Source organism: Candidatus Magasanikbacteria bacterium (assembly GCA_021648085.1).
GTDB lineage: Bacteria > Patescibacteriota > Patescibacteriia > Magasanikbacterales > UBA922 > JAKITS01.
In genome coordinates this window covers 288,357-345,853 of the sequence record JAKITS010000001.1, presented here as the reverse complement: position 1 = coordinate 345,853, position 57,497 = coordinate 288,357, and the positions used below count along the sequence as shown (strand labels likewise).

Annotated in this window: 64 protein-coding genes (2 of these 64 cut by a window edge); 43 read left to right on the top strand and 21 right to left on the bottom strand. The window is 31.7% G+C overall.

Translation table 11 applies throughout. The features are described from left to right. The 6 genes from atpB to atpG form a co-directional block, all read left to right on the top strand. A protein-coding gene (gene atpB, locus L3J07_01730; GenBank protein ID MCF6276550.1) for a F0F1 ATP synthase subunit A crosses the window boundary here: on the top strand, positions 1–351 show its final stretch. Its footprint begins 438 nt before the window's first position; 351 of the gene's 789 nt are visible here — the last part of the coding sequence; the start codon falls outside the window, past its left edge; it ends in the stop codon at positions 349–351. Between the two features lie 132 nt (positions 352–483). Continuing rightward, a complete protein-coding gene (locus tag L3J07_01725) occupies positions 484–705 on the top strand; it encodes an ATP synthase F0 subunit C (protein ID MCF6276549.1) in 222 nt (73 codons plus the stop codon). An 89-nt stretch (positions 706–794) separates the two neighbouring features. After that, on the top strand, positions 795–1,376 hold the full coding sequence (gene atpF / locus L3J07_01720; protein ID MCF6276548.1) for a F0F1 ATP synthase subunit B: 582 nt from the start codon (positions 795–797) through the stop codon (positions 1,374–1,376). A 1-nt stretch (position 1,377) separates the two neighbouring features. Then, the gene (gene atpH, locus L3J07_01715; GenBank protein MCF6276547.1) at positions 1,378–1,764 is read left to right on the top strand and encodes an ATP synthase F1 subunit delta; all 387 of its coding nucleotides are present in this window, start codon (positions 1,378–1,380) and stop codon (positions 1,762–1,764) included. 5 nt (positions 1,765–1,769) lie between these two features. Next, the gene (gene atpA, locus L3J07_01710; GenBank protein MCF6276546.1) at positions 1,770–3,257 is read left to right on the top strand and encodes a F0F1 ATP synthase subunit alpha; all 1,488 of its coding nucleotides are present in this window, start codon (positions 1,770–1,772) and stop codon (positions 3,255–3,257) included. Positions 3,258–3,266: 9 nt separating this feature from the next. Beyond that, positions 3,267–4,193: an ATP synthase F1 subunit gamma gene (gene atpG / locus L3J07_01705; protein MCF6276545.1), complete on the top strand. Its 927-nt coding sequence runs from the start codon at positions 3,267–3,269 to the stop codon at positions 4,191–4,193. 26 nt (positions 4,194–4,219) lie between these two features. Here atpG and L3J07_01700 read toward each other — a convergent pair whose 3' ends face one another. Next, positions 4,220–4,366, bottom strand: coding sequence for a hypothetical protein (locus L3J07_01700; protein MCF6276544.1), 147 nt, complete (start codon positions 4,364–4,366; stop codon positions 4,220–4,222). Positions 4,367–4,368: 2 nt separating this feature from the next. Here L3J07_01700 and atpD point away from each other — a divergent pair, with 2 nt between their 5' ends. Genes atpD through L3J07_01685 form a run of 3 tightly spaced genes read left to right on the top strand, consistent with a single transcriptional unit; the run spans position 4,369 to position 7,077 of the window. Next, a complete protein-coding gene (gene atpD / locus L3J07_01695; protein ID MCF6276543.1) occupies positions 4,369–5,742 on the top strand; it encodes a F0F1 ATP synthase subunit beta in 1,374 nt (457 codons plus the stop codon). Positions 5,743–5,744: 2 nt separating this feature from the next. After that, entirely contained in the window at positions 5,745–6,155 is a 411-nt protein-coding gene (gene atpC, locus L3J07_01690) for an ATP synthase F1 subunit epsilon (protein MCF6276542.1), read from the top strand. Between the two features lie 19 nt (positions 6,156–6,174). After that, positions 6,175–7,077: a hypothetical protein gene (locus tag L3J07_01685; GenBank protein ID MCF6276541.1), complete on the top strand. Its 903-nt coding sequence runs from the start codon at positions 6,175–6,177 to the stop codon at positions 7,075–7,077. A gap of 223 nt (positions 7,078–7,300) precedes the next feature. Here the strand turns inward: L3J07_01685 and L3J07_01680 are convergent, their stop codons facing one another. Next, positions 7,301–7,729, bottom strand: a complete 429-nt coding sequence (locus L3J07_01680; GenBank protein ID MCF6276540.1) for a hypothetical protein — start codon at positions 7,727–7,729, stop codon at positions 7,301–7,303. A gap of 441 nt (positions 7,730–8,170) precedes the next feature. Here L3J07_01680 and L3J07_01675 point away from each other — a divergent pair, with 441 nt between their 5' ends. The 17 genes from L3J07_01675 (at position 8,171) to L3J07_01595 (ending at position 26,111) form a co-directional block, all read left to right on the top strand. Continuing rightward, positions 8,171–9,007 (top strand): hypothetical protein, encoded by an 837-nt coding sequence (locus L3J07_01675; protein ID MCF6276539.1) that lies wholly within the window; start codon positions 8,171–8,173, stop codon positions 9,005–9,007. Positions 9,008–9,018: 11 nt separating this feature from the next. After that, positions 9,019–12,342, top strand: a complete 3,324-nt coding sequence (locus L3J07_01670) for an ATP-dependent helicase (protein MCF6276538.1) — start codon at positions 9,019–9,021, stop codon at positions 12,340–12,342. A gap of 18 nt (positions 12,343–12,360) precedes the next feature. Continuing rightward, positions 12,361–12,660, top strand: coding sequence for a DUF721 domain-containing protein (locus tag L3J07_01665; GenBank protein ID MCF6276537.1), 300 nt, complete (start codon positions 12,361–12,363; stop codon positions 12,658–12,660). A gap of 13 nt (positions 12,661–12,673) precedes the next feature. Further along, positions 12,674–13,075 (top strand): hypothetical protein, encoded by a 402-nt coding sequence (locus L3J07_01660; protein MCF6276536.1) that lies wholly within the window; start codon positions 12,674–12,676, stop codon positions 13,073–13,075. Next, positions 13,072–14,325 carry a His/Gly/Thr/Pro-type tRNA ligase C-terminal domain-containing protein gene (locus L3J07_01655; protein MCF6276535.1) on the top strand — a complete coding sequence of 418 codons (1,254 nt, stop codon included), beginning with the start codon at positions 13,072–13,074 and terminating at the stop codon, positions 14,323–14,325. The genes L3J07_01660 and L3J07_01655 overlap by 4 nt, the downstream gene beginning before the upstream one ends. A 9-nt stretch (positions 14,326–14,334) precedes the next feature. Further along, entirely contained in the window at positions 14,335–15,402 is a 1,068-nt protein-coding gene (locus tag L3J07_01650; GenBank protein MCF6276534.1) for a rod shape-determining protein, read from the top strand. 52 nt (positions 15,403–15,454) lie between these two features. After that, positions 15,455–16,243 (top strand): rod shape-determining protein MreC, encoded by a 789-nt coding sequence (gene mreC / locus L3J07_01645; GenBank protein MCF6276533.1) that lies wholly within the window; start codon positions 15,455–15,457, stop codon positions 16,241–16,243. 2 nt (positions 16,244–16,245) lie between these two features. Continuing rightward, complete coding sequence (locus L3J07_01640; protein ID MCF6276532.1) at positions 16,246–16,776, top strand: hypothetical protein; 531 nt, start codon at positions 16,246–16,248, stop codon at positions 16,774–16,776. Next, positions 16,773–18,752 (top strand): penicillin-binding protein 2, encoded by a 1,980-nt coding sequence (gene mrdA, locus L3J07_01635; GenBank protein ID MCF6276531.1) that lies wholly within the window; start codon positions 16,773–16,775, stop codon positions 18,750–18,752. The genes L3J07_01640 and mrdA overlap by 4 nt, the downstream gene beginning before the upstream one ends. A gap of 198 nt (positions 18,753–18,950) precedes the next feature. Next, a complete protein-coding gene (locus L3J07_01630) occupies positions 18,951–19,172 on the top strand; it encodes a hypothetical protein (protein MCF6276530.1) in 222 nt (73 codons plus the stop codon). Between the two features lie 141 nt (positions 19,173–19,313). Beyond that, positions 19,314–19,775 carry a transcription elongation factor GreA gene (greA, locus tag L3J07_01625; GenBank protein ID MCF6276529.1) on the top strand — a complete coding sequence of 154 codons (462 nt, stop codon included), beginning with the start codon at positions 19,314–19,316 and terminating at the stop codon, positions 19,773–19,775. Positions 19,776–19,779: 4 nt separating this feature from the next. Then, positions 19,780–21,243 carry a lysine--tRNA ligase gene (gene lysS / locus L3J07_01620; protein MCF6276528.1) on the top strand — a complete coding sequence of 488 codons (1,464 nt, stop codon included), beginning with the start codon at positions 19,780–19,782 and terminating at the stop codon, positions 21,241–21,243. A gap of 2 nt (positions 21,244–21,245) precedes the next feature. Continuing rightward, positions 21,246–21,680, top strand: a complete 435-nt coding sequence (locus L3J07_01615; GenBank protein MCF6276527.1) for an FAD synthase — start codon at positions 21,246–21,248, stop codon at positions 21,678–21,680. Next, a complete protein-coding gene (gene rdgB, locus L3J07_01610) occupies positions 21,646–22,251 on the top strand; it encodes an RdgB/HAM1 family non-canonical purine NTP pyrophosphatase (protein MCF6276526.1) in 606 nt (201 codons plus the stop codon). Before L3J07_01615 ends, rdgB begins: the two co-directional genes overlap by 35 nt. Then, positions 22,245–23,498, top strand: coding sequence for a serine--tRNA ligase (gene serS / locus L3J07_01605; GenBank protein MCF6276525.1), 1,254 nt, complete (start codon positions 22,245–22,247; stop codon positions 23,496–23,498). Before rdgB ends, serS begins: the two co-directional genes overlap by 7 nt. 47 nt (positions 23,499–23,545) lie before the next feature. Then, positions 23,546–25,126 carry a UDP-N-acetylmuramoyl-tripeptide--D-alanyl-D-alanine ligase gene (locus tag L3J07_01600; protein ID MCF6276524.1) on the top strand — a complete coding sequence of 527 codons (1,581 nt, stop codon included), beginning with the start codon at positions 23,546–23,548 and terminating at the stop codon, positions 25,124–25,126. Positions 25,127–25,160: 34 nt separating this feature from the next. Continuing rightward, positions 25,161–26,111 carry an FtsQ-type POTRA domain-containing protein gene (locus L3J07_01595; protein ID MCF6276523.1) on the top strand — a complete coding sequence of 317 codons (951 nt, stop codon included), beginning with the start codon at positions 25,161–25,163 and terminating at the stop codon, positions 26,109–26,111. 426 nt (positions 26,112–26,537) lie between these two features. Here the strand turns inward: L3J07_01595 and L3J07_01590 are convergent, their stop codons facing one another. Further along, positions 26,538–26,915, bottom strand: coding sequence for a hypothetical protein (locus tag L3J07_01590; protein ID MCF6276522.1), 378 nt, complete (start codon positions 26,913–26,915; stop codon positions 26,538–26,540). Positions 26,916–26,933: 18 nt separating this feature from the next. Continuing rightward, the gene (locus L3J07_01585; protein ID MCF6276521.1) at positions 26,934–28,187 is read right to left on the bottom strand and encodes a peptidoglycan DD-metalloendopeptidase family protein; all 1,254 of its coding nucleotides are present in this window, start codon (positions 28,185–28,187) and stop codon (positions 26,934–26,936) included. A gap of 88 nt (positions 28,188–28,275) precedes the next feature. Between L3J07_01585 and L3J07_01580 the strand changes: the two genes are divergently transcribed. The 8 genes from L3J07_01580 to L3J07_01545 are packed head-to-tail and all read left to right on the top strand — an operon-like array spanning position 28,276 to position 35,561. Next, entirely contained in the window at positions 28,276–28,647 is a 372-nt protein-coding gene (locus tag L3J07_01580; GenBank protein MCF6276520.1) for a response regulator, read from the top strand. A gap of 26 nt (positions 28,648–28,673) precedes the next feature. Then, positions 28,674–30,392 carry a type II/IV secretion system protein gene (locus L3J07_01575; GenBank protein MCF6276519.1) on the top strand — a complete coding sequence of 573 codons (1,719 nt, stop codon included), beginning with the start codon at positions 28,674–28,676 and terminating at the stop codon, positions 30,390–30,392. Next, a complete protein-coding gene (locus L3J07_01570) occupies positions 30,364–31,815 on the top strand; it encodes a type II secretion system F family protein (protein MCF6276518.1) in 1,452 nt (483 codons plus the stop codon). Before L3J07_01575 ends, L3J07_01570 begins: the two co-directional genes overlap by 29 nt. Positions 31,816–31,819: 4 nt before the next feature. Beyond that, positions 31,820–32,266 carry a type II secretion system GspH family protein gene (locus L3J07_01565; protein ID MCF6276517.1) on the top strand — a complete coding sequence of 149 codons (447 nt, stop codon included), beginning with the start codon at positions 31,820–31,822 and terminating at the stop codon, positions 32,264–32,266. After that, positions 32,217–33,812, top strand: coding sequence for a hypothetical protein (locus tag L3J07_01560; GenBank protein MCF6276516.1), 1,596 nt, complete (start codon positions 32,217–32,219; stop codon positions 33,810–33,812). The genes L3J07_01565 and L3J07_01560 overlap by 50 nt, the downstream gene beginning before the upstream one ends. A 3-nt stretch (positions 33,813–33,815) precedes the next feature. Further along, the gene (locus tag L3J07_01555) at positions 33,816–34,331 is read left to right on the top strand and encodes a prepilin-type N-terminal cleavage/methylation domain-containing protein (protein ID MCF6276515.1); all 516 of its coding nucleotides are present in this window, start codon (positions 33,816–33,818) and stop codon (positions 34,329–34,331) included. Beyond that, entirely contained in the window at positions 34,306–35,106 is an 801-nt protein-coding gene (locus L3J07_01550) for a hypothetical protein (protein ID MCF6276514.1), read from the top strand. Before L3J07_01555 ends, L3J07_01550 begins: the two co-directional genes overlap by 26 nt. 11 nt (positions 35,107–35,117) lie before the next feature. Next, positions 35,118–35,561 (top strand): type II secretion system GspH family protein, encoded by a 444-nt coding sequence (locus L3J07_01545; protein MCF6276513.1) that lies wholly within the window; start codon positions 35,118–35,120, stop codon positions 35,559–35,561. A gap of 102 nt (positions 35,562–35,663) precedes the next feature. Here the strand turns inward: L3J07_01545 and L3J07_01540 are convergent, their stop codons facing one another. From L3J07_01540 to L3J07_01525, 4 genes are all read right to left on the bottom strand, one after another. Beyond that, the gene (locus L3J07_01540) at positions 35,664–35,906 is read right to left on the bottom strand and encodes a ferredoxin (protein MCF6276512.1); all 243 of its coding nucleotides are present in this window, start codon (positions 35,904–35,906) and stop codon (positions 35,664–35,666) included. Further along, entirely contained in the window at positions 35,884–37,149 is a 1,266-nt protein-coding gene (locus tag L3J07_01535) for a U32 family peptidase (GenBank protein MCF6276511.1), read from the bottom strand. The genes L3J07_01540 and L3J07_01535 overlap by 23 nt, the downstream gene beginning before the upstream one ends. Positions 37,150–37,238: 89 nt before the next feature. Further along, positions 37,239–37,631: a hypothetical protein gene (locus L3J07_01530; protein MCF6276510.1), complete on the bottom strand. Its 393-nt coding sequence runs from the start codon at positions 37,629–37,631 to the stop codon at positions 37,239–37,241. Positions 37,632–37,725: 94 nt separating this feature from the next. After that, a complete protein-coding gene (locus L3J07_01525; GenBank protein ID MCF6276509.1) occupies positions 37,726–38,064 on the bottom strand; it encodes a hypothetical protein in 339 nt (112 codons plus the stop codon). A 111-nt stretch (positions 38,065–38,175) separates the two neighbouring features. On the opposite strand from L3J07_01525, the gene L3J07_01520 reads away from it, so the two are divergent. Next, positions 38,176–38,754: an exonuclease domain-containing protein gene (locus L3J07_01520; GenBank protein ID MCF6276508.1), complete on the top strand. Its 579-nt coding sequence runs from the start codon at positions 38,176–38,178 to the stop codon at positions 38,752–38,754. Here L3J07_01520 and L3J07_01515 read toward each other — a convergent pair. The 4 genes from L3J07_01515 to L3J07_01500 all read right to left on the bottom strand — a co-directional run bounded on the left by L3J07_01515 (position 38,729) and on the right by L3J07_01500 (position 41,183). Further along, entirely contained in the window at positions 38,729–40,006 is a 1,278-nt protein-coding gene (locus L3J07_01515) for a hypothetical protein (GenBank protein ID MCF6276507.1), read from the bottom strand. The two genes, L3J07_01520 and L3J07_01515, sit on opposite strands and share 26 nt — an antisense overlap. Positions 40,007–40,112: 106 nt before the next feature. Beyond that, on the bottom strand, positions 40,113–40,256 hold the full coding sequence (locus L3J07_01510; protein ID MCF6276506.1) for a hypothetical protein: 144 nt from the start codon (positions 40,254–40,256) through the stop codon (positions 40,113–40,115). A gap of 103 nt (positions 40,257–40,359) precedes the next feature. Continuing rightward, positions 40,360–40,914: an HD domain-containing protein gene (locus L3J07_01505; GenBank protein ID MCF6276505.1), complete on the bottom strand. Its 555-nt coding sequence runs from the start codon at positions 40,912–40,914 to the stop codon at positions 40,360–40,362. Positions 40,915–40,928: 14 nt separating this feature from the next. Next, the gene (locus L3J07_01500) at positions 40,929–41,183 is read right to left on the bottom strand and encodes a hypothetical protein (GenBank protein ID MCF6276504.1); all 255 of its coding nucleotides are present in this window, start codon (positions 41,181–41,183) and stop codon (positions 40,929–40,931) included. Positions 41,184–41,298: 115 nt separating this feature from the next. On the opposite strand from L3J07_01500, the gene L3J07_01495 reads away from it, so the two are divergent. Both L3J07_01495 and recQ read left to right on the top strand, forming a co-directional pair. Further along, entirely contained in the window at positions 41,299–41,649 is a 351-nt protein-coding gene (locus tag L3J07_01495; GenBank protein MCF6276503.1) for a hypothetical protein, read from the top strand. Between the two features lie 85 nt (positions 41,650–41,734). After that, positions 41,735–43,882 carry a DNA helicase RecQ gene (gene recQ / locus L3J07_01490; GenBank protein MCF6276502.1) on the top strand — a complete coding sequence of 716 codons (2,148 nt, stop codon included), beginning with the start codon at positions 41,735–41,737 and terminating at the stop codon, positions 43,880–43,882. Between the two features lie 49 nt (positions 43,883–43,931). Here recQ and L3J07_01485 read toward each other — a convergent pair whose 3' ends face one another. Genes L3J07_01485 through L3J07_01475 form a run of 3 tightly spaced genes read right to left on the bottom strand, consistent with a single transcriptional unit; the run spans position 43,932 to position 46,471 of the window. After that, positions 43,932–44,669 (bottom strand): YceI family protein, encoded by a 738-nt coding sequence (locus L3J07_01485; protein ID MCF6276501.1) that lies wholly within the window; start codon positions 44,667–44,669, stop codon positions 43,932–43,934. A 9-nt stretch (positions 44,670–44,678) separates the two neighbouring features. Then, positions 44,679–45,524, bottom strand: coding sequence for a TatD family hydrolase (locus L3J07_01480; protein MCF6276500.1), 846 nt, complete (start codon positions 45,522–45,524; stop codon positions 44,679–44,681). 5 nt (positions 45,525–45,529) lie between these two features. Further along, a complete protein-coding gene (locus L3J07_01475; protein MCF6276499.1) occupies positions 45,530–46,471 on the bottom strand; it encodes a hypothetical protein in 942 nt (313 codons plus the stop codon). Positions 46,472–46,591: 120 nt separating this feature from the next. Here L3J07_01475 and L3J07_01470 point away from each other — a divergent pair, with 120 nt between their 5' ends. Further along, positions 46,592–46,981 (top strand): hypothetical protein, encoded by a 390-nt coding sequence (locus L3J07_01470; GenBank protein ID MCF6276498.1) that lies wholly within the window; start codon positions 46,592–46,594, stop codon positions 46,979–46,981. A gap of 43 nt (positions 46,982–47,024) precedes the next feature. Here the strand turns inward: L3J07_01470 and L3J07_01465 are convergent, their stop codons facing one another. The 4 genes from L3J07_01465 to L3J07_01450 all read right to left on the bottom strand — a co-directional run bounded on the left by L3J07_01465 (position 47,025) and on the right by L3J07_01450 (position 50,286). Continuing rightward, entirely contained in the window at positions 47,025–47,570 is a 546-nt protein-coding gene (locus L3J07_01465; GenBank protein ID MCF6276497.1) for a CvpA family protein, read from the bottom strand. A gap of 270 nt (positions 47,571–47,840) precedes the next feature. After that, entirely contained in the window at positions 47,841–49,367 is a 1,527-nt protein-coding gene (metG, locus tag L3J07_01460) for a methionine--tRNA ligase (GenBank protein MCF6276496.1), read from the bottom strand. Between the two features lie 5 nt (positions 49,368–49,372). Next, the gene (rsmI, locus tag L3J07_01455) at positions 49,373–50,038 is read right to left on the bottom strand and encodes a 16S rRNA (cytidine(1402)-2'-O)-methyltransferase (GenBank protein ID MCF6276495.1); all 666 of its coding nucleotides are present in this window, start codon (positions 50,036–50,038) and stop codon (positions 49,373–49,375) included. 95 nt (positions 50,039–50,133) lie between these two features. Further along, positions 50,134–50,286, bottom strand: coding sequence for a hypothetical protein (locus L3J07_01450; GenBank protein MCF6276494.1), 153 nt, complete (start codon positions 50,284–50,286; stop codon positions 50,134–50,136). A 117-nt stretch (positions 50,287–50,403) separates the two neighbouring features. Between L3J07_01450 and L3J07_01445 the strand changes: the two genes are divergently transcribed. Beyond that, positions 50,404–50,883, top strand: a complete 480-nt coding sequence (locus L3J07_01445) for a hypothetical protein (GenBank protein ID MCF6276493.1) — start codon at positions 50,404–50,406, stop codon at positions 50,881–50,883. A 31-nt stretch (positions 50,884–50,914) separates the two neighbouring features. Here the strand turns inward: L3J07_01445 and L3J07_01440 are convergent, their stop codons facing one another. Then, complete coding sequence (locus tag L3J07_01440; protein MCF6276492.1) at positions 50,915–51,367, bottom strand: hypothetical protein; 453 nt, start codon at positions 51,365–51,367, stop codon at positions 50,915–50,917. Between the two features lie 97 nt (positions 51,368–51,464). Between L3J07_01440 and L3J07_01435 the strand changes: the two genes are divergently transcribed. Next, the gene (locus L3J07_01435) at positions 51,465–52,001 is read left to right on the top strand and encodes an ATP-binding protein (GenBank protein ID MCF6276491.1); all 537 of its coding nucleotides are present in this window, start codon (positions 51,465–51,467) and stop codon (positions 51,999–52,001) included. Between the two features lie 45 nt (positions 52,002–52,046). Here the strand turns inward: L3J07_01435 and L3J07_01430 are convergent, their stop codons facing one another. Then, positions 52,047–53,177: a 5'-nucleotidase gene (locus L3J07_01430; GenBank protein MCF6276490.1), complete on the bottom strand. Its 1,131-nt coding sequence runs from the start codon at positions 53,175–53,177 to the stop codon at positions 52,047–52,049. Between the two features lie 130 nt (positions 53,178–53,307). Here L3J07_01430 and L3J07_01425 point away from each other — a divergent pair, with 130 nt between their 5' ends. The 3 genes in view from L3J07_01425 to priA are tightly spaced (at most 2 nt apart) and all read left to right on the top strand, a layout consistent with a single transcriptional unit that may run on beyond the window. Further along, on the top strand, positions 53,308–55,566 hold the full coding sequence (locus L3J07_01425; protein MCF6276489.1) for a serine hydrolase: 2,259 nt from the start codon (positions 53,308–53,310) through the stop codon (positions 55,564–55,566). A 1-nt stretch (position 55,567) separates the two neighbouring features. Beyond that, on the top strand, positions 55,568–56,359 hold the full coding sequence (gene amrB / locus L3J07_01420; GenBank protein ID MCF6276488.1) for an AmmeMemoRadiSam system protein B: 792 nt from the start codon (positions 55,568–55,570) through the stop codon (positions 56,357–56,359). A gap of 2 nt (positions 56,360–56,361) precedes the next feature. Further along, positions 56,362–57,497, top strand: the 5' portion of a protein-coding gene (priA, locus tag L3J07_01415; protein MCF6276487.1) for a primosomal protein N'. It continues 721 nt past the right edge of the window; only the first 1,136 of its 1,857 coding nucleotides appear in the window; the start codon lies at positions 56,362–56,364; its stop codon lies off the right edge, out of view.

Here is a 57,497-nt window from a genome sequence, read left to right as displayed (position 1 = left end):
GGAGTTTTTACACATATTGGAAAGTTTATCCAAATCAAAAATGTTTTAAAAAGTTTTACAAAAGGCCCTATAGCAATTTTCCAAGCATTTATAGAGTTTGGTGTTGGGGTTTTGGAGCTTGTTAGCGAGGTTGCAAAAATTCTATCCTTATCATTGCGTTTGTTTGGAAATGTATTTGCTGGAGAAGTTCTAATTTCAGTCATTAGCGCACTTGCCGCAGCTTTTATCCCAACTCCATTTATGTTATTGGAAGTTTTGGTTGGGTTAATTCAAGCTTCAGTATTCGCAATGTTAACTTTGGTTTATCTTACACTTGCGTCAGAGATGCCACACGGTAGCGAGGAGCATTAAATAAATAGAAGCTCCACACTAAAATAATTTGATAATTATCTTAGTGTGGCGTTTTTACGCTTTTTATTCAGCATTAGCCGCGAGGTTAAAAACCAATTTCCCCTCGAACGGCTCTAATGTAAATCTATGTATATGGATCATCAATCAATAGTGGTAATTGCAAAAGCACTTACAATTGCTATCGGTGGTATAGCTCCAGCACTAGCAATCGGTCGTTTGGTTGCAAAAGCTATGGAAGCTATTGGACGCAATCCAGAAGCGGCAGGAAAGGTATTTGTACCAATGCTTTTGGGCGCAGCTTTCGCAGAGGCGATTGCTATTTATGCACTTGTAGTTGTTTTTACTTTAGTGTAAATCAATTCATGGAGGATCTTTTTATAAAAAGGTCCTTCTTAGTTGGTTTATCTAACGATAATTTATTTAATCTTTAATTTCGTTTTATTATGTCTACAAATTTAGTAGAAAATACTGCCGAAGCATATTCAGCTACAGAACAAACTTCTCAAACAGTAGAAAATACAGCAGATCAAAGCGTCGCAGCCTCATTGGGTTTAAATACTCAATTATTTGCTTTTCAATTTTTAAACTTTGCAATTGTTTCAGTTATTTTGTGGTTTTTAATTCTAAAGCCTCTTATAAAAAAGATGGAAGAGCGAAAAAATATAATAGATGATAGTTTGGATAAGGCAAAAGAAATTGAAACTAAGCTTCAAATGAGCGAACAAGTTTACCAAGAAAAAATAGACGAAGCAAAAGTAAGTGCAAATAAAGTATTGGAAGATACATACAAAAAATCAGAAGAGATGGCTATAGAAATGAAAGATAATGCTAAAATGGAGATTGAACAATTAGTAAAACAGGCAAAAAGTAAAATAGAAGCAGAAAAGAATGCAATGATAGAGGGTGTAAAGAATAATTCTGTAGAACTTGTAATGCTAGCAGTAGAGAAAATTATAAGAGAGAAGATGGACAGTAGTAAAGACAAAGAAATAATTGAAGAAGCTTTGAAAAATTTGAAAAAGTAATATGAAAAAAGCTTTAATTAAAGATTACGCCAGAGCTTTGTATGAGGTGACACGCGGTGTAAATGAAAAAGAACTTGAGGATGTTTTGAAAAGTTTTATAGAACTTCTAGCACGAGACGGTAAAATATCAAAAATAGACAAAATAATAGAAATATACATAAAATACGAAAAAAGACAAAAAGGAATAAAAGAAATTGAAATCACTTCTGCATTCGATGTTTCAGAAAGTGTGGTAAAAGAAATAAAGGAGCATTTTGGTGGAGAGGTGGAAATAATAAAAAAACAAGACAAAGAAATTTTGGGAGGATTGAGAATAAAATTGGGAGACACAATATTTGATACAAGTATAAAAACACAATTAGCTAAAATGAAAGAAAGTTTAATCTAAGTATTATGAGCAATATAGTAGTGGAAAAATTAAAAAAACAAATCGCTTCTTTTGAACAAACTGTACAAGTTGAAGAGGTTGGGAATGTATTGACAGCAGGAGACGGAATTGCAAAGTTGAGTGGTCTTACAAATTGTCAGGCACAGGAAATGTTAGAATTTCCAGGTGGAGTGATTGGTTTGGCATTTAACTTGGAAGAAGAAACTGTTGGTGCGATTATTTTGGGAGATTATAAAGACATCAAAGAAGGTGATGTTGTAAAAAGAACAGGAAAAATTCTTTCTCTGCCTGTTTCAGACGAAATAGTAGGTCGCGTGGTAAATGCTTTGGGACAGCCAATAGATGGAAAAGGGGATATGAAGGTGGGCAAATTTATGCCTTTGGAAAGAGTTGCTCCTGGAGTAATGACCAGAACTCCTGTAAACAAACCACTTCAAACAGGTATTAAGGCAGTTGATGCACTTATTCCAATTGGAAGAGGTCAGCGTGAACTTATTATTGGCGATAGGCAGGTTGGAAAGACTGCCATTGCAATCGATACAATCATTAACCAAAAAGGTCAAAATGTAAAATGTATTTATGTCGCTGTCGGTCAAAAAGAATCAAAAATTGCTCGCATTGTGGCACAATTAGAAGAGGCTGGGGCAATGGAATATACAACAATTGTGTTGGCTGGAGCGTCAGAACCAGCACCAATGTCTTATCTTGCTCCATATTCTGGAGTTTCAATTGCAGAATATTTTTCTGAAAAAGGTGAAGATGTTTTAGTTGTATTTGACGACTTAACAAAACAAGCTTGGGCTTATCGCGAACTTTCTCTTTTGATGCGTCGTCCACCGGGTCGTGAGGCTTATCCTGGAGATGTGTTTTATCTCCATTCCCGTCTTTTGGAGCGTGCTTGCAATTTGAATGAAGAAAATGGAGGTGGTTCTATTACAGCACTTCCTATTATTGAGACTCAAGCAGGGGATGTGAGTGCATATATTCCAACAAATGTAATTTCTATCACAGATGGACAGATTTTCTTGGAGGCAGACTTGTTTTACAAAGGTGTTCGTCCAGCTTTAAATGTTGGTTTATCAGTTTCTCGTGTTGGTGGCTCAGCTCAAATAAAGCCAATGAAAAAAGTTGCTGGTAAGTTGAAGTTAGACTTGGCACAATTTCGTGAACTAGAAGCTTTCTCACAATTTGCAAGTGATTTGGATCCTGAAACAAAAAAGCAAATTGAAAGAGGAAGGAGAGTTACAGAAATGTTGAAACAATTGCAATATTCACCTTTGTCTGTGGAGCTTCAAGTCGTATCTATTTATGCTGTAAATAATGGTTATTTTGACGATGTTGAGATAGGTGAAGTTGGAGTTTTGGAAGTAAAACTTCATGAATTTATGAAAAAAATAAAATCAGATTTGTTATCTAGAATTGCAAAAGGTGAATGGAGCGAAGATGTTGAGAATGGTCTAAAAGAATCTCTTGAAGAAAGTAAAAAACAATAGTACTTAAATATGGCTGTTAATACTAAAATAATTAAAAGAAGGCTTCGTTCTATTGGAAATATTGGTAAAATTACCAAAGCAATGGAATTGGTTTCTGCAGCAAAAATGCGTAAAGCTATTGAAGCTACTTTGAATACAAGAGTTTATGCAACGCTTGCGTGGGAATTATTGGTAAATTTGTCTAAAAGTGTAAAAGGTAGTATCCCACTTTTACAAGAGCGTCCAGTAAAAAAAGTTTTAGTAGTTTTAATTACCTCAAACAGAGGACTTTGTGGAAGTTTCAATTCGAATATTATTAAAAAAACAACTAAACTTTTATCTGATGATAAAATGTTGGGAAATGGAACAGTAGAAGTAATTGGAATTGGAAAAAAAGGAGCTGATTTTGCAAAGAAAAATAACTATAATTTAATAGCTAGTTTTAGTGAATTATCAAATGTTCCAAAACTTTCAGACATTTCTCCAATTAGTAAGATGATTATAGAAAGTTTTATAGCAGAAAAATATGATAAAGTTATTTTAGCTTATACAGACTTCAAATCTAGTCTATCGCAAGTTGCTGTTTTGAGACAGCTTTTGCCAATTTCACAAAAAGATTTAGAAGAGACTATAAACGCACTTGGAGCTGATGACGGTGCGGATAAAACAGAAGCTTTTGGTAAAAATAAAAATGATTTAACCGATTATATTTTTGAACCAAACAGAGAAGAGGTTTTAAAAATTTTATTACCAAGACTTGTTGATGTTCAGATTTATCAGGCAGTGTTAGAATCATCTGCAAGTGAGCACAGCTCTAGAATGATGGCAATGAAAAGTGCAAATGAAGCAGCAGATGATATGATTAAAGAATTAAATTTAAGTTTTAACAAAGCTCGTCAGGCAAGTATTACGCAAGAAATTGCGGAAATTGCAGGTGGTGCAGTAGTATTAGAGTAAAGAACCTTTAACAAATATAACGCCTACTAAAATCCCCAAATTTTAGCTATGACTTCAAGAAAAAATATTTCCGCAGCTAATGTGCTGGGCAAAGATTTTTTCTTTTCGTCTCGCTCAAAATTTAAAGATTTCGTAACGGCGCTATATTTGCCAAAGGTCTCAATAATAAACATATATGGAAAATAATAAAGGAAAAATAGTTCAGATTATTGGTGTGGTTATAGACGTGGCATTTTCAGAAAATATGCCCGCTATTTATAATGCCCTAGAGGTAAAAATGCCAAATGGCGATATTTTAGTTTTAGAAACTCAACAGCATTTGGGAGAAGGTGTTGTGCGTACAATTTCAATGGGTAGTACAGACGGATTAAAGCGTGGAGTTGAGGTTTTAGACACTGGAGCTGCTATTTCTGTGCCAGTTGGTCCAGAAACTTTGGGAAGAATGTTTGATGTGGTTGGAAATGAAATTGATGGAAAAAAACCAGTTAAAACAAAAAAGAAATATCCAATTCACAGAAAAGCTCCTAAATTTACGGAGCAATCTACAAAATCAGAAGTTTTGGAGACAGGAATAAAAGTTATCGACTTATTTTGTCCATTCTTGAAAGGTGGAAAGGTCGGTTTGTTTGGTGGAGCTGGTGTAGGAAAAACAGTTATTATCCAAGAATTGATTCGTAATATTGCCCAAGAACATGGAGGATTTTCTATGTTTGCTGGAGTAGGCGAGCGTACTCGTGAAGGAAATGACCTTTATCGTGAAATGGAAGAGTCTGGAGTTTTGGACAAAACAGCTTTAGTTTTTGGGCAGATGAATGAACCACCAGGAGCTCGTGCTCGTGTGGCTTTGACAGCTCTTGCAATGGCAGAATATTTTCGTGATGAAGAGGGGAAAGACTTGTTGTTGTTTGTAGACAATATATTTCGTTTTACACAGGCTGGTTCAGAGGTTTCAGCACTTTTAGGAAGAATGCCTTCAGCTGTTGGATATCAACCAACTTTGGCTACAGAAATGGGAGCCCTGCAAGAAAGAATTACTTCTACTGATAAAGGCTCCATTACTTCTGTGCAAGCTGTGTACGTGCCAGCAGATGACCTTACAGACCCAGCTCCTGCTACAACATTTGCTCATTTAGATTCAACTGTTGTTTTGAACAGATCTTTGGCAGCTTTGGGGATTTATCCTGCTGTTGACCCACTTGATTCATCTTCTACAATTTTGGATCCAAATGTTGTTGGAGAGGAGCATTATAGAACAGCTCGTGAAGTACAGCAAGTGTTGCAGAGGTATAAAGATTTGCAAGATATTATCGCAATTCTAGGAATGGAAGAGCTTTCAGATGAAGACAAAATGGCAGTTTCCAGAGCTCGTAAAATTCAAAAATTTCTTTCACAGCCTTTCTTCGTTGCAGAACAGTTTACAGGAACAGAAGGTAAATATGTAAAATTGGAAGATACAATTCGCGGGTTTAGAGAAATTCTAGATGGAAAACATGATGACAAATCAGAGCAGTCATTTTATATGAAAGGGAGTATTGACGAAGTAAAATAATTATGTTAAAATTTAAAATCGCTACACCAGAAAAAGTAGTTTACGAAGACGAAATTTTTCAGGTGACAATCCCAACAATTGCCGGAGAGATAACAGTTTTACCAAACCATATACCGCTTGTAGGTGTTTTGAAAGCTGGGGAACTTCGTATAAAAGACAAAGAAGGTGAACATCCTTTTGCGGTTTTTGGCGGATTTTTGGAAATTAGAGGCGACAACGAATTGATCATTTTAGCAGACAACATAGAAAGAGTTGCAGAAATTGATTTAGAAAGAGCTGAGGAAGCAAGAAGAAGAGCAGAAGAGCAAATGGCTCAAATTGAAAATAGAGGTGACGTTGATTATGCGAGACTACAGGCTATTATTGAACGGGAGACAAACCGTTTGAGAATATCTAAAAAATATCGTAAATAAATATAAAACCTTTCAACATATGTCAAATAGTCAACAACAGGAGAAGCAAGTGCTAACAGCAAAGCAAATCGAAAAACATATTGTAGAAAATTTTCAGTTTGTGAAAATGAACAGTCTTTTGACAGATCAATTTGAATCTTGTGTAGATGGTCGTGGAGAAATTGGAATTGTTGGAACTCCTGGTGGAAATGCCGGTGAGTTTGTACTAGCTTTGACTACTGCAGAAAAAGTTTCTGGAAACACAATTGATATTGTTCAAATGAGAGAAATCATGGAAAAGTATTGTCAGATTTTTGGAAAATTTTATATGCATACAGATACTCATGCGATAGAGAATTTAATGAAAAGTATGAGTTTGGATATGAGTTTATCAGATATAATTTCAATGATACAAAACCCAGTGTCCAATTTGCGTGAGAATCTTTTGAATGCACTTATGCAGGCAGACAATGTTGGTTGTGGACATATAAAATTGATGATGAAAAATCCAGAAGAATATGGAGTTCGTAAAGAGCTTGTTCAGGCTGTTGTAAGATCTTTTTATGAATTGCTTTGGTCTGGAAACGACTATTTGGAGTTTGTTGTTTTGGAAGGTGAGCACCAGGAAGGTGCTGTTGTAAATATTTTAACAGTAGACACTGAAATAAATTCAGAGAGCATGATTCCAGTAGTTGTGCCAGAAGTAGATGGTGAACAAATGTTTGTAAATCATCCACAAGCTGCAAATTTTATGAGGACTTACGAGGCTCAGAATATTTCTGAACTTGTGGGTTTTGAAGTTAGTGTAGATGATTATAAAGTTGAAGTTGAGAAACTTGGAACTCGGCAATTACTTACAACTGTTGGACATCTTGCAAAAGGTTTGCCAATTTTCAATGTAGTTTTTACAGATGAAACGAATTTCACAGTGAAAAAAGTTTAAAAAATAGTTAAAAATAAAACTACCTTTTAAAAAGGGTGGTTTTTTATTTTCAAAAAATAGGTTATAATAAAAAAGATAATTATTAATACAAAGCTATGAAAGAATGCAAGAGCTGTAAAGCAGAGATTACAACTGATAAAAGTTGTAAAGAGTGTGAGAATGAATGCAAGAGTTGTTGCAAATGTAAATAAAAAAGAGTCCCGTGTAAAGCGGGACTTTTTATTTAGAAAAAGGATGGATTGTAAAAAACAGGATGGAGAATCATTGTAGTTTTTTTCGATTTTCTAGATCTGTAAGGAAGTGAAGAAATTTTACCACTTGCATCTTCTGGACGCAAATATGTTTGTGCGACTAAAATCTCACCTTTGTATATCAAACCTTGGTTGGTTTGCAAAGGAATTCCAATAACAAATCTTGCAGTTCGAATTAGTCTCAATAAGCTGTGATGCCAAATTTTTTCTATATCTTTAAAGTCTGTAAAAAATAAACACTCTACTTCATTTCCATCTATTTTGTATGGAGCTTTAAAAGAATATTTAAGTTTTTCAGCATAATATAAAAATTTTTTAGGAACCCTGCACCCAAAAAATGGAGATAGATCTATTTCGTAATAATAAAAATCTTTGAAAACATTGTCTATTAGTCTAGTCATTTTCTCCTCCTATTTAATTTTGTAATGAGCTATTATTTTTAATGTATCATTTTAGTAAAATTAAATCAATGTTTACAATCTTTTTGCTAGATCAATAAAATAAAAAAACCGCACGAGCTGTGTGTGAGGTTTTTTGGCTGGTTGTTGGGCGGGAGCGAAAATACGCAGACCTGTGGTGTGAAAACCTTGGTGAGAGCTCGTGCGGCTGCAGAGGAAAAGAACTAGAACCAGTCAGCAGTGTGTGGGGAAAACTTTGTCATATTTCGAATCCTACCCCGAGGACCTACTCGACGCGGTTCACACTACTGACCGGATAATTTTATTATATCAATAAAAAAAGAAAGAAGTCAAATATGCATTTGTAGAAAGAGCTTTTTTAGTTTAGAATATAAAGTAATTAGATTAAAATATATCAAATAGTTTGGTAAATCTTATAAAAATATGTTTGGAGCTTTATTAGTAATGATTGCAGAATTTTTTCATGAAATTTCTGTATCAATTGGAAAACACGAGATTGAACAAAAAAAAGAAAGTCCTTATACTTTTGCATCGCTTAGTTTGTTGGCAAGTTTCGTATTCTTTTTAATTTTGGTAATTTTTGTTAGACAGGAATTATTATTTGATCCAGCTTCTATTCCTACTTTTGGTTTGCGTCTAATTTTGGAGATTTTCCTAATTCATTTTGGATTAAAAGGTGTTGTGCTAGCATCTCGTAGCACTTTTGGATTTTTGAGTAGTCTTACTATTCCCTTATTATTAATTGTAGATTATTTTGTTGGTTATGCACTTAGTTTTCAAAATATTATAGGTATTGTTGTAATTTTATTTGCCTTGGCTTTTCTAACATTAAATCATGGGATAGGAAAGAGAGGTGTGAAGTATGTTTTACTAACTTCTGTTTTAGCAGTTGGAACTATAAGTTTATTCAAATATAATATTACAAATTTCAATAGTGTGGAAGCCGAACAAATGATTTTTACTGGTATTTTGGCAATATATTTTATGGTGACTGCCAAATTTATAGCAGGAGAAAATCCTATCAAATTTTTAAAGAAAAAAATAATTCTTTCGCAATCAGTTTCTAGTGGGGTTGGTACGGTTTTGGAAAGTTTTGCTTACCTTTATGCACCACCGTCTATTATAATTTCTATCAAAAGATCTGGAAGAATTTTGTGGACTATTATTTTTGGAAATGTATATTTCAAGGAAAAGCATGTGGCTATAAAATTTGTAGGATTAGGACTTTTTGGAATTGCTTTGCTATTGCTGACAATATAAAATAAAAAAATATGAAGTTTAATGATAGGTATAAAAAATTAAATAATGAACAAAGGCAAGCTGTGGACACAATAGACGGACCAGTAATGGTAATAGCTGGACCAGGAAGTGGAAAGACAGAGTTGCTCGGTATGCGTGTGGCAAATATATTGAAGCAAGCTGATGTAAATCCAGAAAATATACTTTGCCTAACTTTCACAGATGCAGCATCAAAAAATATGAAAGATCGCTTGAGCGGTTTTATTGGGATTTCTGCATATAAAGTTTCAATCCACACATTTCATAGTTTTGCATTAGATGTCACTTATAAATTTCGAGAGGAGTTTTATGAGGCACAACAAATGAAATCTGCTGAAAATGTAAAGCAGATAGAAGTTTTGGGAAAAATTCTTGAATCTTTATTATTTTCAGATTCATTTAGTACAAAGCGTAATGGAACTTTTGTATATTTAAATAGTATAAAAAATAAAATTAGTAAATTGAAAAAAGCTGGAATTACACCAGAAGAATATCAAAAAATTGTAAAATCAAATGGAGATTGTTTTGCAAAAATAGAAGAAATTTTAATCCCTTTTTTTGAGCCACGAGTTTCCAAAAAAATAAAAGAGCAAATACCAACTTTAATTTCTCAAATTAAACAAATAGATTTACCAAAATTGCCAATAGAACATATTAGCCTTTTGGATTATAAAGATATTTTATTGCGTTCACTTTTGAATGCGTACGAGCAGGCAATAGAAGAAAATAGTACAAAACCAATCACAAAATGGAAGGATAATTGGATAGGTAGAGATAAGGAAACTAAAAAAAAGCGCTTAAAAGATGCATATCAATTGGATAGAAATATATCTTTGGGATTGGTTTATGAAAAATATCAAAAAGCAATGGCAAAAATTGGGTTGGTAGATTTTGATGATATGATTTTGGATTTGATTCGAGTTTTATTAAAAAAACCCGGGCTTTTGGCAGAACTTCAAGAAAAATATCAATATATTCTTGTCGATGAGTTTCAGGACACAAACGAAGCACAAATGAGAATTATTCATATGCTGACAGAAAATCCAGTAAACGAAGGTAAACCGAATGTAATGGTTGTTGGGGATGATGATCAGGCTATATATAAATTTCAAGGAGCAGAGATAAATAATATATTACAATTTAGAGAGCAGTATCCTGAAACAAAATTGATAACTTTGGTAAAAAATTATCGCTCCACTCCTGCAATTGTAGATTTTGCACACCGTGTAATTTCTCAAGGGGATGATAGATTGGTAGATAGGTTGGAGGAGGTTGAAAAAAAATTGGAATCTGCAAATCCAGATATAAAAGAAGGTGTAATTACAGCACATACTTTTGATACAGCTGTTCACGAATACGAATATATTGCCAATGAAATAAAATATAAAATTGAAAATGGGGTGAGTTTGGATAATATTTCTGTGATTGCAAGAAATCACAGACAACTTCAAGAAATTGCACCATTTTTGTTTGCAAAGCAAATCCCAATTCAATACGAGCGTCAGAGAAATGTGTTGGAAGAAGTTCATATAAATCAGATTATTTGTATGGCTAGACTTGTCTCTTCTCTCGCAAAAGATTCTATTTATTATTCTCAGAATTTTTTGTCGACAATTTTATCTTTTCCATTTTGGGGTTTGGATAGGTCTACTATTTGGAAACTTTCAATTGAAGCATACAAAAAACAAAAGACCGACACAAGAGGAAGGTGGATAGATGTAATGCTGGAAAGTGAAAATAAAGAATTACAAAAAATAGCAAATTGGTTTTTGGATCTTGCTTCTCGAGCTCACATAGAACCAATGGGAAGTTTGTTAGATGAATTGATTGGTCCAGCAGATGAAATTAAAAATAAATTTACATCTTCATTTCGTCGATTTTATTTTCACAAAGATAAATATAATAAAAATCCATCAGAATATATACAATTTTTATCTAGTTTGAACACTTTTGTAAGCACTGTGCGATCGTATACTTCTGATATTTCAGCCCCAAAACTTTTTGATTTGGTTTCCTGTGTGGATATATACGAGATGCACAATTTAGCGATAACAGACACAAGTCCATATATTGGTGGAGTAAGCGCTATCACGCTTTTGACAGCACACAAAGCAAAAGGGTTGGAGTTTGATACAGTTTTTGTATTGAATTGTCAAAATGAAGTTTGGGCAAAATCACAATCCAGAGATATGATTGCTTTCCCAAAAAATTTATCGATTGATCCTGCGGGAGATACAATAGATGATTATTTGCGTTTATTTTTTGTAGCAATTACTCGCGCAAAAAGTAATTTGTATGTGACAAGTTATAAAAAGAAGACAAATGGTAGAGATTCACTCCGAGTACCATTTTTGGAAACTTCTATTTTTGAAGGTGTGGAGTATAAAATTGAAGCAAAAGAAATAAAATCTAATATTTTGGATACTGTGAATTCTTTGGAAAAAACAAGTTTGCCGTCGTTTAGCCCTTTATCTTTGGATGAAAAATCTGTATTAAAACCAATTTTAGATAAATATATTTTAAGTGTCACGCATCTGAACAATTTTCTAAATGTAATGCGTGGCGGACCGCACGAGTTTTTTGAACAAAACTTACTGAGATTTCCAACTTCAAAAACCCCTTTTCTTTCTTATGGGGTTGCAATGCACGCGACGGTAGAGAGTATACATAACCATATTTCTAAAAATGAAATTAAACCGAATATTGAAGAAGTTCAGAAATACTTCAAAGGACACCTGGAAAGAGAAAACATGAGAGAAAATATTTTTGAAAAGTATTTAAAAAAGGGAAATGAGGTTTGGAAAATATATTTGAATAAATACCAAGATAGAATTTCTGCGACAAGCTGGATAGAAACAAATTTTCGAATGCAACAAGTTTTTGTGGAAAATGTACAAATAACAGGAAAAATTGATAAAATAGTTCCAAATGAAGAAACAAGAGAAATGGAGGTTTATGATTTTAAAACAGGAAGTTATAAATTGAGCTGGAAGGAAAGTTTGCCAGACAAAAAAGTACAACTCCATGGTTATAAAAGACAGATTATTTTTTATAAACTTTTGGTAGAATTCTCACGAGATTATTCAAAATATACTGTAAACCGTGGGTATTTGGAATTTCTGAATCCTACAAAATTAGATGAAATTCACTGCCTTCCTTATGACATAACTTCTGAAGATGTGGAAAGATTGAAAAAACTAATTGTTGCTGTGGATAAAAAGATAAGAAACTTAGATTTTCCAGATATTAGTAAATATGAAAAAACACTAAAAGGCTTGGAGGATTTTGAAAATGACTTAATTTGTGGGAAGATATAAATAGAAATTATATAAATTATGAGTTTTACACCACTTGGACAAGAGCTAAAAAATAAATTTAACCAAAACACAACTCTACAAAAACAGATAGAGACTTCTTCTATTATAGAAATTGCCGAAGAAATTATGAAAGAATTTTTTGGAAAGGATTCTGTAACACTAACAAGGCCATTATTTTTAAAAAACAGAACTTTGACAGTTTCTTGTGCAAGCTCTGTGATGGCACAAGAGTTAAGATTGCGCCAAAAAGAACTCGTGGAAGAGATAAATAAAAAAGTTGGTAAGAATGAAATTGATGCAATAAGATATTTACTTTAAGAGTTGAAAATTTATGAGTTTACGGCAATATCTATTTATAATGAGCTTTGCTGCAATTTTGTGCTGGATTTCTTGGGGTTTTGTACTTGTAAATATAGACCCATTTCAAGGTAGTAAGCTCGGTTTCTTTTTTTTCTATCTAAGTTTTTACTTTGCGCTTTTAGGTACTTTTTCAATGCCTTTTTTTATTATCTCTAGAAAACTTACAAATAGGATAATCCCTTTGTATATTCATGTTAGGCGTAGTTTTACATGTTCTGTGGTTGTATCTTTCGCTTTAGTTATGGTACTTTACCTAAATGCAAAAAAAGTATTAACATTTTGGAATTTTATATTACTTTTATTTATTTTTATATTATTATTTGCCTTCGCAGTTTCTTATAGAAAATCAAGGCGAGCTGACAATTTTTTATGAGACAGACAAAACTTTTTACAAAAACTTTGAAAGAACACCCAAAAGATGAGGTTAGTAAGAATGCACAACTTTTAATTCGGGCTGGTTTTATAGATAAAACAATGTCTGGTGTTTATAACTTTTTACCACTCGGACTTCGTGTTTTAAACAAAATAAATAATATTATTAGAGAAGAAATGGATGAAGCTGGAGGACAAGAGGTGTTTTTGAGTACTCTGCAGAACAAAGAAACTTGGGAGAAATCAGGGCGTTGGAGTGATGGTGTCGTTGATAACTGGTTTAAAACAAAATTGAAAAATAACACAGAGCTTGGACTTGCTTTTACACACGAAGAAGCTATCACAAATATAATGAAAAATTATATTACTTCTTACAAAAATCTTCCTTTTTATGCTTATCAAATTCAGACAAAATTTAGAAACGAGACAAGAGCAAAGTCTGGTTTAATTCGTGGTAGAGAATTTTTAATGAAAGATATGTATTCTTTTTCCAAAAATAAAGAAGAACACGATGTATTTTATGAAAAAATGAAAGATGTTTATATGAAAGTTTTTGGAAGACTTGGAATGGGTGATAAAACTTATCTTACAATTTCTTCTGGCGGTTCATTTTCCAAATATTCTTATGAATTTCAAACACTTTCTGAAGCAGGAGAGGACATTATTTATATAGATGAAGAAAAAAATATTGCAATAAATAAAGAGGATTTTAACAATGAAATGTTAGCAGATTTTGATTTAAAATTTGATAAAAATAATTTAGTAGAAAAAAAATCTGTCGAAGTGGGTGATATATATAGTTTAGGTTATAAATATTCCGAAGCTTTTGGATTGAAGTTTGCGAATGAAGACGGAAAAAATGAATTAGTTTATATGGGATCTTTTGGAATGAGTCCATCTAGACTTATGGGAACTTTGGTAGAATTGAACAACGATGAAAGAGGAATAATTTGGCCAAAAGAAGTGACTCCATTTGATTTGCATTTAATAAGTCTTCGTCCAGATAAAAACGAAAAAGAAACAATATGGATTTATCAAAAACTAAAAGAACTTGGTATGGATGTTTTGCTGGATGATAGATTAAAAATAAGTGCGGGACAGAAATTTGCAGAGAGTGATTTAATGGGAATTTCAACGCAAGTTATTTTGAGTCCAAAGACTTTGGAAAATAGTAGTGTTGAAGTGAAAGATCGCAGAACTGGAGAAACTAATATCTTACCTATTAATAAATTATCGGACTTAATTAATTAATTTTTTATTGTGTCTTTAAAGTCTTTTTTTGGAAAATTTAAACCACGAGATATCGGCATAGATTTGGGAACTGCCAATACTTTGGTTTATATAAAAGACAAAGGAATTGTAATAAACGAACCTTCTGTAGTTGCAATAAATACAAGGACGGAACAAATCTTGGCAGTAGGAGACGAAGCAAAAAGAATGCTTGGTAAAACTCCTTCGCATATTGTGGTGACAAAACCACTTTCAAATGGAATTATTTCAGATTATGAAGTTGCGGAAAAGATGATACGCTATTTTATAGATAAAGTTTACGAGAATGGTTTTTTTATAATGGCTAGGCCAAGAGTTATAGTTTGCATTCCACTTGAGGCGACAGAGGTAGAAATGAAAGCCGTGGAAGACGCTGTAATCTCTTCTGGTGCAAAAGAAGTTTTTGTGGTGCAAGAACCAATGGCAGCAGCAATTGGTTCGCGTATGCTTATTCAAGAGCCTATAGGAAATATGATAGTTGATATTGGTGGTGGAACTACGGATGTTGCAATAATATCGCTTAGTGGAATTGTAAGTTGGAAATCTACACAAATCGCAGGCGATGAGATGAATAGAAATATCACACAGTATGCAAGAGAAGTTTTTAATCTTTTTGTTGGAGAAAGTCATTCTGAACATATTAAAATAAAAGTGGGATCTGCCTCTAATCTGGAAGAGTCTATTGAGTTTCCGATGAGAGGGCGAGATGTGATGACAGGCCTTCCAAAAGAAATAATGATAAACGATGAACATGTACGAGAAGCTTTAGAGAGATCTATAAGTGGAATAATAGAACAGATAAAAATAACTTTGGAAACGACACCGCCGGAATTGACAGGAGATATACATGAAAGAGGAATTATGCTTTCAGGTGGTGGATCTCTTTTGCGTGGTTTGGATAAAGTTATCTCCCGTGCCACAAACATATCTGTGAGAATTGTAGACGACCCACTTACTGCTGTGGTTAGGGGAATTGGCGTACTTTTGGAGGATGACAAACTTTTAAAAGAAGTGGCCCTTCCTTCTGCAAGAGATGATAAAAAAAGAAGAATTAGATAACTTACAGGATTTAAGAATTAGGCTGAAAAGAAGGAATATTTATTTATAAAATATGAGAAAAACTAAAAAGAAAACCATAATTGCGGTTTCTTTTGTAATTTTTTTAACAATTCTACTTCATTTTTCTGGTTGGGTAAGCCCAATTGAAAATTTTGTTAGAGATATTTTTAATGGTGGTGTTGGATCGGTTTACAAACTTAGCCTAAATATAGACGAACAGCAAAATAAAAATTTAGTGTGTCCAGACCTTCAAACAGAATTAAATAAACTTAAAATAGATAGAGCAAAATTAATACTTTTGGAAGAAGAGAATGAACAATTGCGCGAACAATTGAATTTTTTTATTGACAAGAAATTTAATTATATTGGTGCACAGGTTATAGGAAAAGATTTTGAACCTTTCAGTAGTTCAATAATTTTAAACAAAGGAAAAAAAGACGGGATAGAGATAGGAAATCCAGTAATTGCCTCTGGCGGTGTTTTGGTGGGAAAAATTATAAAATCTGAAGACACGACTTCTGTAGTGCGTCTAATAAATGACAATCAGAGTAAAATCGCAGGAACGCTTACAAACAAAGATACAAGTATGGGTTTGGTTGAAGGTGGTTATGGAATTAGTGTACATATGAATTTAATTCCTCAAAATGAAACTATTCACATCGGCGACACCGTTATTACATCTGGGCTTGAGGCAAGAATTCCAAGAGGTCTTTTGATAGGAACTGTGGAGGCTGTAGAAAAAGAACCTTACCAACCATTTCAAAAAGCTATCCTACAACCGCTTAGTGATTTAGATAAATTGTTTTTGGTTTCTGTAATCACTTTTGTAAATGAAGAATAGGTATGAAAAAACTTATTGATTTCATTTTATTTTTTGTAAGTATTTTTTTAGTCTTTTTTGCCCATTCTTTTATATTTCTTATTTTACCATATCCATTTTCACAAATAAATTTGGTTTTCGCGACGGTGATATTGATGATAATTTGGTATGAGTCTGGGTGGGTGGTTTGGTATGCTTTTTTATTATTTTTATTATTAGATTTTTATTCAGCCTTACCTTTTGGAATTACTCTTTTTTCCGGAACAATGACTTCGCTAATTATTTTTTATCTTTACTTGAATATTTTTACAAATAAATCTTGGTATGGTGTTTTAGCACTTACATTTTTAAGTTTAATCTTGTTTAGAATATTATATTTTATACTTATCATAACAAACAGTCTTATTTTTAATGAAGACTTTAGTTTTATTTCAAAAGACTTTTTTAGTTTGATGAGTTGGGAGATATTCTCGACCACTATTTTTTTAAGTGTAATATTTATTTTCTTAACAAAATTTACAAAAAAGTTAAATTCTGCAAGGATACACTCATGAGTAAAAATAAGAATACAATTTTTGGAATATCTATCCCAAAGTTCTCCTACTTAAGTTTAGAAGGAAAATATAAAAATTCTTGGATTGAGGATTCTTTTTCTTTTCAAAACAAAACGAGTCGTCAGCCAGCTATTCCTGGAAGTAAAAACTATATGGGAAGTAGTTTTTCTCTTAAAAAAAAGAAGGTGTTGCTAATTTTAATTTTTATAATATTTTTTATTTTAATTGGAAGGGTGTTTTTTATCCAAATAGTTGATGGTGGAGACTATTCACTTTTGGCAAAAAATAATAGTCAGAGAACAATTCCTGTGCCAGCAGAGCGTGGAATTATTTATGATAGAAACAGACAGCAACTAACCAAAAATGTTTTGAAATTCTCTCTCGCCATTACACCGCAAGATTTGCCTAGAAAAGCAGAAGAATTGGATAAAATAATTAGTAGATTAGCAGGATTGATACAAAAAAATAGAGATGATATAAGTGAAATTATAAAAGAATATGGAGCTTACAGTTATGAATCAATAGATATTTTAGATGATTTAGATTATGAAACAGCACTTTTGATAGAAATTGAAACCAGCGATTTGCCAGGAATAAATATAGAAAGAAGAAGTAAAAGACTTTATTTAATGAAAGAGGAGGGTGAAAAAAAATATTTATCTTTATCTCATATTTTGGGTTATGCTGGAAAACTTAACCCAGAAGAATTAAAAGAATTGTATCCAAAAGGATATATACCGACAGACACAATAGGAAAAACAGGAATTGAGAAAACTTATGAGAAAGCTTTGCGAGGTAAGTATGGCTATCAAAAAATTGAGGTAAACGCTTTCGGTAGAAAACAAAATGTAGTCATTGAAAAAGCTCCTGTTCACGGAGATCATGTACAACTTAGTATAGACTTGGAAATTCAAAATAAATTGGAAGAAATAACTACTAAATATTTGGAAGATAGCGATAAAAAGAAGGCCGCCGTAATTGTAATGGATCCCAGAAATGGAGAAATTTTAGCTTTAGTAAGTTTACCCACTTTTAATAACAATGATTTTTCTGGAGGAATTGAGCTGCAAAAATATCAAGAATATTTGGAAAATGAAAACAACCCACTATTCAACAGAGTAATAAGTGGAACCTACCCATCTGGATCTACAATAAAAATGGCAGTAGCTCTTACAGCACTTCAAGAAGGATTAATTACAAATAGAACATCATTTTTAAGTACAGGAGGAATTAATGTTGGCTCGTGGGTTTTTAGAGATTGGAAATATGGTGGTCATGGAATTACAAATGTTCGCAAATCTTTGGCTTGGTCTGTAAACACTTTTTATTATTATATCGGTGGAGGATACAATGATTTTGAGGGTCTTGGCGCTACAAAAATTGTAGAATATCTAAAAAAATTTGGTTTCGCAGAAAGATTGAATATAGATATTCCAGGAGAAGCAAAAGGGTTCTTACCATCAAAAGAGTGGAAACAAGAGGTAAAAAATGAAAGGTGGTATGTTGGTGATACTTATAATTTATCAATTGGTCAGGGTGATGTTTCGGTGACACCACTTCAAATAGCAAGTATGACTTCTGTGGTTGCAAACGGTGGCACACTTTATCAACCTAGAATTGCTCAAAAAATAATAAACCCCGAGACAAAAGAAGAAGAAAAAATTGAGACAGTTATTTTGAATGAAAATTTTATAAATTCAAGTCATATTCAAACAGCAAAACTTGGAATGCGTGAGTGTGTTGTTTATGGTTCTTGCAGAAGACTTTCTGCACTTCCACTGCTTGTGGCAGGGAAAACAGGAACAGCGCAATGGAGTTCTACCAAAGACAATCATGCATGGTTTACATCTTTTGCACCATTCAATTATCCAGAAATTGTGGTCACAGTTTTAGTAGAAGAAGGAGAAGAGGGAAGTGGAATCTCCACAGAAATAGCCTATGATTTTTATAAGTGGTGGTATGAATATAGGTTTTAAGGATAGTTTTCGGACTTCAGACTTCAATTTTCCACCATTTAGAATAAACGAAGTAATAAAACATTTGGAACACTTCTTCTTTGACTTTTTATAAAAATAATACTATTATTTATCTGATTTTTATAATGTTTGGAAAATTAGGAAATCTTGATTAGAAACCCATAAAATATAGAGATTTAGTCTATTAAGGAGTAAATAATGGGATATCCAAATTGGACGCGTGAAGAATTTGAAAGACTTCTAGCTGCGTTGGGAGAAAATAATGCTAGGAATTTACTTGAAGGAAAATCTTTAGTAAGTTTTACGGAAAAAATAACTTATAAAATAAATATTATAGCACCCGTAGAAGAGAATAGACTTTCACCAAATGAAATTGGGAAATATCTATTCAAGAATGTACACAAGAAAAAAACCTCTTAGTATAAAGGGTGTGGCTCAATTGTCACACCCTCTTTTTTTATAAAAAATTTATTATTTTAATATTAAAGTTGACACTGTTTTACTATCTGATATAATAAATCTAGCCGCAAATTGCGGTTATATTTTATAATGCTGAAGATTATGTCCAACAAAGTACAATACCTGTTCCAAGATAAATACGATAAGCTAAAAGAAGAGCTTAAATTTTTAACAAAAACAAAAAAACTTGAAATAGCAAAAAGAATAGATGAAGCTCGTCAAATGGGAGATTTATCCGAAAATGCAGAATACCACGCAGCCAGAGAAGATATGGGCTGGACTATGGCAAGAGCGAGAGAAATTACTAGTATTTTGGACAATTCAGAAATAATTACGAAAGGTGGGTCTAGTTCTATTGGATTGGGTTCAACTATTACTGTGGAAGTGCGGGGTAAAGAAAAAGAATATACCATCACTGGTCCACAAGAAGCAGATCCGTTAAACGGTAAAATTTCCAATGAATCTCCACTTGGAAGTGCATTTTTGGGAAAGAAAAAAGGAGATGTTGTGGAAGTCCAAATACCATCAGGAACACAAGAGTATAAAATTTTGAATATTCAATAAAAATATGAATACAAACGAAGTAAATATAAATGACGAGCGTTCAGTTCGCCTTAAAAAATTACAAGATTTACAAGAATTAAACATAAATTCTTATCCAGCAAAAACAGACAGAACAAATACACTTTCAGAAGTATTATTAGGAAAAGAAGATGATAAATTTGTTTGTGTAGGTAGAATCATGATGAAAAGAGAAATCGGTAAATTGACTTTCATACAAATTGAAGACGAAAGTGCAAGAATGCAAATGGTTTTCAAGCAGGATAACTTGGGGAAAGAAAATTATAAACTTTTCGTAAAAAAAGTAGACATTGGAGATATTATTGAAGTTTCTGGTGATTTTTTTATTACAAAAACAGAAGAGAAATCACTTTTGGTTAGTAATTGGAAAATGCTTTCAAAATCACTCCTTCCTTTGCCAGACAAGTTTCATGGACTTCAAAATGAAGAAATAAAATTTAGAAAAAGATATTTAGACTTGATAATGAATAAAGAATCAAAAGAGCTTTTCAGAAGAAAAAGCACATTTTGGTCTGCAATTCGTGAATTTTTAGTAAACGAAGGATTTTTGGAGGTGGAGACACCAGTATTAGAAACCACAACTGGAGGAGCAGAGGCATCTCCATTTTCAACTCATCACAACGCACTAGATATAGATGTGTTCTTGCGTATTTCAATGGGGGAGTTGTGGCAAAAAAGACTTATGGTCGGTGGTTTTGAGAAGACCTTTGAGATAGGTCGCCAATTTAGAAATGAAGGAATAAGTAGGGAACACCTTCAAGATTATACCCAAATGGAATTTTATTGGGCGTATAAAAACTATGAAGATAACATGGAAATGACCGAAAGAATGATAAAGTTTGTTGCAAAAAAAACTTGGGGAACTTTAAAGTTTAATCTAAAAGAATTTGGTGAAATTGATCTTGGAGAGAAGTGGAAAAGACTTGATTATGTTTCTGCAATTAAAGAAAAATTAGATATAGATATTTTAACCTCTTCGGAAGATGATTTGAAAAAGAAATTAGATGAGCTTGGTGTAAAATATGAAAACACTGCTCAAAAAGGTAGGTTGATTGATTTGGTCTGGAAGCAAATTCGTAAGCAGTACAAAGGACCTTTATTTTTAGTAAACCATCCAGTTCAAGTCTCGGCTTTAGCAAAAAGAAAAGAAGATGACAGGGAGCTAACAGAAAGATTTCAAATTATTGTAGCAGGGAGTGAGCTTGGAAATGGATACTCGGAGTTAAACGATCCGATAGACCAAAAAGAAAGATTTAAGAAACAACTAGAAATGAGAGAAGGGGGAGATGATGAGGCTCATATGTACGACGCAGATTTTATAGAAGCTCTGGAACACGGAATGCCTCCAACAACAGGTTTTGGATTGTCAGAAAGGTTCTTTGCTTTTTTTGAAGATAAGCCAGTGAGAGATTGTGTACTGTTTCCACTTATGAAACCGGAGCAAGAATAATTATGAAAAAGGTAATGGTTTTTGGCACTTTTGATCTGATACATTTTGGACATTTGAAAATGCTTCAACAAGCAAAAAAACTAGGAAATTATTTAATTGTAGTTATAGCAAGAGACAAAAATGTAGAAAAAATAAAAAAATCTAGATGTTTCCATACAGAAAACGAAAGAAAAGAAATAATGGAAAATATAAAATTGGTTGATAAGGTTGTATTTGGAAGTAAAAAATATGTTTATAAAGTGATATTAGAACAAAAACCTAATATCATTGCACTAGGTTATGACCAAAAAATGTTTGTGAATAACTTAGAAGGTTATCTTGAAAAAGAAAGTATAAATAGTAAAATTGTTAGACTAAAATCTTTCAAAGAAAAGCGACTAAAAACACATCTTATAAAAAAATATGGTAACAAAACTTCTAATTGCAACAACAAATAAAAATAAAATTGAAGAAATTAAAAAAGAGTTTGAAAACTTCGAATATTTTGATTTTATTTTTCTCGATGATTTGAATTTTGAAATAGAAGACCCAGAAGAAACAGAAGAGACATTGGAAGGAAATTCATTACTTAAAGCAAAGTATTATGCAGAAAAAACAGGATTGAATACTTTGGCAGATGACAGTGGACTTTTTGTAAATGATTTGGATGGTTGGCCTGGAGTGCATAGTGCTAGAGTTGCTGATTCACACAAAGAAAAGTGTGATCTTGTTTTAGAAAAACTTAAAGGAATAGACTTAAGCAAAAGAAACGCTAGTTTTAGAACTGTGATTACTTTTTACGATCCAAACACAAAAACTAGTAAATCTGTATTGGGGAAAGTAAATGGTTTAATTTCTGAAGAATATCCTGCTATAATAAAGACTGGTTTTGGATACGATCCTATATTTTTTGTGCCAAAGCTAAACAAAATATACGATGATCTCAGTTTGGAGGAAAAAAATGAAATAAGTCACCGCGGGCAAGCAATAAGAAAAATGAAAGAATATTTACAAACACAAATATGTTAGATATAAACTTTATTCGTAAAAATATAGATTTGATAAAACAAAATGTGAAAGATCGTTTTGTGGACTTGGATATAGATAGATTGCTAGATGTAGATAAAAAAAGAAGGGGCATTATAGTAAAATTAGAAGATAAAAGAGCTTCTAGAAATAAAGGTTCGAAGAGTAAACCAACACCAGAGGAAATTGAAGAATTAAAGAGGGTTGGTTTGGAGATTAAAGGACTAGAAACAGAATTAGAACTTGTTGACGTGGATTATTTTGATTTGTACAAAAGAGTCCCAAACTTAATTCATCCAAAAACTCCCAGAGGAGGGGAGGAAGATTTTAAAGTTTTGGAGATAAAAGGTGAAAAACCAAATTTTAGTTTTGACGCAAAAAATCACGATGAGTTGATGGAAAATTTGAATATGATAGATTTTGAGCGTGGAGCAAAAATTGCTGGATCAAAATGGTATTTTCTTAAAAATGATGCAGTTTTATTAGAAAGAGCTTTAATTTCATATGGTTTGGAAATTCTGCAAGATTATAATTTCGATTTAATGATTACACCAGACTTGGCAAAGACTGAAATTTTGGAGGGTGCTGGTTTTAATCCTCGTGGAGAAGAAGATCAAATTTATAAAATAGAAAATGAAGAGTTGAATTTAATTGGAACAGCAGAAATTCCTTTAGCAGGATATCACGCAAATGAAACTATAGATTTATCAAATGGCCCTATAAAATATGCTGGACTTTCTCATTGTTTCCGTAAAGAAGCTGGGGCTTACGGCAGAACAAGTAAAGGAATCTACCGAGTTCATCAATTTACAAAACTAGAAATGTTTGTATTTTGCAAACCAGAGGAAAGTGAAAAAATACATCAAGAATTATTAGAGATGGAGCAGAAAATATGTGATGGTTTGGAAATTCCATACAGAGTAATAGACATCCCAACTGGAGACTTAGGAGCACCAGCATACAGAAAATACGATATAGAAGCTTATATGAATATGGTAGGTGAAAACGGTGGTTATGGTGAAATTACAAGCGCTAGCAATTGCACAGACTATCAGGCTCGCAGACTAAATATAAAATACAAAAAAGAAGACGGATCGACAGAATTTGTACATACGCTAAACGGAACTGCAATAGTAGCATCAAGGTTTCCAATTGCAATCTTAGAAAACTTACAACAAGAAGACGGTAGTATATTGATTCCGAAAGTACTGCAAAAATATATAGGGAAAGAAAAAATTGAAAGAAAATAATTTTTGCTTTGTTATACAAAATAGTTTTAAAATTATAAAAACTTCATATGCAAACAATAATAACTTTTTTATTATTTTTTAGTGCCTTATTGGAATATGCTGAGCACACCTCAATTCTTCAGTTTGCCGATTACAGACTGGATAGAACAAAAGATTATTTCTTCTCCAGAGGTGGTATAAAATCATTTTCAAAACTTCATTTTTTTTGGAAGATTACGGCTCTTTTTTTAATTTTTAATCCAAACTTTTCTGAAAACATATTGCAAATAATTGCAATAATGCTAATAGTAGATATAGTTTATAGACTTATCTCTTTCTTAAGAAAAAGTCTACCGACCTTCACATTTAGATCGTTTTTAACTCTTCTATTGCCAACAATTGTTGAAACTATTGTTTTTATTTTTCTTTTAGGAAGCCCTTTAGCTTTAGTTATTTTACTTTTTAGACCGTTTATTTTTATCTTGACTTCTATTATTTTATGGCCATTTTCTGTTTTGTTAAAAAATTATTACATTAAAAAAGCAACAGAAAAAATGCGTAACTATAAAAGATTAAAAGTGGTTGGAATTACAGGAAGCTATGGAAAAACTACTGTAAAAGTATTTTTGTCTCAAATTCTAGAAAAAAAATTCAATGTAATTCATACGCCAAAAAATATAAATACAGAAATGGGAATAGCAAAATTTATATTACAAACAGATTTTAGTAGTTATGATATTTTTGTGGTAGAAATGGGATCTTACGGAAAAGGTGAAATAAAGATAATGACAAAAATAACAAAGCCAACTGTAGGCATATTAACAACAATAATAGAGCAACATTTGGTACTTTTTAAAACAATAAAAAATATACAACATGCAAAATTTGAACTATTACATGCCATACCAAAAAAGGGGATTTCAATTGCAAACATAGACAACGAATATATAAAAGAACTTTTACCAAAAGTGCGATCAAAAGTACGGACTTTTGGTGCAAACTTAGAAAACAAACCAAATTGTTTAATAAAAAAAGTTATTGAAACAGAAAAGGGGATAGAGATAAATTTTAAAATAAATAAAGAAAATTGGAAAATAACATCTCCAATTTTAGGAAAACACCAAGCTTACAATTTAGGTGCGTCTATTTTGGCTGCGGTTTCATTTGGAGTTGATAAAAAAAATATTATTGAAGCTTGTAGTAAAATAACCGTACCGGATAGAACTATGAAGTTAATGAGGTATGGAAAATCTATAATCATAGACGATAGCTATAATTCAAACCCAGTAGGCTTTAAAACAGCACTAAAAACACTGGAAATTTTTAATAACTCTTATACCAAAATAGTTATTGCAAAAGGAATGTTTGAGCTTGGAAGAAAGACAAAAGAAAAACACAAAGAAGTTGGTGAATATATGACTAAATATGCAGATAAAATTATTCTCACAACAAAAAAACCGGCACATCTTTTTGAGGCTGGCATAAATGAAAAAGAGGTTAAAATGTATTATAAACTAGACAAGAAAAAACTTACAAGGTATATAAAAAAATTAAAACAAAATAAAAATGTTATTTTACTTGAACATAGATTACCAGAAGAAGTCTATAAAGAAATCTTAGCTGACAAAGATATAAAAAAATACACCTAACAACTTCTATTATTAAATTCAATAACTTCAGAATATGGTAGCTCAAAAAAAACGGAAGATCTATAAATTTAATAATAAAAAAAATAGTAGTTCTAATCCGTTTAAACAGAAAAAAAAAGAAAATTCTATTCCACAAAAAATAGGGTTCTTAATTATAGTACTCAGTATAGTTTTTACTTTTAAACTACTTTTTTTCCACTCTTTTTTTCAAGTAAGGTTTATCCATATTGTAGGACTGGAACGCATAGAAGAAAAAGAAATTCAAGAAACTGTGGATGCAATAATGAATTATGACAAATTTTTTGTAATTCCAGCAAAAAATTATTTTCTTATAAATGTACGCGAAATAAGAGATATTTTAACAAATAAATTTCCGATAAAATCTATTGTGGTTGAGAAAAATTTTCCAAATAAAATATTTATAAGAATAGAAGAAAAAATATCTACTATTATTTATGATAACGGTTTAAACTACTCATTTATAGGACTGGACGGTGTTGTAGTAGATAAGATAAGGCAGGTTGGGGAAGATGAGTGGTTAATAACCACAGAGACTACAAGCTCTACGAATGAGCTTGGAGAAGAGACTGTGGAAGAACTTGAGATAAATAGAGAGCATATTTTGAGTAAAAAAGAAATAATAGATGAAATGGGAGATTATCCAATAATATATGATAAGAGGGGAGTAGATTCAAATATAAATCAAAAAGTACTTAAAAAAGAAACGGTGCGCGGTGTTATAGCGTGGTATGATCTTTTATACGAATATTCTGGTATAACATTAGAATATGTTGAAATTGAAAATGAATTGGGAAATATTGTTATAAAAACAGGGGAAGGTTGGAGGCTGTATGCTTCTTTGGTGCGTGATATAAATACTCAATACAATCAACTAGTTGTACTATTAGACAAAGAAATAAAAAACCATACAGAAGGTTTGGAATATATAGACCTGAGGTATAAAGGAAGAGCATACTGGAAGTAAAAAAGAGAGGTATGTATAAAAAAATAAAACATACAAATCTTTCTTTCCCCCCAGAAGAAGACTTAAGAAGCTCAAAACAAAGAAAGATAGAGTGTCGCACAATGTATATTATACGACACTCTATAATACACCTCTTCAGAGTATGGGTGTAAATATTCATCTTTATTTAAAACTTTCTTTTCTAGAACAAGAATATAAAAGTCATTTAACAATATTGTAAATAAAAAAATATTTTTTTATTTACAATTAAGGCAGTTTTATATAGAAATAAGTTTATTATTTATATATTTTATATTTTTTACTAGTAAATAAACTAAAAAATACACCACCCAACTTCCCCCAACAGCTAAACTATTTTTTATTGTACGACGCTATACATTTTGTATACAAAAAAAACCCAGACTTTTACTTATCTGGGTTTTGCTTTTATACTTTAGTGTAAATAAAGATTTCTTTTCCAAAAAAGAAATCCCCTTCAAACCATAACCTCTCCCCCTTTTCTCTTACACTGCCTCCACATATTTTTATCAAAAAACATAATGGAGTTTTATTTAAAAGTTCTCCGCTTCTTATCACCCTACGCGTCATTAAGTTATTTTCTTTTATGTCTAAAACCTTAAAAGATCCAGCACCATACCTTTTTTCAGCCCATTCTTTGAAATTATCTGCCCAATCAATAGTATATCCAACTTTAACTTCTGATATAGTTAGAAGTTGTTTTTTATTTCGTTTAAATAATCTTTTTATAATAAAAAATTTATAACTAATAACAGTAAGTAAATTCAAAAAGAACTTTTTTATCATCTCCTCTTTCCTCCTTGTTTAGTGTGGCAAATAAGCCAACGGATTTACAGGAATACCATTTTTTCGCAATTCAAAGTGTAGGTGAGGTCCAGTTACAAAAGGTCCGGCACCATTTGTACCTGGTGTTCCTCCAGAATAGCCTATTATGTCCCCTTTTGCAACAAACTGATCTACATTTACTGATATACTACTAGGATGACCATACACAGTAGTAAAGCCTCCGGAGTGAATAATCATAATATAACTATAACAAGTAGATGCGTAACACCTTCTGGCTTTTGCTACATACCCAGCTGCAGCAGCCTTAAGTGGTGTACCTTGGCTTGCTCTAATATCTATAGCATTATGCTCAAAAACATGTCGGTATGGATAGTCTGGATCATGAAAATAAGAGGTGACATACCTACTGGGAACTGGCCATGACAACATAAAATTACCTCCTGTATTTATATTTTCCAGTTTATTTCCTCCTTCCAATTTTTTACGCATTTGCTCTTCAATTCCTTGTATCTCACCTTCTATTTGCTCGTATTGACTTCTTAGGTTGCCGACCAAGGTTTTAAATGTTCTTTCAGACGCTTTTGTTTGAACAAGTAATGTCTCTTTATTAAACACATTCTCTTCCAAATCTTTCTTTTTTTCTTGTAATTTATCGTTTAACTTTAAATAGCTATCTTTTTTGGTTTCTCTTTCGTCTTTTTTTTCATCTAATTGTACTTTTGCAACTTTTAATGAATAGACGCTTTGCCCCAAACCTTCTTCTACTGTTTCTAGATACTGCAAACCATTGTAAAACTCTGAAAAAGAATTGTAAGTAGCCAAAACTTCTATAAAATTTCTATCTTTATTTTGATGGAGGGTTCGTATAAGCTCTGCGATCATAATTTTTTGCCTATCCATTACCTCTTTATTTTCATAAATTGACAACTCTAACTGTTCTATTTCTAAATTTAAAACATCTAATTTTTCTTTTGTAAACTCTATGTCTAACTCTACTTGAGCCACCCTATTATCCAAAATAGACATCTGGTTTGAAAGTGAAATAGCTTCTAATCTTTTTGACTTTATTTTATTTTTATAATTTGCAATACTTTTTTCTATTTGTTTTATCTTATCTTGCTTTTCTTTTATTCGTTGGTTTAACATTTCAACTTCTGCTGAAACCACCTCTTCCTGCATATTCTCTGATTCTTCTTCTTGTGAAAATACAAAAATAGGCAAAGCTATCAAGCCAACCAAAAAAATAAATAAAAATATAAGTCCTTTTCTCATACGATAAATTATAACATATCCACAAGAGAAAATTCAAGTAATTTAAAGCTTCCACAATTTATGTTATAATGTAGTTAATATAAATTTTATGCATAAAAAGAAAAAAATTTTAATCACAGAAGACCACAAACCACTCGCAAAAGCATTGGCGTTAAAACTAAAAAAATCTGGATTTGAACCTGTAATAGCTTACGATGGCGCGGAAGCGTTGAAAGATCTAAAAAAAGGAAAGTATGACCTAATGATTTTAGATTTAATTTTACCCAAAATCGATGGTTTTACTGTTTTAGAAAAAATGAAAAAACGCCATGTACATGTTCCTGTTTTGGTATCCACAAACTTAAGCCAAACTGAAGACGAAAAAAAAGTAAAAGGATACAAAAGTGTAAAAGGGTATTTTATAAAAACAGATGTCTCACTACTAGACCTTGTAAAAGAAGTAAAAAAATACGTAAAATAATTAAATAAAACTTGTCTGTCTAAATTATGCCTTTTGATAATAAACAAATAGCTCAAATTTTACTTGCTGGAGATTATATTACAAAAAAAGAACTGTCCCAAGCAAGAAGAATTATTAAACATCAGCACGCAAAACTAGAAGATTATCTACTTTCTAGAAATTTATTGAGTAAAGATCTCCTAGGTCAAGCAATAGCAGAATTTTATAAAACCTCCTACATAAACTTAGGTGCCTCTGTTCCATCAAAAGAAATTGTTCTTAAACTTTCAGAAAAAATAGCTGTAAAATTTAATGCTATTTTATTTAAAAAAGAAAAAGGGCTAGTTGTGGTTACCACAGACAATCCCAAAAAACATGGGCTTAAGTCTGCCATAAAACGAGAATTCAAGGGTAAAAAAATAAAAATAGCCTTTTCATTACCAGAAGATATAGAGGGAATTTTACTATATTACAAAAAAAAATTAATCACCAGATTTAGTAAGATTATCAAAGAAGGTGTAACGGTGGCTCCAGATATATTAAATGAAATTTTTCACGATGCTGTACTTTTTGGAGCGTCCGATGTCCATTTTGAGCCAGAAGAAAAAGATGTGGTAGTGAGATTTCGTATAGATGGTGTACTTAAAGAGGCTGGTAACATACCAAAACAATTTTATAGTAATGTTTTAAACAGAATAAAAATTTTAGCAAGATTAAGGATAGACGAGCACCAAACAATCCAAGATGGTGGTATAAATGTAGAAACTGGTGGAGAAACTGTAAATATGCGTATTTCTATTATCCCAACAATAAGAGGAGAGAAAATTGCTGCTAGAATTTTATCTCACTATGTAAAAGGTTTTACTTTTGAAGATTTGGGAATATCACAAGAAAATCAAGAGATTATAGAAAAAAATGCTAAAAAACCTTTTGGTATGATTTTAGTAACAGGCCCAACAGGTTCAGGTAAAACAACTACTCTTTACTCCATTTTAAAATATATAAATACTCCAGAAATTAACATTACGACTATTGAAGATCCTGTTGAGTATAGAATTCCAGGAATTAATCAGATTCAGGTAAACGAAGGGAAGAAAATAACCTTCTCAAAAGGTTTGCGCTCTATTGTTCGTCAAGACCCAGATGTTGTTCTTGTTGGAGAAATCCGTGATAAAGAAACTGTTGACATAGCACTAAATGCTGCACTTACAGGACACCTTCTTTTATCTACTTTTCATGCAAACAATGCCGCCTCTTCCCTACCTCGTATGACTTTTATGGGTGCTGAGACTTTTCTTTTATCATCCACACTGGAACTTATAATTTCTCAAAGGCTTGTAAGGCGAATTTGTCAGCAGTGCAAGGTTAGTTTTACAGCTTCACACTCTTATATCAAAAAAGAACTTCCCCACTCTCACAAGATACATTTTCCAGAAAAAAGCGTTCGCCTGTACAAAGGAAAGGGTGAGGATAGATATGGAAAAACTTGTGCAACCTGTTCCGGTATTGGCTACAGTGGTCGTGTTGGTATTTATGAATTTTTAGAGATAGATAGAGAATTAAAAAGTTTAATCCTAGAAAAACCATCGGCACAGCACATATGGAGGATAGCGAGGGAGAAGGGTACTAAAAGCCTTATGGAAGATGGTATTATTAAAGTACGTCAAGGTGTGACAACACTAGAAGAAGTAATGCGGGTTGCTGGGGTAAATGAACAACTTACAAACAAAAAACATTATGAAAAAAAAAGTAAAAAGAAAAAGTAAAAAGAAATATAATAAAAAAAGTATAAAAAGAAAGTTATTTCTAACTAGAATTTTGATATCTAAAAAAGAAAAAAATATATTTATCGAGAACTTTTCTTTATTATATGGCTCTGGGATGGGTATTAGTAAAATATTATCTATTCTTAAAAAAGAAAGTAAAACTTGGGCAATGAAATTTGCCATTACCTACATTTCCAGAAATGTTGATGCAGGTGAATCGCTGTGGAAAACTTTTCAAAAAACAAACATACTTTCAGAATATTTTATATCTTTGGTAAAAATGGGAGAAGAGAGCGGGACAATGGCAGAAAACCTTAATTTAATTTTAGAACAACAAAGAAAAGAACAAGTCTATAATTCAAAAATTAGATCTGCAATGTTGTATCCAAGTTTTGTTATTTCACTTACACTAGTAATTGGTCTTGGAACAGCTTTTTTTGTACTTCCGAGGCTTACTGGTATTTTTACATCGTTGGGTGTAGAGCTACCTCTTGCTACTAGAATTCTTATTGGTTTTTCAAATTTTATAACAGAAAAAGGATCTATTTTTTTCCCAATATTAATAATTACTATTTTATTATTATTTTTCTTTTTGTTTATATATAAAAAAACGAACTTTGTTGGTTTTTGGATGTTGTTTAAAACACCTGGAATTTCCAAACTTATTCAATATGTAGAGTTAGCAAGAATGGGCTATTTTCTTGGAACACTATTAGAAGCTAGTGTTCCAATCTTAAAATCATTAGACTCACTATCAGAGGCTAGTAAATTTAACTTATATTCAAAATTTTATAAAAAACTTCATGACAATGTAAAAAATGGTCTGTCTATAGAAGAGAGTTTCAAAAAATACAAATATTCAAAAAAATTAATACCAGTATCAGTTCAAGCTCTTATTATAGCCGGAGAACAGTCTGGTAAACTAGGTTCCAGTCTTATTCAAATAGGTAAAAAATTTGACGCAAAAATAGAAACAACAACAAAAAATCTAAGTGTAATGCTCGAACCAATTTTGTTAGTTATAGTATGGATGGGTGTTCTTTTGGTAGCTTTGGCTGTAATACTACCAATCTACAATTTGGTTGCTGGAGTTGGGTCTCAAAATAAAAAACAAAATCAGCCAACTTCCCCACCACCAATAAGTACACAGACAGATATTATTGAAACAATGCCTACAGAAACATCGACAACGAGTGAGTCTACAACAAACATAAAACCTAAAAATCTTTTAGAGATTCTCCCTACGGGTACTGGGTTTTTAAATGTGCGTAGTACTCCATCTTTAAACGGTGGTTTGATCGAAAAAGTTGAGCCCACCGATACTTATATTTATTCTGAAACAGAAAATGGATGGTATAAAATAACATTAGATAGTGGTGAAACTGGATGGGTATTAGGTACTTATATAACCATTTTAGAGTAATCTTATGTATATTTCTATCTGTAAAACTAAAGGTTTTACTTTGTTGGAAATGGTTTTAGTAATATCGCTACTTGGAATTATAATAGCTGTGTCTGCACCAATATACTCTGTTTTTCAAACAAAAAATGATGTCGATTTAGCCTCTGAAATGCTTAAAACAAGTCTTTACAGGGCACAGATTTTATCTAGAAATATGATAGAAGACGATAATTGGAGTGTTCATATAGAGAATGAAGATATTACTGTATTTAAAGGTACAGACTACCCCACAAGAGACCTTTCTTTTGAAGAAATAACAAAGATGTCTGCGAGGGTTATAGTAAGTGGAACAACAGATATTATATTTAGTAAGTTCACAGGAGATCCACAAAATATAGCAAATATAGAGTTAACAATAGACAATGAAACAAAAACAATCACAATTAATGAAAAAGGTGTTCAAGGAAATTAAAGGATTTTCACTTGTTGAAATTATTCTTTCCGGAGCATTATTTATAATGCTTGTTACTACAATGGCCGGTTCCTTGATTTACACAAAAGATACAACTGTAAATAGTGGTGATAGAGGGCGTGCTACGCTTTTAGCAGAAGAAGCTGTTGAAGCATTGAGAAACATAAAAGATGATGATTTTACATTATTAACAGACGGAACACATGGATTAGGACTGGTATCAAACCAGTGGGATTTAACAGGAACACCGGATGTAACAGATAATTTTTTTACAAGAACTATAGATATTAGCAGTATAGATACAAATAGAAAATCTGCAACAACTACAATTACATGGAATCCGCGAGAAAATACAACATCTTCTTATCAGCTTGGAATACGTCTTACAAATTGGCGCCCACCCGGATCTGGAAGTACTGATACAGAATCCAGTTATTTAACTATAGACACTGCAAACACATACCTAACAAATGCAAACAAAAGAATATACGGCACAACCTTACAAAATACTTCTTCCACAGGACCTATAACTATCACTTCAATGGTCGTAAGCTGGACTGGTGGAGATCCTGCAGCACTTTTAGATCGAATAGACATAGCAGGAAATACTGTTTGGAGTCCAAATATTGTCTCTGGTGCTACTGCTGATATTACTGATACCGTTCTGACTAGTGGGGCAAATCCAGATGAACTTAGACTACGATTCACAAAAGATATGAGCGGGACTGTTGTAACTGTAGAATTTACAATGTTAGATGGATCTACAAAGACAATGGTCGTATCGTTTGTTTTGTCAGGAGATGAGGCTAGTTATTTATCTGTAAACACATCTACAACATATTTATCTAATGGGAATAAGCGTATATATGGAACAGAGCTAAGTAATACAGCTCCTTTTGGAGATATCACAGTAGCTTCAATGGTCGTAAGCTGGACCGGTGGTATAGGAGGTACACTTTTGGACAGAATTAAAATAGGTGGAAATACAGTTTGGAATCCAAATATTGTCTCTGGTGCTACTGCTGATATTACTGATACCGTTCTGACTAGTGGGGCAAATCCAGATGAACTTAGACTGCACTTCACAGAAGATATGAGCGGGACTGTTGTAACTGTAGAATTTACAATGTTAGATGGATCTACAAAGACAATGGTCGTATCGTTTGTTTTGTCAGAAAATGAAGCTTACTACTTAACAATGGATAGTAGTGGGGCGTACACTCACAAAGGTGACAAAAGAGTTTCTGGAAATTATTTATCAAGTTTGGCGCCTTTTGGTGATATTACAATAGTAGAAATGACTATCACATGGACAGGTGGAGATCCAGCAGCACTTTTAGATAAAATAAGAATTGGCGGAACAAATGTGTGGAATCCGAACGTGTCCTCTGGTACACAAGTTGACATTACGGATTATGCAATAGCCCCTACAGATAATAAACAATTAAGACTTTATTTCACAAAAAGTATGATTGGGACAGTAATTACAATAGATTTTTTGATGCTGGACGGTTCAATTTATACTCCTACCCCACTCTCTTTTTAGTCTATGAAAAAAATTATAAAAAATAAAAAAGGATTTTCACTTGTTGAATTAATATTATATATTTCTATATTGGTATTTTTTTTAGGAAGTATGTTTTTGTTTGTTACAATGGTAATGGAATCTAAAGCAAAAAATCAAACAATAAACGAAGTAGAAAGACAAGGAGAATTTATAGCAAGAACAATAATAAAATCTATAAGAAAAGCCAGCTCTATAAACTCCCCATCAGCTGGATCTAGTAGCAGTAACCTTTCTTTGGTTATGAGTAATGTCACAAAAAATCCAACGACCTTTACACTTACTAATACAGATTTATTCATTACAGAAGGTGTGCAAACACCAATTATACTAAATAATAATCTTATTGATATTACAAATATAGTATTTAGAAATGTTACAAGAGCTTCTACAACTGGTATTATTAGAGTTGAGATAACAATAGCACATAAAAATCCAGCAAATCAAAACGAATTTAAATATGAAAAAACATTTTATGGATCAGCAACTGTTAGACGATAAAGGATTTGTAGCACTTATAAGTGTTTTGACATTGGGGGCGGTCAGTCTATCTATAGTATTGACTATGTTATTTCTTGGAACAGATTATTTAAGGACAGATGCAGACACACTAAAATTTAGCCAGGCAAAATATGCTGCAGAAATATGCGCAGAAGAAGCACTCCAAAGAATAAATGAATCCGAGTTATATTCTGGAACAGATACAATATTTTTAGATGATGGACAGTGCACAATGGAAATAATTATTACAACATCTACAGCAACTACCCAGGGAGATTTTAATAATGTTGATATATCTGGACTTACTTATACAGGAGGTGGTGATGATATAGAAGGGATTACTTTGCAAAACACTTCAACAACAGCTGATATAACTATTACAGGAATGACCGTGAGTTGGACCGGAGGAGACCCTGGAAACAAAATAAAAAAAATTAGAATAGATGGCGATAAAATTTGGGACAAAAAGAAAACATCAGGTACTTTTTTAGATGTGACGGATTATATACTGCTATCTGGCGGATCGCAACTAGACTTAAAACTTGAATTTGATAAACAAATTCAAGGTGGAACCGTTACGGTTATATTTACAATGAGCGATGGATCTACCACAACATCAGAAGTTACAGGAGGTGGAACCATCTCAAACGACCAAAATAGAGAAATAAAAACAACAGGAACAGTTGGAAATTCCACAAGAAAGATAGAAATTATAATAGACCAAATAACGCCTAATATAAATCTAGTTTCTTGGGATGAAGTTGCAGATTTTTAAATTAAAATATTATGAAAAATCAAAAAGGATTCACAATGATAGAACTTTTACTTACAATATCAATTATTGCTATTTTGTATGCTATGGTTGTATTTATAATAGATCCTGAAACACGCTTTCAAGAAACAAGAAATGCAGAAAGGAGTGTAGAAATACACACAATTTTAAATGCAATTCATCAATATCGAGTAGATAACAATGGAAACCTACCAACCACAATTACACAAACTCAAACTGAAATTTGTAAGACAAATGCTTTAGATTGCACAGGATTAATTGATCTGTCTATTTTAACTACAAACGAAGAATATTTAGTAGACATACCGCTTGACCCAAGTGGTGTCTGCGACCCAAATGGAGTATGTTATGAAATTAAAAAATCAGGAAATTCTGGTAGAATAACTGTGATTGCTCCAGACGCAGAAGCTGGAGAGACTATATCGGTAAAAAGATAAATAAAAAATAGCCTCTATTATGAGGCTATTTTTTATTCATAGTAATACACCGAGGCTTGCCTCGGTGTGGAAACAATTAAAACAAAAAACCCCAGGGATGATTTATTTTATAACTTTTCCATTATCATCTAATATCTGAATACAGCCCATTGGGCAAGCTTCAGCAGCTAATTTATTTTTTTCTAATTCAAAATCTTCGACTTCTAAAATCTGATTACTATTTTTCCCCGTTGATCTTTTTAGAATTGCCTTACCATCCTCCCCTATTTTCCAATAATCTGGCGCATACTCAATACAAGAATTACAGCCAATACAATTTTCTTTATTTTGTATAATTTTGGACATATTTTCTATCTCTTATTACAAATAACTTATCATTTTTTCTTACTCTTTCTGAAACCTTGAAAGTAATTATATCACCTTTTTTAGATTTATTAAATTTTTCTCCTTCAACCCTCAGCCCCGCTACTTTTTCTTTAAGAATTCCCGTTGTTGGACCCGTAATACAGACCTCTTCACCTTCTAGTACATCTTTTGTCTCCAGTTTAATTTCTGCAATTCCAACTTTTGGATAATAGTGAACTACTCTTCCAACAAATAATCTTTCTTTTGTAGACTGTGAACCATATGAAGCGCTCCATTCTTCTTGTTTTTTTCCAAGATAATACCCACCATACCAAAAACCACGATTGAATACTTTTTTCAATTCATCTATCCATTTTATAATTTTTTCTTTTGTAAAGTCTCCTTCCAGATAACTATCTGATGCCTCTCTGTAAACTTTTGTAGTTGTGTAAACATAATCTGCAGACCTTCCTCTTCCCTCTATTTTTAGCACACAGACACCTGCCTCCAAAATCTTATCGATATACCCAACTGTACACAAATCTTTGGGCGACATCACAAATTTATTGTCTATTACCAATTCATTTCCAGTGTCTTCTTCTATTACTCTATAGGTTCTGCGACAATTTTGTAGACACGCACCCCTATTTGCAGAAGAATTGTGTGTTGCCAGACTCATATAGCATTTTCCTGAAATTGCAACACAAAGTGCTCCGTGTACAAAAATCTCAATTCTTAGTAATTCTCCACTTTTACCTAAAATATTTTCATTTTTTATAGTTTCGCAAATATCTTTAATTTGTCCAAAAGTCAATTCGCGTGCCAAAACAACAACATCTGAAAATTTTGAGTAAAACTTTACAGCTTCTATATTTGAAACATTTGCCTGTGTAGAAATGTGAACCTGCAAATCAATAGAATTTGCGTATTGAATAGCTGAGATATCTGCTGCGATTATTGCTGTAATTCCAGCTTTTTTTGCAGAATCACAAACCTTTTTCATTTGTTTTAAATCATGATTATACAAAACTATATTTACTGTTAAATAAGTTTTTACACTGTTTTCATTACAAATTTTTACTATTTTTTCTAAATCTTCTATTGTAAAATTTACCGCTGCGCGAGCACGCATATTTAGTTTGTCTATTCCAAAATAAACAGAATTTGCGCCTGCTTTTATTGCCGAATACAAACTCTCAAAAGAGCCCGCTGGTGACATTATTTCTATTTCTCTTTTTTTCATAAAAATATTTATTTCAAGTAATAATAACAAAAAAATATAAAAAAATCAAGTCTAAAATAAAAAACCTCTAATTAAAGAGGTTTATGGGTCTAATTTGGTTGCAGTCCTTTAAGATCTGCAAACAAGGGACATTTTTCACAATTATTTTCAGTATCTTCATCTTTTACAATAAAACCCCACGCAATAACTGCTGCTGCGTCTTCCAGCATTTGCATTTCAAAATCTGAACTTTCTGGTAGTTCAAGTGTTATCTTAGAATTAAAATAATTACGGAGTGCTTCACTAAATTGTTCTTTGTTTTTATATTTACAAGAAATAAATTCACAACAAAAATCAAAATCTTGTTTAGAAAATAAATAAAAAAAATAATACTTATTATCAAAACCTACAAAAACAACAAAACCATTACGCTGATCTTTTTCTTGCTCATACGAAAAAGGAAATTCTCTAATATTAATGTAGATGCTTTCTTCTTCGCTCATCTTTCCTCCTATTGAAAAGAACACCTGAAACAATCTTACCAAAAAATAAATTAAAAATCAAAAAAAAGCTCTAAATTGATTAGAGCTTTTAGTTTTAATTTAATACTGGCTTTTCTGTTTTATTAGGATAATCACCTGCTAATCTCCAAATTAATGTCATTGTCGTTTTTGCACTTGCACCACTTAAGATTCCCAGGATATTTATAGAATCACTATTTGGTAGTGAACACAACCTCTTCTTTAAAACTGTTTTGTCAAAGATAGAAAGTTCAGAATCACTAAAAGAATTTAAAACAGAATTTCCCTGTAAAGAAGAATAAATAAAAAATAATTTAATATCATTTTTATCTTCAAAATAAAGAACCAGACATAGAACTTTACTACTGCTATCAAAGCCTTCACATCTTAAAAATACACCAGATACATTGTACACTTCATACCTCCTTTTTGAAAAGACCATATAGAAAGATTAGCTTTAAAAAGTAAGATTGTCAAGTTAAAAATTATGTTATACTAAATATTTATAATAAAATTTAGTAAAAATATGAAATCCGATAAAAAAAGAATATTCGTAGATTTGGAATATGTCTATCCCGGAATGACTCGAGAAAGTGGAAGACCCACAGAAAAAGAACAAAGACAAGTAACACAAATAGCAGCTATTTTGGTAAATTCAAAAACAAACGAAGAGTTAGGTTTTTTTGATATATTAGTAAAACCTCCTTTTACAAAAATTCTACCAGAATTTTCAACAGAACTAACAGGAATAACACAAAAACAAATGGATAAAAAAGGGATAAATTTTAAAGAAGCTTTAGAAAAATTTTATAATTTTTGTGGAGATAATACTATTTGGACTTTCAATGCTGATTTTGGAGTATTTTTGCAAAATTGCAATTACCACAACATATCTTTTCTTTATAAAAATAGACCTTTTATAAAAGTAAAACAAAAACTCCCCTTTTGGGGAGTTGATCCAGATAAATATTCTAGCGGAACACTTTATAAAGCCGTAGGATTAAAAATGGACGGTCACACACACAATGCTTTACACGATGTGCGTAGTATGTCTGCGGCCGTCCATAAATTTGAACAAACTATCGGTTTTGCGCCATCAAAATAGGAGAAAAAATTGGATATCTCAAGTGTGAATTAAATATATGAGAGCAATCTCTAAATTGAACTCGTTCCATTTTATACCTCTCTACAAAAACCCGTTTAAATCTTCTTACCAAATTAGTAGTATCGTTATCTTTATCATGCCAAACAGAAAATTTTGGTGAAATTATATTATGATATATTCCAGGATAAAACCTTCCATTTATTATGGAATACCCCTCGACAAAAGTTATAAAACCGCTTTTTATTTTTTGATTTTCTAATTTTAAAATAGGTTTACTTTTTATTATTTTACTAAACCCAAATCTATCACCAAAAAATATTTTATTTTTAGCTTTATAGTCTGAAACATAAAGACTAATATCTTCACTTCTTAGTAATTGAGCTTCAAACGGTTTGCCGATAATTGATTTTAGTGTATCGATTGTTATAAAATGAATACTTATATAAAAATCTGTATCCACAATATCAAACTTTTGACTAAAAACAACAGCATCCATTTTTTTATATAATTCCTGAAATACACCCAATCTTCTTTTAAACTGATGTTTAGCTTTTTTGTAAAACAGAGCTGTTTTGTAAAATTTTCTATTTTTAATAATATCATTAAAATCTTTTACAATAACAATAACATCCAAATCTGAACTACTTGAATTTCCTACTGCAGACCGAACATTTAAAAATGGGCCATACCCCAAAGATCCTCCCAAAATTATTGCTTGCACATTTTGGTCACCAACAAAAATTCTACCAAACTCTTCCATTTTTTTGTATCTAAGTAGGGTTGCTCGAACACTTTCACTGAAACTTGGCTGTCTTTTTCCTATTAAAATCAAATTAGATTCTCTCAAAAAACCTGGTAAACTAACTTTCTCCAAAACATCTCCAACTTTCATATTAAATCCAGAAAAATTAAAACCCCTATCTGTGTGCTCCAAATAACATCTTTCCAAAAAATAAGCCAATCTCGCATGTACAAGCCTACTCGTAAAAGTTAATTCTGGTAATTCAGAAACTTCTTCGAGAAATCTCTTGAAATATACAGGCCAATAAGTAAAATGATTTTGTATATCCGAAAATACAAAATCAAAATCATTCTCAAATCTTTTACACCTAAGACACTCCGCAATGCAATTTTTCCTAGTTTCTTTATTTAATATTTTTTCAAGAACTTTTGAAGTTTCTTCTGTCGTAAATAACCCTCTATTTAAAAGGTCTAAAACAAAACAGAAAGCATGTTTATAGTCTGTTTCCATTTTTTTCTCCTATAAGTTGTAAGGTACTGTGATGAATTCTATATTTTAAAAAAACTTCTGTCAAATAAAAAAACCGACTTATTAAAAGTCGGTTTAAAATATAAAACTACCAATCTAAACCTGGATCCATAAAATCAATTTCCCTGCCTTGCAATTTGGGAATAATTTCCCAAACAGAAGACCGCAGTAAATCATGTTGTTCTTTTAAATATTTCTTTTTACACAAAGCAAACACATCATTATCTGTCATAAGAGCCAAAGCTATCGCGGGATCAACCGTACCTAAAAGAGGATTGCCAAGTAAAAAGTCATAAACTTTTGCTAAATTATCCCTTACACCTTTAAAATTAGATTTACCATATTTTTTTCATACATAGTTTTTTTATACGATTAAATTTAGCTCCAGCATCACTATCGATAAAGGAAATCGTATTTTTTTCTACGGATTCGTTGCACAAACCAATAATACAGGTTTTCATCCTTTCTCTTTGGTTATTTCCAAACCAATTCATAAGTATTTGCAATTCTGGAAAATCAGCAATATCCAAAAGTTTTAACCTAAAAAATATATCATTTATATCCGACCATGTGTAAGCTATTTTATCCCCCAACATCAACAAATTATCTTCTAATGATGCTTTTAAATCTGAAACAACATCTCCACCACCTCTAGAATGATTCTTCATCCCAGACAAAGTTTGGTGTGTGAGCCCTAAACCACTCCCAGTTCTTTCAATAAATTGGGCAATCACAACGCTAAAAATATTATGCCTAAATTTTTTACCTGTCACTTCTGCCAAAAAACTTTCTCCAGCATGACCAAATGGTGTATGCCCAATATCATGACCAATAGCAGAAGCAGAACATAATTCGTGGTTCAGCCCTAAAATTCTAGCAGGTTTAACCACAAAATACCTAACTTCTAAAGTGGGGTAAGCCGAGTCCGCACATGTGGATTCCCAGGAGCTGTCACAACTTGAGTTTTCAATCCTAATCTACGAATCCCTTTACTCTCGCTAAGTTCTACTTCATCTATTTCAAAAGGTCCCACATGTTCATCCCAAAAATAATCATCATATTTTCTTTTTGGCACTCTTCTTCTTGCGTCCTCATTGCGCACAGCTCTGTCTCCAAAAAAACCAACTGCTTTTGGATTCAATTCTAAACGAACAGCCATTTTACCCTCCTTTTGAGTGAGTAATTATATTAGCACAACACTAACACCAAACAAAATAAAAATACAAAATTATAAAAATATGTTATAATATTTCTATAATTTTTTAGACTAAACTATGAAAGACATACGCGAAATCTTTGAACGAATAAAAGAAACACAGAGAAAACAAAAAGACATAAAATCTGCATATAGAGATGCCTTGGAAGCCTCTTCACAATACAAAGAAATTGCAGATAAACTAAGTGTTTTGAAAGAAAAAAAGAAAAGCATAGAAAATCAAATAAAAGCCGACTTCAGTTCAGAATTCGGTCAGTTAGACAATCTAAAAGAAGACTTAATGAATGATAAGCAAATGTTAAGCGATATTGCACTTACAACTCTGATGAAAGGAAAACCAATAGAACTAAAAGATGAATATGGCAACGACTACGAACCAATATTCAGTGTAAAATTCCAAAAAATATAACAATTATAAAAACTCCTATTAAACTTTAGGAGTTTTTTGATATAAAAAATATGTCTTTTTGATATTCTTTGATACAATAAATTCTATGAATAAAAAAGAAATACAAAAATCACTGAAACACAATTTTGGATTTAGCAAATTTCGCTCTACTCAAAAAGAAATTATAGATACAGTTCTCGCAAAACAAGATTGTCTAGTTCTAATGCCTACTGGTGGTGGAAAATCTTTGTGCTACCAACTTCCTGCTACTATTTTGCCCGGAATCACTATCGTGGTTTCCCCTCTTATTGCACTTATGAAAGATCAAGTTGAGAGTTTGGTTGGTAGTGGAATTCGTGCAAATTTTTTGAATAGTTCGCTAGAAAATGAAGAAGCTTTAGATGTGGAAAAGGCTGTGAGAAACGGCGAAATTAAACTTTTGTATGTTTCTCCAGAAAAACTAGTATCACCTTATTTTCAAAATTTTCTACAAGAAATAAATGTTAGTTTATTTGCAATAGACGAGGCTCACTGTATTTCTTCTTGGGGTCATGATTTCCGCAAAGAATATACAAAACTTTCATATTTAAAATCTCATTTTCCAAATATTCCTATTATTGCTCTTACAGCTACTGCAGACAAACTTACTCGCAAAGATATTTTGACTCAACTATCCCTAAATAAACCAAAAGTTTTTATCTCTTCTTTCGATAGACCAAATCTTCATCTTTCTGTATTGCCAGCCAGAAAAAGAATGCAAAAAATATTAGAGTTTGTAAAAGCGCGAAAAGACGAATGTGGAATTATATATTGTTTAAGTAGAAAACAAACTGAAAAAACTGCAATAGAATTGCAAAAATATGGAATAAATGCGGAGTATTACCATGCTGGTGTAAACTCTTATGATCGCTCGAAAAAACAAGAAGATTTTATTTATGGACGCACAGACATAATAGTTGCAACCATTGCTTTTGGAATGGGGATAGATAAGTCAAATGTACGGTTTGTAATTCATTACAACTTACCCAAAAATATAGAAGGATACTATCAAGAAATTGGACGAGCTGGAAGAGATGGAATGCCGAGTGAAGTAGTTTTATTTTACACTTTTGCAGATGTTGTCCTACTTAAAAGATTTGCTACAGAAAGTGGTCAACCTCAGCTTCAACTTGCAAAATTAAATAGAATGCAACAGTTTGCAGACTCACTAATTTGTCGTCGTAGAACATTACTTGCCTATTTCAATGAACATTTGGATAAAAATTGTGATAATTGTGATGTTTGCGACAATCCACCAGAAATTTTTGATGGCACAGAGATTTCTCGCAAAGCACTTTCTGCAATTTATAGATTGAAATCCAATGTTGGAATACAGATGCTGATAGACGTTTTGCGGGGTTCTAGAAGATTTGACTTGGTTGCACAAGGTTTGGATAAAATAAAGACGTACGGCGCAGGCAAAGACATCTCACAAGAAAACTGGCACCACTATCTACTCCAAATGCTCAACTTAGGTTTGATAGATGTGGCATACGACAATAATAATAAACTAAGTATCTCAGAAGTTGGAAAAGAAGTTTTGCTTGGCAAAAAACAAGTTAAATTCGTTACACTAGAATCTATACAGCAGCGTGCCAAAAAACAAACCAAAGAAAAAGTGCAAACAAAAAGAGAAACTGCCGAAGAAAAACTTTTTCATCTCCTTCGCGAACTTCGTAGAGGTATTTCTAAACAAAAAGATATCCCGCCATATATAGTTTTCAATGATAAAACTTTGGACGAAATGACACAAAATATGCCAATCACAGAAAAAGAAATGAAAAAAATTACAGGAGTTGGTGATAAAAAATTTGTATCTTACGGACAACAATTTATAGATGAAATTACAAAATTTATAAAATCCTGCGACACAAAAGAAACTAAATTTAAAGGCAGTACACAACAAGTAACCTTCTCCCATTATCGCCAAGGTGCTCCAGTTGCTCAAATTGCAAGAGAAAGAAAACTAAAAACTCAAACTATTTATAACCACATAATACAACTATATGAAGAAGGCTACGATATAAAAATATTTGATTTTATGACCAAATACGATTTAAAAGAAATTTTAGAAATGATAGATAAAAAAGGTGTACCCGTGATAATGAAACCTTTCCACAATAAATTCAAGGGGAAATTTACTTATGAACAGCTCAAATTTGGAATTGCTCACCACAAAAAAATAAATACTCAAAAAGGTGTTATACAGATTTAAAATAACAAACTCCTAGATTTTCTAGGAGTTTTTTATTTTAAAAAATTTACTACTCTACAACCTCTTCATTTACCTGTACATCTTCTTTATCCAAAACCATTTTCAATTCAAATTCTATTGTATCGTCTATTAGCTTATCCCCCAAATCATCAAAAAATTTATTTGAACCATAGCGAATTCCCCAAAGTGTTCTGTCAATTGCGAAATCAGATTTTATAATATACCTATCACCTTCTTTTACAATATGAGTAAACAAACCAATTTCACGCTCTACACCTTTTATTGTAAATTTTCCAATTGTACTATACATATTAACACCTTTTTCTTTTAAAACCTGATCTATTGTAAATGTTGCTTCTGGAAATTCAGCTGTATTAAAAAATTCTTCGTTTTTCAAATGGTCTACCAAACTTTTGTTTGATTCCTCATCTTCTATGTCATCTACTAAAATACTATTCATACCTATCTTAAACCAACCTCCTGCAAAAATACCATCTTTTTCTAAGATTATTCCTTCTTTTATTCCAACAGTTCCAGTGTGAGAACCTGCTAGCTTATATCCAGTCCAACGCAACTCTGAATTTTCAATATTTATAGAATATTCTTCATCCCACCAAATATCATCACTTTCATCTATAATGCTCACTCCAGAAATATCTGGACCAGCTGTCTCTTGAGTTAGCTCTGGCTCTGGTTTTTCATAATTTACAACCCAAAAACCAAGAGCTACCACAGCAATAGCAAAAACTCCTACCAATATAAACTTTGTTAAACTTTTTTCTTCCATATTCTTAAATTAAATATTTATTTTTGTAAACAAACTTTTTGTATTTTTTAAAACTTGTTTTTTCAATTCCCCTTCATCCAAACCCCTAAACTCTGCGATAAATTTTACAACTTCCTCTACCATCCATGGCTCACACCTTTTCCCTCTATATTTTTGTGGGGCTAAAAACGGTGCATCTGTTTCCACCAACATTCTATCAAGTGGACAATTTTCTACAACCTCTAGCAAATCTAGTTGTGTTTGCGGGTCTGTTTTCTTTGGTGAAAATGTCACAATACCAGTAAACCCCAAATGTAATCCCAAGTCAAGATATTTTTGTGCATCTTCCCAATTGGAAGTAAAACAATGAACTACTCCACGAATTGGTTTTGGTAATTCACTCAAAACTTTCAGCAATTCCTCGTGAGCATCGCGAACATGTATTACAAGTGGTAAATCTAACTCCTGCGCCAATTTATAATGACTTAGAAAAATTTCTTTTTGTTTCGCAAAAACTTCTTTTTTGTCTAAATTTTTTGGAATATGAAAACCATCCATTCCAGTTTCACCAATTCCAATTACCTTTGGTGACTTTGCTAAATCTTTATAAAATTCATAATCAAAATCTTCTGCGCGAGATTTGAAAGCACTTCCCTCCTCTTCTACATCTGTACTAAAAACATGGGTTGGGTGAACTCCAATCGTCGCAAAAACTCCATCGTATTTTTCTGCGATTTCTACTGCTTTTTTACTTGTATTGCTTTGCGTACCAACCGTATTTATAAAAACACCTTTTTCCAAAGTTCTTTTTATAACATTTTCTACATCACCCACAAAAGTTTTAAATTGTATATGTGAATGTGAATCTATAATCATACATCTTATATTAACGCTTTTTCCCAGCTATTTGCAAGGTTTTGTAATAATTTTAAAGTTCTTTCTTCTATTTTTCTTGTAGTTTCTAAATCTAGTTTTATTTCTTCTAATTTTTCGTTTATCATTCTAAAATTTCCTGCACTGCAATCTACCAAAAATTTCTTTTCACCTTCATTTATTGCAAGTGAGTAATGATTTTTATTTTTTATTCTTTCCAGAACTTCCAATAATTTCTCTTGCAAATCATCTATATTCCTTACAAATTTTATTAATGGCAAATTATATTCTTTACTCAAAAAAGCTAATTTATCCGAACCATCCATATCTATCGGCTCTCCATCTTCAAAAGTATTTACCCAAAATCCAACAGTCTCTATCTCTCCACTTTCTGTTTTTCCTGTCAAAACCACTTCATTATATGAACTATTTTTACAACTTTGATTTATCAAATTTTCTATTGGTAAAACTATTTTCTTGGAATTTTTCAAAACACATTCTGGGTTTGTAAAATCTGTGCCACTGTCCGAAATACAAGTGTGCAGAATATTTTCAAACGGAAATTTTAAAATTAAACCAAGTTCGCCATAAGTTTTTATGTGAGAATTATTTACAACCGACGCAGAAATTAATTTCTTTTTATTTATCTCAAACGGATTTTTCAATAAATCAAAATAATGAGTATCATTCCAGACATCTTTTTCGTAAATAAACAAAAACTGCTTTATTCGTGAAATACTATTTTGCAAGCCGTGAACCAAATAGCAAAACTCTTTTTCATTGTGATTTTTTGGATCAGTCAAAAAATTCCAACTTTTATGTAAATCTTCTGCTGAATAAATTTGATTATCTTTTATTAAATCCAAAGGAATATTTTCCAAACCACAAACAACATCTAACAATGCTAATGTTTCTCTAATTAATAACTTTTTTGTTTTGTCTAAATACATATTCGAATATTATGCATTATTAATTATAACATTACAAGCTTTTTTATTGACTTTTTTACTATTTTATGCTAAATTTATTACAGTTCATTTTATAAAACCAGAATATAAAGGGGGTTTATCGTGTTTAAATTGAGTGAAACTGCAAAAAAAATTAAAAATGATTTGGTTAATGCTCTTGGAAAAATTTCTGATGCAATTGATAAATTAGACAAGCCTAAAGAAAATTATACTTTAATAATAAAACAAATTAAAGATGCATTAAATTATGATGGTGTTTGTCAAATTAGATTTATTGCAAAAAAACAGATTTTTGAAACTCTAGATAAAAATCTCTCTAAATTTTTTACTATTACAATTTCACCTATAAATAAAGTTGAGGTTGATATATCAGAAAATTCAGTTTTATTTTTATATACACCCCAACCAAATAAAAATGAAAAAGTGCACGAGACACTATCTTTTAATTTCTGCGATATTCATACAATTACAGTAAAATATTTTGAGTTCTAGAGGTTAAAAACTCGCTAAATTTAGCGAGTTTTTTAATTGAAGTTTATTTTAGGAAGATATTTGCAACATAATCTACTGTAGACTGAAGTATTTTCAGAGCGTCTGGCAAAAGTGGTAAAAATACATAGGCTGTTTTAGAGGCGTATGGAGCAACAACAGATTCTGCTAAGTTTTCCATAAGTTTGTCTGCCAATGGAAAACGCTCTATAAAATAAATTACCAACCCAATACTAAGTAATCCTTCCAAAAGTCCAAACAATAATCCAAGGAATTTATTGAACGAACGAACAAAAGGCATTTTTGTAATTACACCTAAAAATTTATCTAAAATAGAAAATACCAAACCAAAAAGTCTGTTTAATGTAAAAAATAGAATTATAAATGCCAGAACTCTAGTTGCATTCTCATCCCACCCCATTATACTCATTAGCCAACCTGCAAAACCTTCGTAATATCTACTCGCCACAAAAGCACCAAAAATAGTTCCAAGAAGTGAACCTAAAGTATGAACAAAACCAAACCAAAACCCAAAAAACGCAAATCCAGAAATTATGACTATAAAAACTACGTCAATTAAATGGAATTCCATATGGAAGAATTTTATATTAATAAGAATGATGAATCGCTAGGCTCTTTGTTTGCTTGGTGAATCACTCACTTTGTTCGTTTGGGTTAGGAAAGTATAAAACTGGACTAATGTTTTATTTTGATTATTTATATTTTGTGATATTGCATGGGGATATTTCGACTCCGTTTCACTTCGCTCAATATGACATAAAAAAAGACGTCATCCTGAGCGAAGTCGAAGGATCCCCCAATTTATATCATTAAACATAAACTTTTTAACTCCTCTTCCTTCTTAGTCTGCTAACCTCTCTAATCTTGGAAAAAGAATTTTACCTTTTTTAATTTCGCTTTGAGGTTTTAGAAGTCCCCACGCAGTTTCTTGTTCAAAATTTAAATCTTCCTTTTCTATGTCTAATTGTACCAAAATTTGCTTTGCTGTACTAGGAATTATTGGTAAAAGTGCCACAGCCAAATGACGCAACACTTCCAAAAGTTGATAAACAGTCCCAGAAACATCCTCGCCTGCTTTTGCCTTTTCCCAAGGTTTTTGCTCGGAAATATAACCATCTACTTTTGCAGTTAAACTATTTATTTGTTTTACAGCTCTTTGAAAATCAAAATTTTCTATAGCTTTTTTGTAATCTACCCAAAAGTTTTCTGTATCAAAAACATCGTATTTTACTGCTGGCACTAAATTTTTGGTGTATTTTTCTGCCATTGTCAAAACACGAGAGGTTAAATTTCCAATTCCATTTACCAAATGCGCTGTGTAATACTCATCGCATTTATCAAAAGAAAAGTCTCCATCTTGAAAACTAGAAACAGCACCTAAAAGATAAAAACGAGTTGCGTCCGCTCCATACCTCTCCACCAATTCTTTTGGTGCAATTACATTCCCAAGTGATTTACTTATTTTTTCACCGTTTATAGTGATATATCCGTGTATAAATTCTTGTGTAGGAAGTGGAATTTTTGCAGAAAGCAGTAAACCAATCCAGTACAAAACATGAAATCTAGAAATTCCTTTTCCTAAAGTATGCAGCACTTCCCTATCCTGACCTTCTTGAATCCAAAAATCTTTGTATTTTTGTGAATCTTCTGCAAAACCAAGTGCGTTTATATAATTTGAAAGCGCATCTACCCAAACATACATTATCTGACTTTTGTCATTTGGAACTGGCACTCCCCAACCGTGTGCACGCTCGATTGATCTAGAAATACTAAAATCTTCTAACCCTTTTTCTATGAAAGACAGTGCTTCATTTTTTCTATTTTCTGGAATAATTTGCAGTTCTTTTGAATTCAAAAGTTCTTTTATTTTATCTGCATATTTTGAAAGTTTAAAAAAATAATTCTCCTCTTCAATAACTTCTGGTTCTTTTTTGTGTTCTGGACATTTTCCATCTTCCAATTCATCTTCATTATAAAAAGCTTCACAACCAACACAATAAAGTCCTTTATATTTCTTTTTATAAATATCATCCTTATTTAATGTTTCCCAAAGTTTTTGTGCACCTTTGAAATGCCTATCTTCTGTGGTACGAATAAAATCATCCACTGAAATATCCAAATCTTTTACCAAATCTTGGAATTTCTGTGAATACTCATCTACAAAATCTTTTACATCTTTTCCATCTTTATTTGCTGATTGCACATTTTTCAGTGAATTTTCATCTGTTCCAGAAACAAAAAATACATCTTTTCCCAAAAGACGATTGTAACGCGCCACCACATCTGCCTGAATAAATTCCAAAGAATGGCCAATGTGTGGTTCACCATTTACATAGGGAATAGATGTACTAATGTAAAAATTTTTCATATTTTCTATTTTCTAACAACTACAACAAATTCCCCTCTTGCAGGAATATCTTGTGCAATAATTTCTTCTATTGTACCACGATATATAGTTTCAAACTTTTTTGTAAGTTCACGACAAATACAAATTTGCCTATCTTCGCCTAAAACTTCCTTTAAATTTTTTAGTGCTTTGTGAATTCTATAAGGAGATTCATAAAAAACTGTTGTATATTTGTTTTCCGCAACTTCTGTAAAAAACTTTTTACGCTTAGATTTGTGTGGTGGAAAACCTAAAAATAAAAATTTTTCTGCTGGAAATCCACAAGCACTTAGTGCTGTAACCACCGCACTAGCTCCTGGAATTGGTATCATTTCTATATTTTCATAAGACAAAAATTCAACCAATTTACCTCCAGGATCACTAATCCCCGGAGTTCCAGCGTCTGTCACCAATGCCAAATCTTTTCCGTAATTTAGCTGATCCAAAATCTCATGTGCTTTTTTATCTTCGCTATGTTGATGATAAGATTGCAGTGTTTTTTGTATATTAAAATAACTCAAGAGTTTACTAGTCACTCTCGTATCTTCACAATAAATTGCATCCACTTCATGCAATATATCTAATGCTCTTTGGCTTATATCCCCCAAATTTCCAATTGGAGTAGCCACAATGTATAATTTTCCTTTGTTCATAGTCTTTATTTATATATACAGATTATACCAATTTTAACTAAAAATCAAGATAAAAAGAAAAAGAAGGTTTTAAATAACCTTCTTTTGTTTAAAATTTAGAATAAGCGAGCTTTTCTCGCATTTCTCTCTTTAACATATTTACTGTTAATTTTTACATGAGAATAATGTGCTTTTGCAATAAAAGCAAATACAGCTAAAGAAAGGACAAATAAAACAAACTCCAAAAAGAACTCAAAAAACTTATTCACAGATCCTCCTGTGTAAATGCGTACAGAGAAACTTATCATAAAATAAGTATTTTGTCAATGAAAATTGACAAAAATAAAAATAAAATGGATACTATATACATACCAAAGGAGGTAGAAATGGGATATAAATATGAAAGATCTCGTGGAAATTTTTTTTCTGCTTGCAAAAAATGTAGGAAAAATCCGTCTAAACTTGTTCTTATAATGAGAAATGCTGGTGTCTATACTAGTGGCACGTATTATTGTTTAAACTGCAATCAGTGGCTTTGGAAAGTTGAAATAGAATTAGCAGTCGGCGTAGAGCAATCTTTTTTAAGTGAAATTTCAGACTTAATTCCTTTTTTAAAAAATAGTTTAGGTATAAAAGCAGAAACTGCTGAATTAAGTTTTTGCACACAAGGTTATACTGAAGATTTAGAAGAAAGTTTTGCAACTTTAAAAGGAAATTTTACCTTCAAAGGAAATCCAGACGAGATATATAAACTTCTTGTTGATAATTCCATAGTTCTCTCTGTTCAAAATCCAACGCCAGTGGAAAAATATAAAAAAGTAAAATCTCAAAAAAAACCAACAAATGGAAATGGAAAAGGTTGGTAAAAAAATAAGGTCGCAAATTTGCGACCTTTTCTTATTGTTCTATTTTTGAAATGAATTCATCTAAATATAAATACCCTTTCAGACCACTCGGACAAAAATTATTTGAGGGATACCTTAAATCATTCAAAATATAAATAAATGTAATAGTTGTGTTTTCGTCTTCATCCTTATTTAAATCTAAAACTTTGAAATATCCACCTTTTTTTAATTTACACCAACGCCCTAAAATTAATGAGTATCTTTTATTTAAATTTCTATGTTCTTGCTTTGTTCCTTTTAAAAATATAGGGTTTTCGGGAAGTGAAAGCGATGCACTAGCTCTTACAAAAAAAATATCTCCTACTTCTATCATATTTTCATATTCTATAGATATTTTTGTGTCTCTAAAATCATCACAACCGACATTTAAATAAATTGTTGCAATTATTATAGTGATTGCAACAAAAATAAAAACAGATAATTTATACAGCTTTTGAAATTCCACATTATCCTCCTTTAAAATATTTAAAGAGCCTTTATATAAACATTAGCATAAATTTCAAGTATGATATACTTTTTATAAAATTAAATAATCATATTAAATGAAAATTGCATTAATTGGAACACACTCAACTGGAAAAACTACTCTTGGCAGAATTCTAGCGGAAAAATTGAATGAACTTGGTAATAATGTAAATTATCTAAATGAACTTGCGCGCGAGTGTCCCTTTCCAATAAACGAAGCTTCCAATTTTAAAGCACAAAAATGGATTTTAGATAATCAGTTTAGGCTTGAAAATGAATTATACCTGCCAAATGGTTTTTTGATTTGTGACCGTGCGACTTTAGATAATTTTGCTTATATGCAAAGAGCTTCAAAAGATTTGGATTTATATGAATATGAAAAAAAAGCTGTAGAACATATGCCAAGTTATGATTTTGTATTTAAAACAAAAAAACTTGGCCTAGAAGCAACTAACGATGGTGTACGCTCAGTAGATTCTGATTTTAGAAATGAAATAGATGATTTAATTTCTTTATTATTAAAAAAACATAAAATAAATTATCACGAACTTTTACCAACCATTGATTACAATATTCACTTACAATTTATTTTGAATAAAATAAAAGAGCGTTGAAACAACGCTCTTATTTTTATTATTTATTACTCAACATATCTTTTTCTAAGCACTCGTCACATGCACAAGATACTGTATGTGTAAATTCAAAACTAGAATCAAAATCTTCCACATCTCTTTTTTTTTTGGTTTTTGTTTTGAGACTTTTTTATTAACTCTGGGAAGTATTTTTCCAGTAATCGCAATCTTTTCTTTTTCTTTCAAAAAAACAAATATAGACTTTTTAGTATTCAAACAAGGACTTTTACGATTTTTATATCCATACAATGCATGGACTGCGTAAACAGCATTTCTAGTTGCATCTTCCACATGTTGTTTACTATCGTCAATAAACAAATCTACACTAAGTGCTTCTAGTAATTTTCCTTTTGGTTCACCACAAGATCCGAAAACCATATCAGGAGCAAAATTAAACTGCTCATAAGTAAGCTTAGCCCTACAAAACCTAGTAGAACCGCGAACTGTCGCCAAAACAATTTGAAATGGAGACATGCTGTAATCATCTGGAAAAACAGAACGAAGAACAGCACATCTTATAGAAAAATCAACGAACGGTCCCCACAAAAGTGGCTTACCCTCATTTTCTGTTTCATACTCATTGAATCTGACCAATCCATATTTTTCATATTCTCTATCCGCACTATCATCAGCCAAAACACCATCAAAATCGATAGCCAAAACAAATGGAACTTCTGATTTTACTTCTTGGTGGCGTTTTGGAATAGTTTTAACAGAGAGAAAACCCTCATTCATAACATGTCTAACCAATTCCTCGTCTGCAGACAAAAATAAATCTGCATTTAAAACATCTACAAGATAAACAAGTGTATTTTTTGTATTTTTGTTATTTCCAATGAAAATAACTTCAAAAAGTGACTGATCAAAAAATTCTTCAAAATCTGCTTTTTTTAAAGCTTCAAAAAAATCACCTATTTTACTAGGATTTTTCAGTGCAACAATACTCACTTTTACAAGCAATCTTTTTGTATCTGCAAATCCAAAGTCATCTTTTGGTCCAAATTTATGAAGATTCAAAAACTTTTTCAAAAAAGTAATTCCTGAAAGTTTCATACCATCTTCATCAAAAAGTACATCTGGTGTAATAACAAAATGCAATAATGGAAATCTAGAATTCTCTGGAAGTTTACCTAAATCTGCTTTCTCAAATTTTCTCATTTTCTCCTCTCCTGTTGTTAAAGGACATAAAATTAAACTATCATATTTTTAATAAAAAATCAAGTAATTAACCCCCCTCTTGTTTGTTAATTTTACTACTGATATAATAGATACTTAATAACAAACTTTTATGAAATCAACAAAAATTATATTCTTTTTGGCAATTTTAGGCTTACTCATCCCAAGCACTTTTGTACTTGCTGTAGAAGATTTCAATCCAAACTTTATAATTAGTGACTCCGAACTACAAAATTATTCCAGTATGAACCGCGCCGATATTCAAGCTTTTTTGTTGGCAAATGGAAAATTTTTATCCACTTACAAAAGCCCAGACAAAAATGGTGTGAACAGAACTGCGTCAGATATTATTTATCGCTCTGCACAAGATAACAAGATAAATCCAAAATACCTACTTGTAAAATTACAAAAAGAACAAAGTTTAATTTCAACTACAAACCCAACACAAAAACAACTAAATTGGGCAACTGGCTATGGAATTTGTGATAATTGTAGTATGAGCGACCCTACACTTCAAAAACATATTGGTTTTGGAACTCAAGTGGACAGTGCGGCTGGAATTATGCGTTGGTATTACGACAACCAATATAGCGAATCGTGGATTAAAAAAGCTTCAGTTGCATATAATATAGATGGGCAAACTATAGTTCCAGCTAGTTCTGCAACTGCTTTTTTATATACTTATACTCCTCACATTTTGGGAAACAAAAACTTTTGGAAACTTTGGAATACTTGGTTTGAACAGCGCTATCCAGACGGAACACTTCTTCAAGACGCTGAAACTAAGTTAATATACTTACTCCAAGATGGCGAAAAAAGATTGATTTCCAGTATGTCTGTTCTTATTTCCAGATTTGATCCAAAATTTATTATTACAGCTCCTGCATCCGAGCTTTCACGATATGAAGATGGCAAACCATTAAACCTTCCGAACTTTAGTGTTGTGAAAAATGGAGTAAAATATTATCTACTTGATTATGACCATAAGCGTCCATTTGCAAACTACGAAACAGTAAAACAACTTGGATATCATCCAGATGAAATTGTGAATGTCACAACTGCAGATTTGGATGCTTACTCAATAGGTGAAACTATCACAGCCAACCAAGAAAATCCGCTTGGTAGATTATTAAAGATAGAAGAACTTGGTAAATATTACTTCTTTAAAAGTGGTGTTTACATGCCAGTGACAGATCCGCAGATAGCAAAAACAAATTTTTCTGAATTTTCAATAGAAACTGTAAACTTAGCAGATTTAGGAGAATTAGTTTTGGGAAATGCTATATTATTTAAAAATGGAACACTTTTTGGAATCACAGGCTCAAACAAAATTTATGTAGTTGAAAATGGTAAAAAAAGACACATTGCAGATGAAGATGTTTTCAACGGACTTGGATTTAACTGGAAAAATATAATTTGGACAGATCAGTTTACTGGAATGAGTCATATTACTGGAGAAGCAATATATTTGCGTGGCGAAATTCAACCAGTAAACCAAACAACTCAAGTAGTAGCACAAGAACCCACAATAGAAGAAATACCGAGCAATATAGAAGATTTAATGGAAAAAACTCCTGAAACTGAGACAGCTTTTGTGGGAGATGTTTTTGAAACAACAATAGACGCTTATCTTGTGACTGAATATGAAACTGAAAAAATTCTTGCTGGAAAAAATATAAATGTAATTCGACCAATGGCTTCTTTTACAAAAGTTATGACAGCTTTCAGACTTTTGCAAGAAGGACTTACACTTTCAAACATTGGAACAGTCACATACAAATCTAGTGAACACAAATCTACGATGCATTACTTCCGCGTTTCTGAAGGAGAAACTTTTAGAAACAAAGATATAATGAATGCACTCCTTGTTTCATCTCTAAACACACCCGCTAAAATGTTAGTGAGTGAGGTAGAAAAATACGAGCCTTCATTTATTTCTAGGATGAATAAACAAGCAACAGAATGGGAACTTTCGAATACTAGTTTTACAGACACTTATGGATATGATTTAGGCAATAAATCTACAGTTTTAGACTATACAAAACTTTTCAAAAAAGTAATAGCAAATGGATCTTTGCAAAAAATAATGGGGCTGGCTAGCTATGAATATGATGAAATTATTGATAAAGATGGTCGAGAACATCATTATGACTATAACACTAACGAGTTACTTGAATACACCGATTTACCTTACAATATAATTTCTAGTAAAACAGGGTTTTTGTACGAAGCCGGATCAAACTTAGCAATGTTAATAGAAAGAAAATCTGATGGCAAAAAGTTTGTAATAACAACAATGGGAAATCCAGATTACCAAAACCGATTTGTAGAGCCAAATAAACTAAGCAAATGGGTTATAAATAATTTTTAATATGTCTTTAGTATTTGCAGCAATTACACCGCACTCGCCCGCCCTAATTCCAAACATTGGAAAGGATAAGCTAGATGTTATAAAAAAAACTAAAGAAGCAATGGAAAAGCTTGAAGCTGAACTTTATGTGACAAAGCCAAATGTAATTATTACAATTTCACCTCACGGATCTTTTTTTAAGGATGCTTTTACTGTAAATGCTCATACTCACTTTATGTCTTCTTTTGAAGAATTTGGAGATGTGGCTACAAAAAAAGAATGGTATGGAATACCCGAATTAGCTGCTTTGGTTTCACGCGCACAAATGCACACAAAAACTCCTGCACGACTTGTGAGCCAAGAAAAATTGGATCACGGGGCTACAATTCCACTTCATTACCTAACAAAACATCTACCAAATGTAAAAATTTTACCAATTGGCTATAGTGAATTTTCCACAAAAGAACATATAAATTTTGGAAGTGCATTAAAAGAGGTAATTTCTCACCAAAGTCTTAGAATTGCAGTAATAGCTTCTGGTGATTTATCTCACTCACTTACACATGATTCTCCTGTAAAATTCAACGAAAAAGGAAAGGAATTCGATAATATTTTAATAGAACTTCTGGAAACACGAAATACTCTGGGAATTTCAAACTTTAGTGAAGAATTAATAAAAGGAGCATCCGAATGTGGCTATCGTTCAATTCTAATACTTCTTGGAATTTTAAAAAATAAAAACTTCCATTTTAAAAATCTTTCGTATGAGCACCCTTTTGGTGTTGGTTATTTAGTAGGAAAATTTGATTTTTAAATGTGTTTGCAAAAATAATACCTCTTAGAAAAATGCCGTTTGGACTTGGTTGGTTTGATTACAAAATTCCAGCTGAGTTTGAAAACAGTATTCAAGTAGGACAACTAGTAAAAATACCTTTTAGAAAATCCAGTTTATTTGGGGTTGTTTTTGAGGTTATGGATAAGACAGAAATAAAAGGAAAAGCAAGAGAAATTGAAAATATTATCCTTAAAACACCAATTTTGACTGCAAAACATATTGAGTTTGGAATTTTGTCTGCAAGACTTTATGGCGTTTCTCCAGCGATTATTTTGAAAATGATGCTTCCACCTCTCCAAACAAGGAAATTGCAAAAAGTTGAAATAGAAAAAATTGAAGAAAACAGTAAAAACTTTAAAAAAACTAAAATTTTTGTATATAAAAATTTAGAAGAACAAAAAAAATATTTAAAAAAAATAATATCTGAACAAACTTTAATAATAGTCCCAGAAAAAGAAGATATTAAAAATATTTTGAATATTTTACCAAAAGAAAATGTGATTGTTTGGCATAGCGGTTTGAGCGTAAAAGAACAATTTAATACTTGGTTTCAAATAAGAAATGAAGATAAAAAAATAATAATTGGAACTCGTGGCGCTGTTTTTCTACCAATTCCAAATTTAAAAAATATTGTAATAGACAAAGAACACCACGAAGGACATAAACATTGGGATCAAAATCCACGTTATAACACAAAAGACATTGCAAACCTTTACACTGAAATTTTTGGAATTCAAATAAATTTAACCAGCTACTCCCCTAGTTCTGAAACTTATTTTTCTATTTACAAAAATATTTATGATGCACCAAAAAATATAAAAGAAAAAATAAGCACACCACCGCAAGAATTACCAAAAATAATAAATATGGTGGACGAGAGGAGAGGAAAAAACTACTCCCCTTTTTCTTGGTATGCAGAGGAGAAATTAAAAGAAGAAACTGGCGATATTTTTCTATATATAAATAGACGCGGGCTTTCGGGATGTCTTATTTGTAATAATTGTGGACATATAGAAAGATGTGAAAAATGTAATCTACCGCTCGTCACACATGAAAAGACAGAAACTTTGCAATGTCATTATTGTAAAATAAAAAAGAATATTTTAGTTCAATGTCC

Excerpts from the sequence above, each read along its gene's own strand:
- L3J07_01725 (MCF6276549.1), top strand. The coding sequence starts at position 484 with ATGGATCATCAATCAATAGTGGTAATTGCAAAAGCACTTACAATTGCT.
- atpF (MCF6276548.1), top strand. The coding sequence starts at position 795 with ATGTCTACAAATTTAGTAGAAAATACTGCCGAAGCATATTCAGCTACA.
- atpH (MCF6276547.1), top strand. The coding sequence starts at position 1,378 with ATGAAAAAAGCTTTAATTAAAGATTACGCCAGAGCTTTGTATGAGGTG.
- atpA (MCF6276546.1), top strand. The coding sequence starts at position 1,770 with ATGAGCAATATAGTAGTGGAAAAATTAAAAAAACAAATCGCTTCTTTT.
- atpG (MCF6276545.1), top strand. The coding sequence starts at position 3,267 with ATGGCTGTTAATACTAAAATAATTAAAAGAAGGCTTCGTTCTATTGGA.
- L3J07_01700 (MCF6276544.1), bottom strand. The coding sequence starts at position 4,366 with ATGTTTATTATTGAGACCTTTGGCAAATATAGCGCCGTTACGAAATCT.
- atpD (MCF6276543.1), top strand. The coding sequence starts at position 4,369 with ATGGAAAATAATAAAGGAAAAATAGTTCAGATTATTGGTGTGGTTATA.
- atpC (MCF6276542.1), top strand. The coding sequence starts at position 5,745 with ATGTTAAAATTTAAAATCGCTACACCAGAAAAAGTAGTTTACGAAGAC.
- L3J07_01685 (MCF6276541.1), top strand. The coding sequence starts at position 6,175 with ATGTCAAATAGTCAACAACAGGAGAAGCAAGTGCTAACAGCAAAGCAA.
- L3J07_01680 (MCF6276540.1), bottom strand. The coding sequence starts at position 7,729 with ATGACTAGACTAATAGACAATGTTTTCAAAGATTTTTATTATTACGAA.
- L3J07_01675 (MCF6276539.1), top strand. The coding sequence starts at position 8,171 with ATGTTTGGAGCTTTATTAGTAATGATTGCAGAATTTTTTCATGAAATT.
- L3J07_01670 (MCF6276538.1), top strand. The coding sequence starts at position 9,019 with ATGAAGTTTAATGATAGGTATAAAAAATTAAATAATGAACAAAGGCAA.
- L3J07_01665 (MCF6276537.1), top strand. The coding sequence starts at position 12,361 with ATGAGTTTTACACCACTTGGACAAGAGCTAAAAAATAAATTTAACCAA.
- L3J07_01660 (MCF6276536.1), top strand. The coding sequence starts at position 12,674 with ATGAGTTTACGGCAATATCTATTTATAATGAGCTTTGCTGCAATTTTG.
- L3J07_01655 (MCF6276535.1), top strand. The coding sequence starts at position 13,072 with ATGAGACAGACAAAACTTTTTACAAAAACTTTGAAAGAACACCCAAAA.
- mreC (MCF6276533.1), top strand. The coding sequence starts at position 15,455 with ATGAGAAAAACTAAAAAGAAAACCATAATTGCGGTTTCTTTTGTAATT.
- L3J07_01640 (MCF6276532.1), top strand. The coding sequence starts at position 16,246 with ATGAAAAAACTTATTGATTTCATTTTATTTTTTGTAAGTATTTTTTTA.
- mrdA (MCF6276531.1), top strand. The coding sequence starts at position 16,773 with ATGAGTAAAAATAAGAATACAATTTTTGGAATATCTATCCCAAAGTTC.
- L3J07_01630 (MCF6276530.1), top strand. The coding sequence starts at position 18,951 with ATGGGATATCCAAATTGGACGCGTGAAGAATTTGAAAGACTTCTAGCT.
- greA (MCF6276529.1), top strand. The coding sequence starts at position 19,314 with ATGTCCAACAAAGTACAATACCTGTTCCAAGATAAATACGATAAGCTA.
- lysS (MCF6276528.1), top strand. The coding sequence starts at position 19,780 with ATGAATACAAACGAAGTAAATATAAATGACGAGCGTTCAGTTCGCCTT.
- L3J07_01615 (MCF6276527.1), top strand. The coding sequence starts at position 21,246 with ATGAAAAAGGTAATGGTTTTTGGCACTTTTGATCTGATACATTTTGGA.
- rdgB (MCF6276526.1), top strand. The coding sequence starts at position 21,646 with ATGGTAACAAAACTTCTAATTGCAACAACAAATAAAAATAAAATTGAA.
- serS (MCF6276525.1), top strand. The coding sequence starts at position 22,245 with ATGTTAGATATAAACTTTATTCGTAAAAATATAGATTTGATAAAACAA.
- L3J07_01600 (MCF6276524.1), top strand. The coding sequence starts at position 23,546 with ATGCAAACAATAATAACTTTTTTATTATTTTTTAGTGCCTTATTGGAA.
- L3J07_01595 (MCF6276523.1), top strand. The coding sequence starts at position 25,161 with ATGGTAGCTCAAAAAAAACGGAAGATCTATAAATTTAATAATAAAAAA.
- L3J07_01590 (MCF6276522.1), bottom strand. The coding sequence starts at position 26,915 with ATGATAAAAAAGTTCTTTTTGAATTTACTTACTGTTATTAGTTATAAA.
- L3J07_01585 (MCF6276521.1), bottom strand. The coding sequence starts at position 28,187 with ATGAGAAAAGGACTTATATTTTTATTTATTTTTTTGGTTGGCTTGATA.
- L3J07_01580 (MCF6276520.1), top strand. The coding sequence starts at position 28,276 with ATGCATAAAAAGAAAAAAATTTTAATCACAGAAGACCACAAACCACTC.
- L3J07_01575 (MCF6276519.1), top strand. The coding sequence starts at position 28,674 with ATGCCTTTTGATAATAAACAAATAGCTCAAATTTTACTTGCTGGAGAT.
- L3J07_01570 (MCF6276518.1), top strand. The coding sequence starts at position 30,364 with ATGAAAAAAAAAGTAAAAAGAAAAAGTAAAAAGAAATATAATAAAAAA.
- L3J07_01565 (MCF6276517.1), top strand. The coding sequence starts at position 31,820 with ATGTATATTTCTATCTGTAAAACTAAAGGTTTTACTTTGTTGGAAATG.
- L3J07_01560 (MCF6276516.1), top strand. The coding sequence starts at position 32,217 with ATGAAACAAAAACAATCACAATTAATGAAAAAGGTGTTCAAGGAAATT.
- L3J07_01555 (MCF6276515.1), top strand. The coding sequence starts at position 33,816 with ATGAAAAAAATTATAAAAAATAAAAAAGGATTTTCACTTGTTGAATTA.
- L3J07_01550 (MCF6276514.1), top strand. The coding sequence starts at position 34,306 with ATGGATCAGCAACTGTTAGACGATAAAGGATTTGTAGCACTTATAAGT.
- L3J07_01545 (MCF6276513.1), top strand. The coding sequence starts at position 35,118 with ATGAAAAATCAAAAAGGATTCACAATGATAGAACTTTTACTTACAATA.
- L3J07_01540 (MCF6276512.1), bottom strand. The coding sequence starts at position 35,906 with ATGTCCAAAATTATACAAAATAAAGAAAATTGTATTGGCTGTAATTCT.
- L3J07_01535 (MCF6276511.1), bottom strand. The coding sequence starts at position 37,149 with ATGAAAAAAAGAGAAATAGAAATAATGTCACCAGCGGGCTCTTTTGAG.
- L3J07_01530 (MCF6276510.1), bottom strand. The coding sequence starts at position 37,631 with ATGAGCGAAGAAGAAAGCATCTACATTAATATTAGAGAATTTCCTTTT.
- L3J07_01520 (MCF6276508.1), top strand. The coding sequence starts at position 38,176 with ATGAAATCCGATAAAAAAAGAATATTCGTAGATTTGGAATATGTCTAT.
- L3J07_01515 (MCF6276507.1), bottom strand. The coding sequence starts at position 40,006 with ATGGAAACAGACTATAAACATGCTTTCTGTTTTGTTTTAGACCTTTTA.
- L3J07_01510 (MCF6276506.1), bottom strand. The coding sequence starts at position 40,256 with ATGACAGATAATGATGTGTTTGCTTTGTGTAAAAAGAAATATTTAAAA.
- L3J07_01500 (MCF6276504.1), bottom strand. The coding sequence starts at position 41,183 with ATGGCTGTTCGTTTAGAATTGAATCCAAAAGCAGTTGGTTTTTTTGGA.
- L3J07_01495 (MCF6276503.1), top strand. The coding sequence starts at position 41,299 with ATGAAAGACATACGCGAAATCTTTGAACGAATAAAAGAAACACAGAGA.
- recQ (MCF6276502.1), top strand. The coding sequence starts at position 41,735 with ATGAATAAAAAAGAAATACAAAAATCACTGAAACACAATTTTGGATTT.
- L3J07_01485 (MCF6276501.1), bottom strand. The coding sequence starts at position 44,669 with ATGGAAGAAAAAAGTTTAACAAAGTTTATATTGGTAGGAGTTTTTGCT.
- L3J07_01480 (MCF6276500.1), bottom strand. The coding sequence starts at position 45,524 with ATGATTATAGATTCACATTCACATATACAATTTAAAACTTTTGTGGGT.
- L3J07_01475 (MCF6276499.1), bottom strand. The coding sequence starts at position 46,471 with ATGTATTTAGACAAAACAAAAAAGTTATTAATTAGAGAAACATTAGCA.
- L3J07_01465 (MCF6276497.1), bottom strand. The coding sequence starts at position 47,570 with ATGGAATTCCATTTAATTGACGTAGTTTTTATAGTCATAATTTCTGGA.
- metG (MCF6276496.1), bottom strand. The coding sequence starts at position 49,367 with ATGAAAAATTTTTACATTAGTACATCTATTCCCTATGTAAATGGTGAA.
- rsmI (MCF6276495.1), bottom strand. The coding sequence starts at position 50,038 with ATGAACAAAGGAAAATTATACATTGTGGCTACTCCAATTGGAAATTTG.
- L3J07_01445 (MCF6276493.1), top strand. The coding sequence starts at position 50,404 with ATGGGATATAAATATGAAAGATCTCGTGGAAATTTTTTTTCTGCTTGC.
- L3J07_01435 (MCF6276491.1), top strand. The coding sequence starts at position 51,465 with ATGAAAATTGCATTAATTGGAACACACTCAACTGGAAAAACTACTCTT.
- L3J07_01430 (MCF6276490.1), bottom strand. The coding sequence starts at position 53,177 with ATGAGAAAATTTGAGAAAGCAGATTTAGGTAAACTTCCAGAGAATTCT.
- L3J07_01425 (MCF6276489.1), top strand. The coding sequence starts at position 53,308 with ATGAAATCAACAAAAATTATATTCTTTTTGGCAATTTTAGGCTTACTC.
- amrB (MCF6276488.1), top strand. The coding sequence starts at position 55,568 with ATGTCTTTAGTATTTGCAGCAATTACACCGCACTCGCCCGCCCTAATT.